We start from the raw sequence: 56,208 nt of genomic DNA on the forward strand, positions 1-56,208 counted from the left end.
AATGGGATAAATTCTGCTGGAGGAACATGCCCCAGCTCCGAATGTTCCCAACGCGCCAGCGCCTCATAGGCCACGATACGCAGCGACTGTGCGCTGACGATAGGCTGATAGACGACTTTGATTTCCTGATTTTCAATAGCCAGACGCAAGTCTGCCTTCAGCTTCTGGCGACCGCGATATTTGGTATCCATGGCGTTCACAAACAGCGCCCATTGTTTGCCTTCCTCGCTCTTGGCTTCATAGAGCGCCAGATCGGCATTCATGTGCATATTGCCGACATCGCATTTATCAATATTCTCGGTCGCAACGCCCGCGCTGATCTCGATATGAACCTGATCGCCATTAAGATCGTAAACACCGCTTGCGACAGAGATAACGTGATCCATGATCGCCGCCACTTCTTCATCGCCATGAAGATTGAAGACGAAAACCACGAATTCATCGCCGCCAAAGCGCGATGCTACAAAGCGCTGCGGATCGAGCGAATTCAGCCTATCTGCAAAAAGCCGCAGAAACACGTCGCCCACATGATGGCCAAGCGTATCATTGACGTGCTTGAAGTGATTGATATCGATGACGATCAGTGCAGCAAGCGTATTTGGCTCCTGATGTATCCGGAGCGAGCGCACCATCGTTTCAAAGTAGTTACGGTTTGGCAGCCCGGTCAGACCATCAAAACGTGCCATATGCTGAATGCGCGCTTCTGATTCAACGCGTTGCGTGACGTCTTCAAACATCAAAACGACACCCGCATTGGATGTCTGATTACCGATACATTCGATATAGCGGTTATCTGCCAATTGCAGAATATCACGCGCTTTGCGGCCCGAAAGTAAATCCTGCATCCGTGTGCGGATGTTGTGCAGGTCATTATGCGGAAACAGGCCCTGTTTGGCACAATAGCGCAGCAAGACTTCCAGCCTGCGCCCACGCAGTTTGGTATGTTCAGCAATCTTGAGCAGCGATTTCGTCTTGTGATTGATGACCGCAATGCGCTGCTGTGCGTCGAACATCAACAGGCCTTGCGGCATGTTGTTGAGCGCCGCATCAAACCGGCTGGCAACAATAGACAGGCGGCGTTTTCCCATCACAGCTGCGAAAAGAAATTCGCGAAGCCCGTTAGCCATCTGAATATTGGACAAGAAGTATGGGATCAGCAGGAGACCAATCACAACGTGAAAGGGAGTCCCCGCAAGGATAAGCCCCGCAAGCACCGGGATCAGAGTGCAGGCCGACATCAGAACCACGGCTTTTGCCGAGGCATAATTGCGGCCAACGATCGATACGACCGAAGCCAGAAGGATGGTCAGGCTGGCCAGTTCTGCAAAAGAGTCGCGCAGAACATAGCTTGAAAAGAAGCAGAGCATCCCAAGCGTTGCGCAAACCAGCGAAGCGCCAACGAGATAGCGTGCTTCCCACTTATCGAGATCTGCATGAGACAGGGTACCGAGCTTTGCCTCATCGAATTTATGCATGTCATAGAGGCGGCCGAATGCGACAACTGTAAAAAAACCGGCAAATCCAAGAAAGCGCCAGTCTGCTGTTTTTACATAAATGACCACACACGCCACGACATGGGCGAGCAAACCAAACCATAATGTTGTGCGATTGCCATAAAGCGCACGCAAAAAAGAGAGCCGCACATCGGCAGGTATCTCAGGTTGAAGGCTACGCCACATCTCGTTGATTGTACCCCTTTCATAGGGGGTAATATGCCACTAATCACTTAAAAATACCTTTCGCAAAACTAAACCACAAGCTGTTATTGCAACTACCATAAGATGTAATCAGTTTATTATTAAGCAAACACCGAACAGCACAACCAGAAGTAAATAATGCAACCCTAAGATCTCAGATAGAGACATTTAATTTATTTATTGCTCACTGAAAAAGCGCGTCACACAGAGCAGTTTGCAGTTAAGAAAAGCCAGTAATTCCCCAAATTAGCGTCTGACAACTGCGCCCAGCTCCATAAAAGCCGCCTTATCTAGTGAAAATCGCAGGATTTGCGCGTAAAACCGACGAAGTTGCGAAGTTGGACGAATAGAAACCAGAATAGTTGCAACTTGGCCTAGATGTGATGGCCACCGTCAATGGTAATCACCGATCCAGTCATGTAACGGCTTGCATCAGAAGCAAGCATTAGCACCACACCGTCCAGATCCTCCATTTCGCCAAGCCGTCGCATGGGGTTGCGACCTTTAAAATATCCGCCAGCAGGACCCGATAGCTGCCGTTCATTGATTCGCGTTGGAAACCACCCCGGCGCAATCGCATTGACGCGAATATCATGCGACGCCCATTCAAGTGCCAGCGCGCGGGTCATCTGCGTTACGCAGGCTTTGGACATCGCATAGGCAGCAGTCCCCTTCTGAGGACGCTCCGCAAGAATACTCGTTGTATTCACGATGGCACCGGCCTGCTTTCGGTCGATCATCCGTCGAGCCATTTCCTGTGCAGTGAAGAACGATCCGGCCACGTTCACATCGAAGATGTGCTCCAGCATATCCCGCGTCGTATCCAGCGCTCTCGCGACATGGGCGACACCTGCATTATTGAAAAGCACATTGATAGGGCCAAGACGCTGTTCCGCCTCATCGAACGCGGTCTTTACCTCGTCTGGGTTGGTGATATCCGCCATGATTTCCAGCACTTCACCACCAGAAGGGCAGAATTTCTCACCATCCCGACTGCGTGAAATTGAAACAACTTTTGCCCCATGGCGCGCAAGCACGCGCACCATGTGCAACCCCAACCCCGAAGAACCTCCGGTCACGGCAATCACCTTGCCTGCGACAGAGAAAACCTGTTCGTCAGCCATTCATCCCCCCGACTGCCAAATATCTTTCTATATCTAGTGCAACATCAATTTTATGTGAACCCGAAAACCCTCTAAAATCTCGCCAGATCAATAGAGTACACAGAAGCTGGCAATAGAGCATAATCCGACTGGACTGAAACGCGCTCTAAGGTGTGAAGCTGTGATCAGCTTCACGATTGCACGGCAAGACACAGCGCTTTACAAACGCTCCAACAACGCCCCTTCCGCTGGATCGAAATATTTCATGGCAAAAGTTTCTCGCCCTCTCATCGCCGTTCCCACAGACGTAAAGCCGTTTGAAAATTACGTCTGGCATTCTGCGCCCGAGCAATATCTTGCTGCAGCGATTGACGTTGCAGAAGTCACGCCCCTGCTGGTTCCCAGCTTTGGCGCGAAGATGGATCTCGATAGCATTCTCGATAGCGTGGACGGCCTGCTGGTCACTGGATCAAAATCCAACGTCAATCCGGAGCTTTACGGCGTCGAACCGAGTGCGGCCTTTGAGCCTTACGACAATGCCCGCGATGCAACATCGTTGCCGCTCATCCGTGCAGCAATCGACAAGGGCGTCCCCGTGCTGGCTATTTGCCGCGGCATTCAGGAACTGAATGTAGCGCTGGGCGGCACGTTGGCCACCGAAATTCAGGAGCTGGAAGGTCGTATGGACCATCGCGCGCCGGAATCAGACAGCCAGGCCGAGCGCTTTGCCATTCAGCACCCGATTAAGATCGCGCCAAACTCCTGTCTTGCAGAGATACTGAAAACCGACGACGTAAAGGTCAATTCGGTCCATCGTCAGGCAATCGACAAGCTGGCACCGGTTCTGGCGGTTGAAGCCACAGCGGATGATGGCACGATTGAAGCCGTCTCAGTCAAGAATGCAAAGGGTTTTGTCGTCGGCGTTCAGTGGCACCCGGAATACTGGGTGCAATCCGATGCGCCTTCGCGCAAGATTTTTGAAGCCTTTGGCGAGGCAGTGCGCCAACACAAGGCGCAGCGCAAAGCCTGAGATCGCAGCGCATCCCGAAAAGCGTGAGACGACTTTCGGGATGCGCGTAGCAAGAATGTCGAGCGCCAGCCTCAGTAAGTGAGGCTGGCGCTTTTATCTTACTTCTTCTTGACGTGACTGGTTTCCGGCACCGGCGTAATCGCCTCACCCTTGTCGAACCACGAGATCAGATTGTCGATCACAAGATTAGCCATATCGCGGCGGGTCTTTTCAGAAGCCGAGCCGATATGCGGCAACAATACCGTATTCGGGGCATCAAGAAGCGCCTGCGGCACATTCGGCTCATTGGCAAACACATCAAGACCGGCAGCCGCAATCGTTCCGTCGGTCAGCGCCTGAGCAAGCGCGTCCTCATCAACAACCGAACCACGGCCAATATTAATCAGCACACCTTCCGGTCCCAGCGCTTTCAGGACATCTGCATTGATGGCCTTTGCAGTTTCCGCACCGCCGGGGGCAACCAGAATGAGCGTATCCACCGCCTTCGCAAGCTCAAGCAGGCTCGGGTAATAAGTATAGCTCACATCATCTGCCTTACGGCGATTGTGATAGGACACAGGAAGGCCAAAAGCTTCGACACGATGCGCAATCGCCTTGCCAATGCGACCGAGGCCAAAAATACCGACAGAGCGGCCGCGCAGTGACAATTTGGAGAGCGGATAGCGCCCTTCCTTTGGCCAGCGACCAGCGCGCAGAAACTCCTGCGATTTGGACAATTCGCGCACGGTATCAATCAGAAGGCCAAGCGCAGTATCTGCAACTTCTTCCGTCAGAACGTCCGGCGTATTGGTGACCATGACGTCATTGGCACCGGCATGTTTCGCATCAACAGCATCATAACCAACCCCGAAATTACCGATAATTTCAAGATTAGGCAGCGCATCAATCAGCTTTGCATCGACCGTCGACATGCTGGCAACGCCTTTGACATCACCAGCCCAGGCTGCCTCAACCAGCGCCGCATCGCCTTTGGGAATCCGCTTGATATTGAACTCGCCTGAAAGCCGTTGCACGGCATAATCGTTGAAATTACCGAGCACCAGAATGGTCGCTTCACGTTGAGTCATGGCAGCTTCCTCATGTTCAAGCAGAATCCATCGGGCCAGAGGACCTGGCCCGGCTAATAAGACAGATCAGGCCTATTTGGGCTTGGAAGTCGATTGCCGGATATGCAACTCCGGTTTAATCAGTTCCTGATCATGCGAAACTTCAATGCCATTCAGCTGGTCGAGCAGCGCGCGCGCCGCACGGCGACCGACTTCGCGCTGGCCGTTCCACACAGTGGTCAGCGCCGGTGTCGCGATGGCCGCTTCTTCCAGATCGTCATATCCGGTGACGGAAATGTCTTCACCCGGAACAAGCCCTGCACGCGCGATACCGTTCATCAAACCGATAGCAGTCAGATCGTTCCAGCAAACGGCTGCGGTCGGCTTGTCTTTGAGCGCAAGAAACTGTGGCGCAACTTCAAAGCCGCCCTGCTTGGTACGCGGCCCCGAAATGCGCCATTCAAGCTTCACTTCAAGTCCGGCCTTATGCATGGCCTGCAAATAGCCCTGATAACGGTCACGGCCTGTCGAAGTCTGATCGGTACCACCGATCATGGCGATGCGGGTGTGCCCAAGCGAAATCAGATGATTTGTGGCAAGGCCGATACCATAGGCATCATCCCCCCGGAAAACCGGTGCATGAACATCTTCAACATCACGCGCGATCAGAACGACCGGCAGGCCGTTATCTTCCGCAAGCTGGATATCTTCCGGTGGTGTGCCGATGGCCGGCGACATGATGACGCCATCCGCGCCAAGCTGCAGCAACGTATCCATGAAAGTGCGCTGCTTTTCCAGCTGGTCATAATGGTTGGACAGAATGAAGGTCTGTCGCGAACGGTCCAGCTCCGTTTCAATCGACCGCAAAATTTCGGCGAAGAACGGGTTCATGATGTCATGTACGACAACACCCACGATCCCGGAACGGGACGTGCGCAGGCTGGCAGCGCGACGGTTATAGATGTAACCGATGGCGCGGGCATGTTCCTTGATCTTTTCGCGTGTCTGATCGGCGACAAGAGGACTGTCGCGCAATGCCAGCGAAACGGTGGCCGTCGAAACACCAAGCGCATCTGCGATGGTCGAAAGCTTGATTTTCTGAGCCAAGTCGCCTCCCCGAAAAGGTCATTGCCACAGTCGAAACAGGAAGGCGCCGGCAAGACAATAAAGAGGAGCGGCCATCCCATCTTGTAGATGGTTATGCCATTGCAATCATTGAATTGGAAGTTTTTTCAACGTTCCTTGATGGCCATCTACCTATTCAACATCGTCGTCATCAACAACTTCCTTGTCCAACTCGTCCGTCAGACGCGCCGCGCCACGCGCAGCAAGGTTGCTTTCCATGCGACCCAGCATCTTCAGGAAGGTTTTACGCTCCTTCTTGTCGAGGCCTTTCAGCATATCTTTTTCGGTTTTCTTGATCGACTTTTCGATGATGCGGATCGCTTCGATGCCCTGCGGCGTGAGATAGACATGCGACTGGCGCTGATCTGTCTCAGATGCCCGCTTGACCACGAAGCCCTGGCTCTGCAGCCGGGTAATGGTCTTGGTGATTGTCGGTGGACGCACGCCGAGGCGCTGAGCCAGAACGCCCGGAGGCAAACCATCTTCAGCGGCAAGTTGCAGCATCACTGCATCCTGACCTGCATAAAGCCCAAGCTCCAAAAGACGTGTAGCCAGTACGGTTCGTGTAAGACGCGCTACCGACTGCATCCGGTAAAGCATCACTGCCTTGTTGTCCTTACTCATCGCCACCTCGCCCTTGGTCATCCGACTAATAAAGTTCAATCTACAGTAAAATATTGTCCGACTTATGAAGCTTCAAGAACAAGCAATGACTTAGGGTTAACTTTGTACCCAAAGCATGTTCTTAGGCACGAAAGAATGAATTTCGCGGCTAACATTGCACGAGTTTATGGGCGGCGAAACCCAAATGTCGGAATCAGACAACCGATTGCTGTTTTATTCGATCACCATTAGGTTCAAACTGTTCGTTTAAAAATATTCAGCACGGAGGAAAATATGAATAACCTGCGCGACCAGAACAGCGACATGATCGTCGTCCTGCCACTTGGCGCCCACGAGCAGCATGGTCCTCATCTGCCATTTGAAACAGATACGATTATCGCCGAAGGCATTGTCGCGCGCATCAATGACGCACTGCCTGCCGATCTCAACGTCAATTTCCTGCCTGCCCAGCCGGTTGGTTATTCCATCGAACATATGGACGTCGAAGGCACCCAAAGCCTCGCCTTCTCGGAAGCCGTCAATCAATGGATCGGCATGGGTGAGAACCTTCATGCAGGCGGCATTCGCAAGCTGGTTATGCTCAATGCCCATGGCGGCAACTCACCGCTGATGACCATCGTTGCAACCGAGCTTCGCACCCGCCTTGATATGCTGGCTGTAGCCACAAGCTGGACACGCTTCGGTATGCCGGAAGGGCTGATTACACCGGAAGACAAGTCGCTCGATATTCATGGCGGCTTTATCGAAACATCCGTGATGCTGGCGCTGCGCCCCGATCTCGTCGATATGACGAAGGCCACAGACTTCTCGAATGCACAGTCCGACTTCGCAAAAAAATTCAAGCATTTGCGCGCCTATGGCCCTCATGCCTTCGGCTGGAAGATGCAGGATCTGAATACGGAAGGTGTCGCAGGCAATGCGGCAGCGGCAACCGCTGAGGCAGGCGAAAAAATCCTCGCGCACGCTGTTGCAGGCTTTATTGAGCTGCTCCACGATGTGGATCAGTTTGATCTCGCTCGCTTTTCGCCCAAACAACTCGTGGTCTGATTCCGAGCACCTAAATAGTCATCTCGTGGATGCTTTGAATTTGACGTTTGAAACAACGCTCATGTGCGCGCCATATATCAAACGTCACATTCAATCCGCGAGCGAAAACGTGATTGGCCGTAAGCGAGAACGTGATCGGTACAGATGTAATAATATAGCATTGCATATAGCATTCGCGGGCACCTTCCCTTATATGAAATACCCGATCTGAAGCCCCGGTCGCGTGGATTTGCGCGCGCACCAAAAGGCAGCAACTTCAAGAGGCATGAACAATGAGCCAGGCTGAAGCCCACACTGAGGACAAGTCAAACACAGATGCTGGCACAAACGCTGGCCGTATTCCCGTTACCGTTCTGACCGGATATCTGGGCTCGGGTAAAACGACGCTTCTCAACCGCATCCTTACCGAAAATCACGGCAAGCGTTATGCGGTCATCGTCAACGAATTCGGCGAGATCGGCATCGACAACGATCTGATCGTCGAGTCTGACGAAGAAATCTACGAAATGAACAATGGCTGCATCTGCTGCACCGTGCGCGGAGATTTGATTCGCGTGGTGGAAGGCCTGATGCGCCGTCCGGGCCGCTTCGACGCCATTATCGTTGAAACAACCGGTCTTGCCGATCCGGTTCCTGTCGCGCAGACCTTTTTCATGGATGACGATGTCCGCGCCAAGACAGGCCTTGATGCCGTTGTCGCTCTGGTTGACGCAAAGCACCTTCCGCTGCGCCTCAAGGACAGTCGCGAAGCAGAAGACCAGATTGCATTTGCCGATGTGGTTCTGATCAACAAAACCGATCTGGTGACACCGGAAGAACTGGCAGCGATTGAAGCAACGGTTCGCGCCATCAATCCACACGCCATTATTCACCGTACAGAACGCGCATCGATTCCGCTTGATCGCGTGCTTGATCGCGGTGCATTCGACCTGAAGCGTGCGCTAGAAAACGATCCGCATTTCCTCGATCATGACCATCCGGACCACGTTTGCGGCCCTGATTGCGATCACGATCATGGCCACGACCATCATCATGGGCACCACCATGATCATGAGCATAGCTGCGGCCCAGACTGCAATCACGACCATGGGCATGACCACGGACATGACCATCACCACCATCATGATCACGATCATCATCATGCCTCGCCGATCCATGATGTGACGGTGACTTCCGTGTCGCTGCGTGCGGGTGAAATCGATCCGGCTAAATTCTTCCCCTGGATTCAGAACATCACCCAGACACAGGGTCCAAACATTCTGCGTCTCAAGGGGATCATCGCGTTCAAAGACGATCCGGACCGCTACGTGGTTCAGGGCGTTCATATGATCATCGAAGGTGATCACCAGCGCGCATGGAAGCCTGAAGAAAAGCATGAAAGCCGTCTCGTCTTCATCGGACGTCAGCTCGATGCAGCTGAACTCAAAGCCGGTTTTGAAAACTGCCAATCAAAGTAAAATTGGACACTGATGCCTACAGTTGCCCCGCTCGACCTTGATGGTCATTGCCTCTACGCCCGTTTTATCAGCGGCGTTCCATTCTTTGCTCTGGCCGATGGTTCTATCCATCGGCTGGACAATGGCCACCAGACCAGCGCCGCTCATAACGGGCTTCTCAGCGCAACGCTGACCTTTGATGGAAAAGCGTTGGTAACGGGCGGTGAAGATGGCCGCGTTTGCCAGACTGCATCGGATGGCACAGTCACAGAACTCGCAAAAGTACCGCGCAAGTGGATGACCGCGGTTGCAAGCGGCCCCAACGGAACGGTCGGCTTTGCCTCTGGCCGCTCGGCATGGGTCCGCACATCCAACGGCAAGGTGCAGGAATTTGCACAGGAACGCAGCGTCGAAGGCATTGCGTTTGCGCCAAAGGGCCAGCGTCTGGCAATCGCGCGCTATAATGGCGCAACATTGATCTGGACTGGCACGGAAGCAAAGCCTGTCGAGCTTGAATGGAAAGGCGCGCATATCGGTGCCACCTTCTCGCCAGATGGCCGCTTCCTGATTACATCCATGCAGGAAAATGCGCTGCATGGATGGCGTCTGGAAGACAGCAAGCACATGCGCATGACAGGCTATCCTGCCAAGGTCAAAGACTGGTCATGGAGCGTGAAAGCCAAGTGGCTTGCCACTTCCGGCGCACCGGCCGCTATTGTCTGGCCGTTTGCTGGCAAAGATGGCCCTATGGGGAAGGCACCTCTGGAGCTTGGTCTGCGCGGAGACAGCATGGTGACATCGGTCGCCTGCCACCCAATCGAAGACATCACCGCCATTGGCTATAATGACGGCATGATTCTTCTGGTGCGCTTCGAGGATCAAAAGGAAGTGTTGCTGCGTCGTGGCGGCAAAGGCGCGATCACCAGCATGGGCTGGGACGGTCAGGGCACTCGTTTAGCCTTCGGGTCAGAAACGGGCGACTGTGGCGTTATTGATATGACGAGCTAAGTAGTTAGGGCAGTAGGGCATTATGTTTCGCTAATTTGAAAACATACTGCCCTATTCACCTGCTGCCTTATTGCCTTACTTGGCTGCCTTATTTGGCCTTCATCGTAACTGTCGGACCACCATCCGGGCCAAGCGACGCAACCCACTGACTGATTGCGGAAGCGTCTTTTTCACCAAGCATATGATCGGCTTCGATCGTGCGGGCATCGACCTTTGCACCGCCAGAGCGCAGCAGAGCTGAAAGAGCCGGTGCGAAAGGCGAATAAAGCTTGTCTTCCTGGCCTGTAATCGTCAGCACGCGCGCCTTGCCCAGATTGGCAACCGGCACGTTGTCCAGAACGGGCATCGAGCGCATCAGCACCGCACGCTTCACCAGATCGGGGTGCAGCATCATTGTTGCAGCCAGCAGATTTGCGCCATTGGAATAACCAACGAAGGTTGCATGTGGGAGATCGAGATCCTTCTCATCGGCAAGACGCGAGAGGAAGGTCACGAATGCATTGGCTTCAAGCTTCACATCTTTCTGGTCGAACTTGACCGGCGTGATGCGCTTGTACCAGCGCGTGCCGCCATCCTGCATGACGCGACCACGAACACCAAGCAGCGTTGCACGCGGCCAGATCTTGGATGCCATCGGCACGAGGCTTGCTTCATTGCCGCCTGAACCATGCAACAGGACAATCAGTTCGTTGGAAGCGTTTTCAGGCTTATAGAAACGATAGATGAACTGCTTGCTGCGTGAAAAATTCTGTTCCGGCGTTGTCTCAGCATCCATTTTCTTTTCACGCATCGTTACGCCCTCTCCCAGCTTGGGAGCGACTGTTTCATCTTTCGTCGATGTAGCCATGCTGTTCAGGGCCATGCCCTGCGCCTTGCTCACAACCTTTATAGGCGTGGGCTGTCCTTCCGCCAGAGCGGAACCAGTCATTGCTGCAAACGCCATCATGATGGCGGCTGTAAACGTCTTCTTTACCATAAGCTCAACTTGCCACTGAGATGTTAATGAAGGTTTTAAAGCAGCTCCGCTTGGACCATCTTTTGTGTCCTCGCCGGCTCTGATTAGCATGTCCTTAACAACAGATATTTAGCGAGAATGTGACGAAAACACGGAAAATAACCCATTGTTACATTTGCGTGACACTTCACGAGGCCATCAACAACGCGTGAACCATAATCGAGTGGCAAAAAATTCATGTTTTTGACGCGTTTAGGGGGACAATGGGATATCATTACAAAAATTGTACGAGGGAACGGATTTTTGACATGAGCAGCTTCAAGCCAGGCCGTTTTTCGTCTGCCCGCCTTAATTCAAGCGACGTGACGCCGAAAAATCTTTATCTGCGTCGCCGCGAATTTCTGATCGGCGCGGGCGCACTGGCCGCGACCGGCATTGCATCAGCCGCATTTGCCGATCCGCTCACGGCCAAAGCCTCGGCCTATAAAGTCGATGAAAAGCTGACGCCGAAAGAATCTGTCACGACCTATAACAACTTCTATGAGTTTGGCACGGACAAGAGCGACCCTTCTGCGAATTCCGGTGATTTCAAACCATTGCCATGGCGGCTGAAAGTCGACGGGTTGGTCAAGCAGCCCAAGGAATTCGACATTCAGGACCTGATGGCCAAGATGCCGCTTGAAGAACGCATCTACCGGATGCGCTGCGTTGAAGCCTGGTCAATGGTCATTCCATGGATCGGCTTTCCGCTGGCAAGCCTGCTGTCTCAGGTCGAACCACTTGGCTCGGCCAAATACATCGCCTTCACGGGCGTCGTGCGCCCTGAAGAGATGCCGGGTCAGAAAGGGCTGTTTCAGGTGCTCGACTGGCCTTATGTCGAGGGCTTGCGTCTGGACGAAGCCATGCACCCGCTGACCATCCTTTCCGTTGGCCTTTATGGTGAAACGCTTCCCAACGCCAATGGCGCGCCTATCCGGCTCGTTGTGCCGTGGAAATATGGTTTCAAGGGTATCAAATCGATCACCAAAATCAGCTTCGTGGAAAAGCAGCCGCCGACATCGTGGCAGCAGCAGGCCGCCAATGAATATGGCTTCTATGCCAATGTGAACCCGGACGTCGATCATCCCCGCTGGTCACAGGCAACCGAGCGGCGTATCGGCGAAGGCAGCTTCTTTGGCTCCAGCCGTCGTCCTACCTTGCCGTTCAATGGCTATGCCGAAGAAGTCGCTTCGCTTTATGCAGGCATGGACCTGCGGGCAAATTACTGACATGGCCGTCGCAGCCACGATCCAAGCCAAAAAGCCCAACCGTCAGACCCGATTCAAACCGGGCTGGTGGAAGGTATGGGCGCTTTATGTGGTCGGCTTCATTCCCGCCTTATGGGCGTTTTATCTCGGCGCAACCGACCAGCTCGGCGCAGACCCTGTTAAAAGCTTTGAGCATATGCTCGGCCTCTGGGCACTGCGCCTTCTCATTCTGACCCTGCTGGTGACACCCATCCGTGACCTGACAGGTATCAGCCTGTTGCGCTACCGCCGCGCACTTGGCCTGCTCGCCTTCTATTATGTGCTGATGCATTTCGCGGTCTATATGGTGCTGGATCAGGCGCTCAATCTGTCTACGGTGATAGCCGATATTGTCAAAAGACCGTTCATCACCATCGGGATGATCAGCCTCGCCCTTCTGGTGCCGCTCGCAATCACTTCGAACAACTGGTCAATCCGCAAACTGGGGCGGCGCTGGACCACGCTGCATAAGCTCGTCTATGTGGCCATTGCAGGTGGAGCGATCCATTTCCTGATGTCGGTCAAAAGCTGGCCAGCAGAACCCGTCATCTATGCTCTGATCGTAGCGGCGCTGCTGCTCTGGCGTGTAGTGCGTCCGCTCTTCAAAGGACGCAGACAGATAAAACCCCAGCGGGAAGCTGCTGTAATGCTAAAGAAATAAGATATAATATCCTTGTTTTTATAAAGTCTAATCTACGAGATAAAACGCCTTTCCGGCAGGATAGGCCATGACATTCCAATGCAAATCATGTCAGTATCGCCACAACTTCGGTAAATGAAGCGTCAGGCGAATACGGGATGTCCATGTCTTCTATCTTGAAATCAAAGCCCGTCCGCTTTCTCGGCAAGTTCGTCTTCGTATTATTCGTAATCATCTTTGCAATCTGGTCCAGCTTTGCCATGTGGTTCCAGTTGCCTTTCGGCAATGCTGTGCGCGGCTCGATCATCGCCGTCTGGCTGGCAATCGCGCTGTGGGTCATCGCAGGCGAGCGAAACTTCTATTGCATGCGCAAGCGACTGTTCTTCTGCCTGCTGGCACTGTTGATGCTCGGCTGGTGGGCCACCATCCGCCCATCGCTCGACCGCATCTGGGCACCAGACGTCGCGCGAACCGTTACCGGCAAGATTGATGGCGATAATGTTACGCTTTTCAATGTTCGCGATTTCGACTGGCGAACACCAAATGATTTCACACCCAACTGGAAAGAAGCCACCTACGATCTGAGCAAGATAAACTCTGTCGATGTTTACCTCTCCTATTGGGCGGGCCCGGCCATTGCGCATACGCTGTTGTCGTTCGGGTTTGAAGACGGCAGACACGTCGTCTTTTCTGGCGAAATCCGCAGGGAGCATCACGAGGTCTTTTCATCCATAGGTGGATTTTTTCGCGAGTTTGAACTGGCGATGATCGCGGCGGAAGAAAGCGACATCATCTATCTGCGGACCAATGTGCGCAAAGAAAATGTCTTTCGCTATCGGGTAGACCTGCCCCCGGCAGGCGCAAGAGAGCTTTTCCTCTCTTATGTCGAGCTTGGCAATGAGCTGGCAGCCACACCCAAATTCTACAACACGCTGACCGCCAATTGTACGACGATCATTTTCACAATGGCGCGCGTGCTCGATCCGACCTTCCCATTTGATTATCGGATCCTGCTTTCAGGCTATCTGCCGGGATATCTCTACGACCATGGCTGGCTCGAAAATAATGGGACTCTGGAGCAGATAGAGGAACGTGCATCCATCGACGCCAAGGCGCAGGCTGGCGGACGTGACGGCTATTCTGAACGCATACGCCAATAAAAGAAAACCCCGCTTGAGCGGGGTTTTCAATCAGCAACTGCAGTTAATTAGATTGCAGCGGTGATGATGATTTCGACCTTGTAGTCAGGCGTTGCAAGCGCTGCTTCACCGGTCGCGCGGGCAGGCGTGTTGGCCTTGTCGACCCAGCTGTCCCAGACTGCGTTCATTTCAGCGAAGTCCTTCATGTCTGCAAGCCAGATGATCGCCTGAAGGATCTTGGACTTGTCGGAACCAGCAGCTGCCAACAGACGATCAACTTCAGCCAGAACGGCCTTGGTCTGATCGGTCACGCTCGCGCCTGGCTCGCCAACCTGGCCGGCGAGATAAACTGTATTGCCGTGAACGACGGCCTGGCTCATGCGTGGTCCGACTTCGATACGACGGATGCTCATGGTGAACTCCTCTCATGACTACTGCGGAAACGGGCCCGCATTTAAAAATGTTGCGCATCCTTATTAAAGCCCCTGCCCGCTTTGGCAATGGCTGTTTGAAGCCTCATCCGGACAATTCAAATAAAAACGCACTCCAGGCCGCCTGCTGTGCTACGACAGCGACAAGAGGAGAGAAACAATATGCCCGCAGAAACTGACGATGCAAAAACACCTTCGCAACTGATCGATGGCAGGATCAGGGAACTTGCAGACTGGAGAGGCAAAACGCTTTCTCATATCCGCGACATTATCCTGAAGGCCGACCCGGAGATTATCGAAGAATGGAAATGGCGCGGTGTGCCGGTATGGTCCTGCTCGGGGATCATATGCACAGGCGAGACCTATAAGAGCGTTGTGAAACTCACTTTCGCGAAAGGTGCGTCGCTGGACGATCCTTCCAGCCTTTTCAATTCAAGCCTTGAAGGCAACGTACGTCGCGCGATTGATATCCGTGAAAACGAAGAAATCGATGCAAAAGCTCTGACGACGCTGATCCATGCTGCAATCGCGCTCAATAAGCTCAAACCACCGCGTCGCTGATCGTGTAGAATATTTGCGGGGCAATTGACTCCTGACGGCCCTTTCCCTATAAGCCGCAGCACGTTCGCCCATAGGGTTAATGGATGGCTTGTGCTATCCTGCTTTTTGGGAAAAGAACCAGCTCCTGTTCAATAGAGCATGATACCGAAAAGTGAAAACCGGTTTTCGGCAAAATCATACTCGATGAAAAGACAGAACCAAGAAGGGCCGCACACCGCGGTATTAAATAAATGAAGCGCACTTTCCAGCCATCCAATCTCGTCCGCAAGCGTCGTCACGGTTTCCGTGCACGCATGGCTACTGCCGGCGGTCGTAAGGTTCTTGCCGCTCGCCGCGCACGCGGCCGCAAGCGGCTTTCCGCTTAATCTTTCCCGCGCGACCAGCGCGGTGATTAAAGATATGAAAAAGCAGAAACAAATACTCCGCCTTCGCAAGAGAGCGGAGTTTTTGTCTGTTAGGAATGGTGAAAAACGGCGTGGTCCCCTATTTCTTCTTGAAGTCCGGAAACGGACGGAGGAAGAATCCGAAGCTGCCAAAATCGGCGAAAAACCCCGCGCAGGCTTCACCGTCACCAAGAAAAACGGCAATGCGGTGGTTCGAAACCGCATACGTCGCAGACTGAGAGAAGCGGTTCGTTGTCACGTAGGGAGTGACATGGCGCCTTCGACCGACTATGTGATCGTAGCGCGCGAGCAAGCACTCACTGCGCCCTTCTCGAAACTGACCGGGGAACTTTCCCGCCGCATCACGGCACCGGAGGGACGGCGGGACGAGAAGAAACGCCGAACGGAAAGACCGGAATCAGGACCCGTCAATGGAAAATAATCGTAATTTCTTCATCACCATTGCCCTGTCCATCCTCGTATTAACGCTGTGGCAAGTATTCTATCTGGGACCGAAAACGGAAGCCCAGCGGGAGCAGACACGCATTGAGGAGCAGCAGCGCCAGACCCAGCAGGCAGCCCAGGGCGGCTCGCAGGGTGATACTCCACAAATGTCCGGCACCGCCGGCGCAATTCCAGGCCACAGCGATGGCACAGCCGCAGGCGGCACGCTGACCCGTGAAGCCGCAACCGCACAGTCGCAGCGCATCGATATCGACACAGCTTCGCTGCGTGGTTCGATCAATCTGACCGGCGCGCGCCTCGATGATCTCTATCTCAAGAAGTATCACGAGACTGTAGACGACAAGTCGCCTGAAATCGAACTACTCGCACCATCGGCTCTCAAGCAGGGTTATTTCGTTGAACTCGGTTTCACCGGCAACGACGCAACCGGCGAAGTTCCTGGTCCAAACACTGTCTGGACCGTTGAAGGCAACAACAAGCTGACGGCATCGACGCCTGTTACTCTGACATTCACCAACGACAAGAACATCACATTCAAGCGCGTCATCTCGGTTGATGATGCCTACATGTTCGAAGTCGACGATACGGTCACCAACAACACCGGCGCACCGATCTCGCTTGCTTCTTATGGCCGCGTAACGCGTTTCAACCAGCCTGAACATGCAAGCGCTACCTATGTTCTCCATGAAGGCCTTATCGGCGTCATGGGTCAGGATGGCCTTCAGGAAATCAAGTATTCCAAGGTTGAAGACGACAAGGACATTTCGTTCAAGGACGTGACTGGCGGCTGGGTCGGCATCACCGACAAGTATTGGGCGGCAACGCTCGTACCTCCGCAGAACGAAAAGTTCACCGCACGTTTCTCGCACTTCACCAATGACCGTCCGCGCTACCAGTCGGATTTCCTCAGCGCGCCGATCACGGTTGCAGCTGGCGAAGCCAGCACCATCAAGAACCACGTTTTTGCTGGCGCCAAGGTTGTCTCGGACATCAAGAACTACGAAGAAAAGCTCGGCATCAAGCAGTTTGAACTGCTGATTGACTGGGGCTGGTTCTACTTCATCACCAAGCCGATGTTCTACCTCATCGACTGGATCTACAAGTTCTCCGGCAATTTCGGCATCGCCATTCTGGTTGTCACCGTTCTGCTGAAGGGCCTGTTCTTCCCGCTCGCCAACAAGTCGTACAAGTCGATGGCTCGTATGAAGCTGGTGCAGCCGAAGATGACGGAAATCCGCGAGAAATATGCGGATGACAAGATGAAGCAGCAGCAAGAAATGATGCAGCTCTACAAGCAGGAAAAAATCAATCCGCTTGCAGGTTGCTGGCCAGTGCTGGTCCAGATTCCGGTGTTCTTCGCGCTCTATAAGGTTCTCTACGTCACCATTGAAATGCGCCATGCGCCGTTCTTTGGCTGGATTCAGGATCTTGCAGCACCCGATCCAACATCGATCTTCAACCTGTTCGGCCTTCTGCCGTTTGCGGTTCCAGCGTTCCTGATGATCGGCGTCTGGCCAATCATCATGGGCATCACCATGTTCCTGCAGATGCGCATGAACCCAACGCCTCCAGATCCAACGCAGGCGATGATCTTCACCTGGATGCCGATCATCTTCACCTTCATGCTGGCATCGTTCCCAGCAGGCCTCGTGATCTATTGGGCATGGAACAACACGCTTTCGATTACCCAGCAGGGCATCATCATGAAGCGTCAGGGTGTTAAAATCGAACTTTTTGACAACCTGAAAGACCTCTTCAAGCGAAAGCCGAAAGAGGCCAAGAAGTAAAAAGACAAAAAGCCCCGCATCTGCGGGGCTTTTTTTGTGCTCGTTGATCCAGAGCGGTTGACAATGCGGCGCGTAACCGTGATGCGTGTCTTTTACGGAATATACGGATCAGGAAGACCACATTGAGCGATCAGGACAAAAAGCAGGCAGCCATCAATGCCGCTCAGGCAGCAGCAGATGCGACCCGTGCAGCCCATGCGGCTTTGGTCGAGGAAGGGCGCCTGCTCTTCAAGAAGTCGTGGATCTTCATCCGTGGCGTGCCTTCGATGAAGTTTCTGCCACTGGAAGGCCCGGTTGAAATTGCTTTTGCCGGACGTTCAAATGTCGGCAAATCTTCGCTCATCAATGCGCTTGTCGGCAAAAAGGGTCTTGCCCGTACCTCCAACACACCGGGCCGAACGCAGGAACTCAACTATTTCGTTCCAGATGGCTATTCCGGCGAGAATGGCGACCTTCCGCCATTGGCACTCGTCGACATGCCGGGCTATGGCTTTGCCGAAGCACCCAAAGCCCATGTCGATGCGTGGACACGTCTCGTGTTCGATTACCTGCGCGGCCGCACCACGCTGAAGCGCGTCTATCTGCTGATCGACTCACGCCATGGCATCAAGAAGAACGATGCTGAAGTGCTTGACCTGCTCGACAAGGCTGCGGTTTCTTATCAGATCGTGCTGACCAAGATCGACAAGATCAAGGCCGCTGGCATTCCACGTCTGATAGAAGAAACCCACGCGCTCACCAAAAAGCGCGCCGCCTGTTTCCCGGGCATCATCACGACATCGTCAGAAAAAGGCCTCGGCCTTGATGAGCTGCGCGCTGCCATCGCGCTTGTTGCCAAGGAATAGGCAGTCGGTCGCGGAAAAGTGGGAACCGGTTTTTCGATCCCAACATGCGTAAAACAACAAAATAGAGCGAGCGTGGCGTGTATGATTAAGCACGACGCGCTCCAGGAAAAGACATCAGTTTAGCGCGGGCAGCTTGCCGACTGATTGTTTAGACCCTGCTTGAGCTGTTCAAACCGCGTGGTGGTTTTTGCACCATCACGCGTGATACGCAGAACATACATGCTGTCGAAGTCTTCCCGCGGCCACTTCGGCACGAGAGCCTTGTCACCACCGCTATCCTTGACGATGCTTCTGGCAAGCTTCACGATCTGCTTGTGTTCCCAACCCACCAGTACTGTCGCGTTGCGATATCCAGGCTGCGCGAGCGTCGCCTGCAGTTCCTCAATATCCTTGAAGCCAAAGCGCGTATCAACAGGCATTCCAAACGTGATAGCTGTCGGTTCGACCGTAGCAAGCGGGCGGTTATAGGAATAGATCGCGCCCTTGTCTTCTTTCAGCTGCGCCGGATTGGGCGCAAAGATGAAATCCGGTTTTCCGAATTTTTGCTTGATTACGGCAGGCAGTTTCAGCGAGCGATTGAGGCCTTGGCAATTGAGCTGTCCAAGCCCCTGCTCCGGCTTTTCACCATGGCGTAACATTATGATCGTTTCGGTCGTCGCTGCCGCCTGCGAGGCGCTGATGCCCGCCAGAAAAATCAAAGCCGTAAAAAATGCGCGTCGCATGAATCTACTCCGTTCAAGAGCGGGCGTTATGCGCAATCTTCTAGCACTCTCCAAGGATTTTAATTGGGCGATCTTTGGCAACGCATTCAAATAATCGCGAACAAAACGCCTAAAACCGTTTTACAGAACAGTGCATATTGCTTAGAAAAGCCTGCCTCTCTTGCCCTGTCGCCAGCCATGGAGCCCGCGATGACGACTCTTGAAAATCCTGAAATGCAAGCGCAACTCCTTTCCGCAGCTCTGCCTTATATGCAGCGCTACGAAAACAAGAATGTCGTAGTGAAATATGGCGGTCACGCCATGGGAAACCCTGAACTGGGCAAGGCTTTTGCCCGCGACATCGCGCTTTTGAAGCAGTCAGGCATCAATCCGATCGTCGTTCATGGCGGTGGCCCACAGATTCAGGCGATGCTCTCGAAGCTCGGCATTGAATCGCGCTTTGAAGGTGGTCTTCGCGTCACCGACGAGAAGACGGTTGAAGTGGTGGAAATGGTTCTCGCCGGTTCCATCAACAAGGAAATCGTCGCTCTCATCAACGCCGAAGGCGAATGGGCCATCGGTCTTTGCGGCAAAGACGGTAACATGGTTTTCGCGCGCAAGGCGCATAAGACGGTTATCGATCCGGATTCAAACATCGAGAAAGTTCTTGATCTGGGCTTTGTTGGTGAACCCGCAGAAGTTGACCGCACGCTTCTCGATCTTCTGGCGCGTTCAGAAATGATCCCGGTTATTGCGCCGGTTGCACCCGGTCGCGATGGTCATACCTACAACATCAACGCAGACACCTTTGCAGGCGCTATCGCTGGCGCGCTGGCTGCAACACGTCTTCTGTTCCTGACCGACGTTCCCGGCGTTCTCGACAAGGACAAGAAGCTCATCAAGGAGCTTTCGGTCGCCGACGCTCAGGCGCTGATAAAGGACGGCACGATCTCCGGCGGCATGATCCCTAAGGTCGAAACCTGCATCGATGCAATCCGTCGCGGCGTTGAAGGCGTTGTTATTCTCAACGGCAAAACACCGCATTCGGTACTGCTTGAGCTTTTCACGGAGCATGGTGCAGGAACATTGATTGTACCGTAATCCAGTAGCCGCCTTCGGGCGGCTTTTTCTTGGCCCGCCTTCGTGACATAAAGACTTATGACCAATCAACCTGATGCTCCGGCCTTTGCCCACGTTACCGACTGGGTATTCGACCTCGACAATACGCTCTATCCGCACGCAGCCGATCTGTTTTCCCAGATCGATGTACGTATGACGAGTTATGTCGAGAACCTCCTGAAATTGCCGCGTGACGAAGCGCGCAAAATTCAGAAGCAGTTTTATCTGGAATATGGCACCACGCTGAAGGGCCTGATGGAGTGCCATGAGATCGATCCTGATGACTTTCTCAAGAAGGTCCACGACATCGACTATTCATGGCTGAAACCCGATCCCGCACTCGGGGCAGCCATTCGTGCCCTGCCCGGCCGCCGTTTCATTTTCACCAATGGTGATCGCGGCCATGCGGAACGTGCAGCACAGCAGCTCGGCATTCTTGATGATTTCGACGATATTTTCGACATCGTTGCAGCAGGCCTGACGCCTAAGCCAGAACGTGTCACTTATGATCGTTTTCTCGGCGCATTCGGCGTTGACGCACAAAAGGCTGTCATGTTTGAAGATCTGGCGCGCAATCTCGTCGTGCCGAAGACATTGGGCATGAAAACCGTGCTGGTGGTTCCAAACAATTTCGAGCCAACATTCTCCGAAATATGGGAAAGCGACCCGGAATTCACCGATCAGGTCGATTATGTAACCGACAATCTGACCCAGTTTCTGGAAACCATAATTGCAGACCGATAGGCAGTTTACCGGCCTTGAAAAACGTATCGATAAGGCGGCTCATCGCCTTCTCGACAGCTTGCCAAGGCATCGCATCAGTGATGCGCTGATTGAGTTTCTGGTTTTTGGATTGAAGCAAGCATGGGCCTGCCTGTTTGGCGGCGCGATGCTGGGTCTCATCATCCTCACACGGTGGTTCTGGCCAGAAGATGGTGCAGGATTTATCACCCGCTACGATTTCCTGTTTCTCTCCGCTGTTGTGATCCAGCTTGGAATGCTTGTCTTCAAGCTGGAGGCTTGGGAAGAAGCCAAGGTCATCGTCATTTTCCATATTGTCGGAACGGCTATGGAAGTGTTCAAAACCCATGCCGGATCATGGATCTATCCGGAGGAAAACTTCTTCCGGATCGGTGGCGTGCCACTGTTTTCAGGCTTCATGTATGCGGCTGTCGGTTCCTATATGGCGCGTATCAACCGCATCTTCGATATCAGGCTCAACCACTATCCGCCGCTCTGGACGACTGTTGTGCTGGCAGCTGCGATCTATATCAATTTCTTCGCCCATCACTTCATCTGGGATATGCGCTGGGTGTTGTTTGCCGCAACCTTCGCGCTCTATTGGCGCACGACCATGCATTATCGCGTGTTTCGCTTCCGGCATAAAATGCCGCTGCTGGTTGCGTTCCTGCTCACATCGCTGTTCATCTGGATCGCTGAAAACATCGGAACCTGGTCGAAAGCCTGGCTCTATCCCAACCAGCGCAATGGCTGGGAGCTGGTTTCAATGAGCAAGCTCGGCTCATGGTATCTGCTGATGATTATTTCCGTTGTGCTGGTGACACTCGTTCACCGCCCGCGCGAATATTCAGAAAACGAAAACGCCCGATCATAACAGACCGGGCGCTTTGGAAGCTTTACAGCGGTTCCAGTTAAAAAGGAATCGTTGGAACCGCTGTAACTGTTTGTTTTTACGCATTATCCGGCGCAAAACCGCTTCGCACTTTTGCTGGAAATGCTATAATCGAAGAGATCAAAGCTTATAGAAGTTCTTGATCTCGTTCCATGCTTCGTCAGCCGTTTCCACGAAGGTCAGCAGCTCAATATCGGCGGGCGAAATTGTGCCCTGTTCTGCGAGAAACTCGATGTTGATCGCCTTGGTCCAGAATTCCTTGCCGAACAGGATGAGCGGCATACGCTCCATACGATCTGTCTGGATCAGCGTCATGGCTTCAAACAGCTCATCCATCGTGCCGAAGCCGCCGGGGAATACGCAGACAGCCTTTGCGCGCATGAGAAAATGCATCTTGCGCAGCGCAAAATAATGGAAGTTGAAGCAAAGTTCCGGCGTCACATAAGCGTTTGGTGCCTGCTCATGCGGCAACACGATATTAAGACCGATGGTCGGCGCACCAACATCGGCGGCACCGCGATTGCCTGCTTCCATCACGCCCGGACCTCCGCCAGTCACCACGATGAATTCGCGATAATAGGTGGTCGCTGAATATTCGGAGCAGATCCGGGCAAACTTCCGCGCTTCTTCATAATAGCGCGAATTGGCCTCAAGGTTCTTTTTCTGCACTTCGTTTTTCGCAGCCCAGGCGTCACCACCCGGCTCCGGAATACGTGCACCACCGAACATGACGACCGTCGACTTGATGCCGCGATCAGCAAGGATCAGTTCTGGTTTCAGAAGCTCAAGCTGAAGCCGCACGGGACGCATATCGCGTCGCGTCATGAAGTCATCATCCATGAAGGCAAGACGATATGCGGGAGCTTCGGTCTGAGGTGTCTGAGGCACAGTGCGTGCCTGTTTAGCAGCGTCCTCAGAATTGGGGAAAGGCGTCCAGCCAGACTTCTCCATTGGGTTCATGCTTGCCTGCTCCTTCAATTACAATGCGTATTGATGCTTTAGCATCAATTTTGGCGCTAAATTCTTAATCTGTCTCGAATAGGGCCGCGCAATTCGCGTAACAACGCGATTGACCCATATGGTACCTTCGCTTAATCACTTCTGTGACAACTGCCGACCACAAAGACGGCAGCCGCTTATCCTGCCATTTTATGGAGACCGCCATATGACCAAGCCAGATTTCGCCTCCCTTGAAAAGGTCATCGAAAAGGCTTTTGACGAACGCGATGGCATCAACACGGCAACCCGCGGCGAAGTTCGCGATGCAGTTGAGCAGTCGCTTCTTATGCTCGATCGCGGTGAAGCGCGTGTGGCAGAAAAACAGGCGGACGGCAACTGGCAGGTCAATCAGTGGCTCAAGAAAGCCGTGCTGCTTTCTTTCCGTCTCAACCCGATGCAGATCATCAAAGGCGGTCCCGGCGAAGCCTCTTGGTGGGACAAGGTTCCTTCAAAGTTCGACGGCTGGACAGCCAATGAATTTGAAGCTGCTGGCATTCGTGCAGTGCCAAATTCAGTTGTTCGCTTTTCGGCTTACATTGCGCCAAACGCGATCCTGATGCCATCCTTCGTCAATCTCGGCGCTTATGTCGATGAAGGCACAATGGTCGATGCATGGGCAACGGTTGGTTCCTGCGCACAGATCGGCAAGAATGTGCATCTGTCGGGCGGCGTCGGCATCGGCGGCGTCCTGGAGCCAATGCAGGCTGGCCCGACCATCATCGAAGACAATTGCTTCATCGGCGCCCGTTCGGAAGTCGTTGAAGGTTGTATCGTTCGTGAGGGTGCCGTGCTCGGCATGGGCGTCTTCATCGGCAAGTCGACCAAGATCGTCGACCGCGCAACTGGTGAAATCTTCTACGGCGAAGTACCGCCATATTCGGTAGTTGTTGCAGGCACGATGCCGGGCAAGCCATTCCCGAATGGTGAAGCTGGTCCCGGCCTCTATTGCGCCGTGATCGTCAAGCGCGTCGATGAAAAGACCCGCTCGAAGACTTCGATCAACGAGCTGCTGCGCGACTAATACCAAAACTCCATGAGTCATACTCATGGAGTTTTGGTTAAGCCCGAGTGGCGATTGAACTTTTTCAAGGCGTGATGCGTTAGCATCTTAGCGCCTTGGTATAATTTGCCTGCATAGAGCGGTTTCAGCGAATACTAAGTCATTGAAACCGCTTCACACTTTTCAGGATGCACTCGCATCAAAAAAAGGCGAAGCCCGAGAGCTTCGCCTTTTTTTGTTTCACTGCCAGAATGATTAGTTCTGGTAGCTCGAAGGCGATGCATCGCCGAAGCGGTGTGCAGAACCGTCGCTATAGGTCTGGTTCTGGATCGAAGCAGGAGCGGTGTAATCAACGCCCTGTGTTGCAACTGGCGTACGATCGTTTGCATAAAGATCAGCTGGTTCACCAACATGTGGGTTTTCAGCGAAAGCAGCACCGGCGCTAAGGGCAACGGCTACGGCAGCAAGAGCAAACTTCTTCATTTTCATAATCCTTATATCACCCCATCGGATGGCAACTTGCCTTTCCCTTCGGGGACTCCGGGATGACATGAAGCCATCCTCCGGGGAGATTCGTTAAAATCGTTGAGTATATAAATCCGGCAGTAAGAACCTTGGGAGGCCGCACTCACTGCCTTCATGTCTTGCTATTCCGATCTGCAATCAGACCGGGATAGCAAAGCTCACTATCGAACGCTTAGTTCGAGAAGCTGGAAGGCGATGCATCACCGAAACGGTTTGCAGAACCATCCATGTAGGTCGACTGGCCGATTGCAGCAGTCGCGGTGTGATCAACGCGCTGAGCAGCAACTGGAGTACGATCATTTGCATAAAGGTCGGCTGGTTCGCCTACGCGTGGGTTTTCAGCAAAAGCAGCACCGGCGCTAAGTGCGAGAGCAGCAGCAGCAAGAACAAACTTATTCATTTTCTATCTCCTTAGTCAGATGGGCGACGTTCTGTGCGTCGTCCTCATGCATCTCAAATGGGTGACAGTGGGAGAAAGTTCCAGTCACGAAAATGTTTTCTTAATCACACATTCGTGCAGCCAATTTTTTCGAAATTGGATATAAAAACGAAAATTATTAATTAGAAACAGCATGTTAAATCATATATCAGCATTCACAGAACTGTTATATAGGTATTTTTGTTCATTTTCGTTGAACAGACTGTTTGCAATCACTGTATAATAATAGCGAACAATGAGGCCCATTGGCGACAGTTGTGTGGCTGATCTTTTCAACGTTGCCACGATTTGCAAACCGCAAAAAATTCAAACGAAGCGCCCTCTTCCAACACAACAAGAGGCTCACAATAAAATAGGGCCGCGAGACGCGACCCTGTTAAACTTTGTAATTACCATGCCGGTTTGGAACTCAGTCAAAAACCGGGCGCCGGACCTCAATTATTAGCAACAGCTACCGAACGTCCCGCAATAGAGACCCACTGGCCAGAATTGGCTGGCGATTGCATCTTGATATAACGGTAGGAGGTCTTCTCCACCGGCAGCACTTCCCCGCGCATATTGTCGAGAATGTAATCACCGTGATCCGTCCTTGCCGACAACACAATATGCGGCTCGCTTCCCTGCACCATGGTAATGAGCAACTGCGATGGGCTGATGCCCCGCGCCATCAGCTTGGCGCGCTTCATCAATACATAATCTTCGCAGTCGCCCTTCCCATTACGGGGAATGGTCCAATAATCGCGCTTGCCGTAATTTTCCTGATCGGAAACAGGCTTGATCGCCGCATTGACCGATGCGTTCACGCTTTGCAGAAGCTTCATGCGATCCGGCGTCAGCTTCATCGGCGCCAAAGCGCGATGAGCGCCGCAATCACGCGGATTACGTTTGCAATAATCAAGATGACCGTATGGAATACTGGTAATCCCGCCTGCTTCACTCCATTGAGCTGCCTTGGCCGGAACCAGCGTCGCCCCGGATAAAGCCATTATACCTGCTGCCGCAGAAATCAGTAGACGCATGACGGATTCCCATTATTAAAAATGTCCCTTGGAACAATTCCCCGGTGACCGGTCCGTTTTCCGGATCTCGCTATCAACCTTTTTTTAACTAACGATGACAAAGCCCCTCTGGTCAAGGAAATTTCATTCCCGAATTGCAACGATCTGAGAAAAGCTGCGATTTTTGCGCGTCCTCGAACTTGTTTATCTAAAGAGGCGATTGCTATTTCATCTGGGAGCTTCCCGATCTAATCTCAAGCCCATACGATTCTCAGAATGAAGCTTTGACATCATGAGCCTTCCTACCAATCCCGCCGATAACCTCGCCGCTCTCATCCGCTGTCCTTCCGTAACGCCCGCAGAAGGCGGCGCGCTTACGGCACTCGAAGCGATGCTTGAGCCAATGGGCTTTTCCGTTCAGCGCCCCGTCTTCACTGAAGAAGGCACGCCGGACATCGAAAACCTCTATGCGCGTAAATCCGGAAACGGTGCTCATCTGATGTTTGCCGGCCACACCGATGTCGTGCCTCCGGGCAATGAGAGCGACTGGAAACATCCGCCTTTCTCTGCCGCTATCGAAGACGGCATCATGTATGGCCGCGGCGCAGTCGATATGAAGGGTGGCATTGCCTGCTTTGTGGCTGCTGTCGCACGGCATGTTGAAAAGCACGGCAGCCTCAAGGGCAGCATCTCCTTCCTCATCACAGGTGACGAAGAAGGCCCGGCAATCAACGGCACCGAAAAGCTGCTGCAATGGGCCAAGGATCGTGGCGAAACATGGGATGCTTCGCTTGTCGGCGAACCAACCAATCCGGACACGCTCGGCGACATGATCAAGATCGGGCGTCGTGGCTCAATCTCCGGCACGATCACAGTGCATGGCGTGCAGGGTCATGCTGCCTATCCGCATCTGGCAGAAAATCCGGTTCGCGGTGTAACCACACTCATCGACGGCCTGCTTTATCCGGCTTTCGATGAAGGCACGGATGACTTTCAGGCCAGCAATATGGAAGTGACGACGGTTGATGTGGGCAACACAGCAACAAACGTGATTGCAAACAAGGCAACCGCTTCCTTCAACATCCGCTTTAACGATACTTGGACCGCAGACAGCTTGAAGGCTGAGATCGTCTCGCGTCTCGAAAAGGCTTCGCGCAACGACCGTCTGCGCCCGGGCCGTGAAACGCCAATCAAGTATGAACTGACATGGCGCGAACACCCGAGCCATGTCTTCCTGACCCGCGATGAGAAGCTGATCGGAACACTGACCTCTTCAGTGGAAGCTGTCACCGGCAAACGCCCTAAGCTTTCCACATCAGGCGGCACGTCGGACGCGCGATTCATCAAGGATTATTGCCCGGTGGTGGAATTTGGCCTCGTCGGACAGACCATGCACATGGTCGATGAACGTGTGGCTCTTGCCGACCTCGAAGGACTGACACAGATTTACGAACGTTTCATCGCTGATTTCTTTGGGTAAAGGAATTACATGCCCAATCTGGATAATATTTTCAGATACTTCACGGGCGTCTGGAAGATGATGCTTGGCCGCAAAGACGGCCTTGCATATCTCGATATCTCCGCAGAAGATTTCTGGACATCATTCTATGCGATTGTCGTTGCTCTGCCGCCGCTTCTGGCGACCTGGGTTGCCTATTCGGCTGACCTCACGGCCGGACGCGAAGAAGCTGGCCTTCGCCTGGCAATCGTCATTCGTGCAGCAACCGTCGATATCGCAGCATGGGTGATACCGATTGTTATTGTCGGCCTGCTTGCCAAACGTATAGGCATTGCAAAGCGCTACGCCGCTTATGTGATTGCAACCAACTGGGGCAGCGCGCTTCTTGCATGGCTTTTCGCGCCAATCACGCTGCTGCAGCTGTTCTTTCCGGGATTTCTTGATGTCGCGACGCTGTTTGCATTCGTGCTCTTCGGCATCTCAATTATCCTGAGCTACCGGCTAACCTTTATTGTGTTGCAACGTCCACACGCTTATGTCGCACCGTTCTTTGCCTGCATGTTCTTCGGCTCACTGTTCATTACAGTGATCCTGCAACAACTCTTCGGCATCGGGATTGGTACGGAGAGTTTTTAAAGCGCGTCCCGAAAAGTGTGAAACGGCTTTCGGACAAGATACGCGCCTAAACAAAGAATGAGAGCGCCGATCTGATTCAATCACATCGAAAGGCGCTCTAAAACGGAAACGGGTAATCAACGCCAATCAGATAGAGGCCATAGGGCGGCGCGACCTGACCGCAGGCTTTGCGGTCCCTGGCCTCAAGTGCTGCCTGCAGATCATCAGCCGTCCAGCGGCCAACGCCAACTTCCATCAGGCTTCCCGCAAAGGAACGCACCTGATTATGCAGGAACGAACGCGCTGAAACGCGCATTTCGACATAGTCGCCATTGCGCGTGATATCCAGCCGGTCGAGTGTCTTTACCGGACTTTTTGCCTGACATTGCGTTGCGCGAAATGTCGTGAAGTCATGCTCACCCAGAAGCCGCTTTGCAGCCTCATGCATCGCTTCGTGGTCAAGGCGTTTCTGCACCCACCACACGCGCTGATAATCGATTGCCAGCGGCGAACGTCGATTGTGAATGCGATAAAGATAGTGCCGTCCACGCGCTGAGAACCGCGCGTCAAAAGCATCCGTCGTCTTCTCGACATTGAGAATGCTGATGCGTTCATCTGCCATCACCAGATGCGCATTGAGCGCATCGCGCACTTTCGCAGCACCCCAATCTTTTGTCAGATCAACATGAATGACCTGCGCGCTCGCATGAACGCCTGCATCGGTGCGGCCTGCCGCACTTAGCGTCAGATCTTCTCCACAGAACTTCTTGAACGCCTGCTCAATCGCGTTCTGCACGGCATGGCCGTTTTCCTGCCGCTGCCAGCCGACATAGGGCGTGCCGTCATATTCGACAGTGATCTTGTAACGAGGCACCGCTCAGAGAACCTTCGTCACAGACGCTCCACGCAGAAACTCCTGCGCGGGCAGAGGTTTACCGCCTGAACGTTGTAACGTTACGAGCCGCACAGCACCCTCGCCGCACGCAATCGTCAGGCGATCATCAAGTATAGTTCCCGGAGCGCCGCTTCCCTCGCCCAATGTGGAGCGCTGGAGTTTGACACGTTCAACGACACCGTTGATTTCCATCTCGCACCAGGCGCCCGGAAATGGTGAGATGCCACGGATCGTATTGTGAACGTCCTTCGCAGGCTTCGACCAGTCGATACGCGCTTCGGCCTTATCGATCTTGGCGGCATAGGTCACGCCTTCCTCTGGCTGCGCCTGAAGTGTGAGGCTTTCGCGCTCAAGCGCACCCAATGCGCGCACCATCAGGTCAGCACCGATAAGGCTTAAACGATCATGCAGCTCACCTGCAGTCATGTCCGGCGTGATCCCAACTTTTTCGGCCATAGCGACAGGACCCGTATCAAGCCCCGCATCCATTTTCATGATCATCATGCCGGTTTCTGTATCGCCAGACATAATAGCCCGCTGAATGGGAGCAGCCCCGCGCCAGCGCGGAAGAAGCGACGCATGACCGTTGTAACATCCAAGGCGCGGAGCATCGAGAATGGCCTGTGGCAGCAGCAGGCCATAAGCCACGACAATTGCGACATCGGCTTCAAGGCTCGCAAAAACGTCCTGCTCTTCGGTGCCTTTGAGACTTTTCGGCGTGAAAACCGGAATGCCAAATTCCTCAGCCTTTTCGTGCACCGGCGACTTGGTCAGTTCCAGTCCGCGACGGCCAGCCGGACGCGGTGGCTGCGAGTAAACCGCAACGACTTCATAGCCCTGTCCGATGATGGCTGTGAGGATTGGCACGGAGAAATCCGGCGTCCCCATAAAGACAATCCGCATTACAAAGCCCTGTTTGATGCACGCTGACTGGCGAGCTTCTTGAACTTCTTGATGACCATATCGCGCTTGAGCTTGGAGATATGATCGATAAACAGCACGCCATTGAGATGGTCGATTTCATGCTGCAGGCAGGTCGCCATCAGCCCATCGGCTTCCATCGACTTTTCCTTGCCGTCCGCATCGAAATAATTGACCTCGATGGTCGCAGGCCGCTCGACCTCTGCATAATAATCCGGGATCGAAAGACAGCCTTCTTCATAGACGCTGCGTTCGTCCGATGAGGCGACAATCTCCGGATTGATAAAGACATGCGGCGCCTTCGGCTCGTCTTCCTTGGCGAGATCAATCACCAGCATCCGCAGAGGCTCGCCCACCTGAATGGCGGCAAGGCCAATGCCCGGCGCGTCATACATGGTGTCGAACATGTCGCCGGCAAATTTGCGCAACTGATCGTCAAAGCGCTCGACAGGCTTGGAAAGCTGGCGCAGGACGGGATCGGGAAGGATGATGAGCGGTTTAATAGACATGCGCTTCACGTAATCGCTTGCGCGAGAATCGTCAATTGTAACTTGCAAAATGTTCTTGTTTTGATCTCATCAAGGCGACACGAATCAGTTAAGCTTGCGCAATGGAAAACCAGAATCTCTTGAACGAACCGCTTTTGCAGCTTGGTGCAACCTCCTTCACGCTGGGAGATATTCTCCTTGCGGGCATTGTCGTGCTGGTCCTGTGCCTCGCCATTTTCCTCATTGCGGCAGCGCGTTCTGCACGTCTTCGCGCGGTTGCGGAAGCACAGGCTGAAGACCGTGCGCGTGATGCGGAATATCGCATGGCGGAGATTCTGAAAGCACAATCCGAAATGCAGGGCCGGATGCAAACCATGGCCGAAGTGTTCGGTTCACGGCAGGCAGAGCTCAACCAGTCGATCCGTGAACGGCTCGACGGTATGACGCATCGCATCGGCCAGACCATGACCGAGCAGACCCGTTCGACACATGAAAACCTCGCAAAACTGCAGGAGCGTCTTGCAGTCATCGACACAGCTCAGAACAATATCCAGTCGCTTGCCGGTCAGGTCGTGCAGTTGCAGGCGATCCTTGCAAACAAGCAGACGCGCGGTGCCTTTGGCCAGTCGCGCATGGAAGCGATCATTGCCGATGGTCTGCCGCAGGGCGCTTACGAGTTTCAGGCGACACTATCCAACGGCACGCGCCCCGATTGCCTTGTAAGGATGCCAAACAACGCGCCTTCACTGGTCATCGACGCGAAGTTCCCGCTTGAAGCATGGAACTCCATGCGCGAAACGGAACAGCCGGAAGCACGCAAGACAGCCGTTGCACAGTTCCGCCGCGATATGGAAGTGCATATCAAGGATGTTTCCGACAAATATCTGATTACAGGCGAAACACAGGATACGGCTTTCCTGTTCGTGCCATCGGAATCTATTTTTGCCGATATTCATGAGCATTTTGAAGCGCTGATCCAGCGCGCGCACCGGGCGCGGATCGTTATTGTCTCGCCATCGCTCCTGATGCTGTCAATTCAGGTTATTCAGGCGATCCTGAAAGATGCCCGTATGCGCGAACAGGCGCATGTCATTCAGGGTGAAGTGATCCGTCTGATGGAAGATGTAGGCCGCCTTGATGAGCGTGTGCGCAAGCTGCAAACCCATTTTGTGCAGGCCAACAAGGATATTGACGACATTCTGGTGTCTTCCAATAAGGTCACCAAGCGCGGTGCGAAGATCGAAGCACTGGAATTTGGCCCGGCACCGGCTGAAGAGCCCCAGCGCCCGACGCGACAGTCGGATAACGCTCCAACCCAAATGCGCCTGCGCGTGGTGGATGAGGATTAGAGCGCATCCGGAAAAGTGTGAAACGGTTTTCGGATAGAGATGCGCGTTACAACAAGAATTTAGAGCGACGATCTGATCCACTCGGATCGAAACGCGCTCCAAATCCTACCAACAAAGAAGCCCGCAACTTGCGGGCTTTGTCTTATTCAGGTTTTGAAGTCCTATCAGAGTGACCAAGATCGCGATCCGGCCAGACCAGATCGCGCACGCGTTGCTTCAATACCTTGGCTTCCGGAAACCCACCGTCACGCTTACGCTCCCAGATGAGTTCATCTTGACCGCCCGGCATAGACAGATGGATTTCAAACACACCACCTGTGCCGGACCGCAAAGCCACCTCGCCCAAGTCCTGCCCGAATGTCTGCAACAGCTCCTGCGCCAGCCATGCAGCCCGCAGCATCCAGTTACATTGCGTGCAGTAAGTGATGGAAATGCGAGGTAAAATATCCATCAAATTTGTCTCGGTTTCTGTCCAACAATAATACCAAAACAAAAAAGAGGTGCCCAAAGGCACCTCATTGTATTTTTAATCATCACCCATCTTGAGTGCCTGAATGAAGGCCTCTTGCGGGATTTCCACCTTGCCGAACTGACGCATACGCTTCTTGCCTTCCTTCTGCTTGTCCAGAAGTTTGCGCTTACGCGAAATATCGCCACCATAGCACTTGGCCGTCACGTCCTTGCGCAGCGCTGAAATGGTTTCGCGCGCCACGATACGGCCGCCAATGGCTGCCTGAATAGGAATCTTGAACATGTGCTGCGGGATCAGCTCCTTGAGCTTTTCGCAAAGCACACGGCCACGCTTTTCAGCAGCAGAGCGGTGAACCAGCATCGAAAGCGCGTCCACAGGTTCTTCATTCACAAGGATCGACATCTTGACCAGATCGCCCTCACGGTAATCCGAGAGATTATAGTCGAACGAAGCATAACCCTTCGAGATCGACTTCAGACGATCGTAGAAATCGAATACGACTTCGTTGAGCGGCAGATCATAGGTGATCATCGCACGCGGACCAACATAGGTCAGATCGATCTGGAGGCCGCGACGCTCCTGACAGAGCTTCATGATCGCGCCGAGATAATCATCCGGCGTCATGATGGTTGCGCGAATCCACGGCTCTTCAATCGCTTCGATCTTCACAACATCCGGCATATCCGCTGGGTTGTGCAGCTCTTTCTGCGAGCCGTCCTGCATGTTCAGACGATAGACAACCGAAGGTGCCGTCGTGATGAGGTCGAGATCGAACTCACGTTCAAGACGTTCCTGAATGATTTCGAGATGCAGAAGCCCCAGGAACCCGCAGCGGAAGCCGAAGCCGAGCGCCGCAGAGGTTTCCATTTCAAACGAGAACGACGCATCGTTAAGACGCAGCTTGCCCATGGCAGCGCGCAAGTCTTCAAAGTCGGCAGCATCAACCGGGAATAGTCCGCAGAACACAACCGGCTGTGCAGGCTTAAAACCTGTCAGGGGTTTTTCCGTCGGGCGGCGGTCTTCGGTGATGGTATCACCGACGCGGGTATCAGCCACTTCCTTAATGGAAGCAGTGATGAAGCCCAGTTCACCCGGTCCGAGTTCATCCATCTGAACCATTTTCGGCGTAAATACGCCAGTCCGTTCAACCGGATATTTCGCGCCCGTACCCATCATGCGGATGGTCTGGCCCTTTTTCAGCACACCGTCGATAACACGGACCAGAACAATAACGCCGAGATAGCTGTCATACCAGCTGTCGACCAGCATCGCCTTCAACGGCGCATTGCGGTCACCCTCTCTCGGAGGAGGCAGCTGCTCGACAATAGCTTCGAGCACATCAGGAATGCCGAGGCCAGTCTTGGCCGAGATCATCACGGCGCGGCTTGCATCAATGCCGATCACTTCTTCGATCTGGCTCTGAACGCGCTCAGGCTCTGCCGCCGGAAGATCAACCTTGTTCAGCACCACCACGATGTCGTGATTGTTGTCGATGGCCTGATAGACATTGGCCAGCGTCTGCGCTTCAACGCCCTGTGAGGCATCCACCACCAGAAGCGAACCTTCGCACGCAGCCAGCGAACGCGAGACTTCATAGGCGAAGTCGACGTGTCCGGGGGTGTCGATAAGGTTCAGCACATAGTCCTCGCCGTTCTTCGCCTTATAGTTAAGACGAACGGTCTGGGCCTTAATGGTGATGCCGCGCTCGCGCTCGATATCCATCGAGTCGAGGACCTGGTCCTTCATCTCACGCGTGTCCAGCCCGCCCGTCAATTGAATGAGGCGGTCGGCCAGCGTCGATTTGCCGTGGTCGATATGGGCGACGATCGAAAAATTTCGAATATGGTCAAGTGGTGTGCTCATGCGCGCGATTTACCAGTAAGCCGCGAAATCTCAAAGCGGTATTGCGTGTTTAATACGGGAAAAGCGGCCTTTGTCGCAGTCGTGACAACAAGTCCCCTTTGCGTTGTTGCCAAAAGGCGATAAATCACCGCCAGAAAACATGCCGCAATGATAAACTCGGGCATCATATCCGGCGTTATAATCAGGCTTTCATGCAGGAGTTCAGGATGAAGACCGAACCGAACGAAGTTCACAACAGACCAAAGCTGGTCACTGTTTTCGGCGGCTCTGGCTTTGTTGGGCGCGCGGTCGTAGCAAGCCTCACCAAGCGCGGCTATCGTGTACGCGTCGCCGTACGCAAGCCAGAGGTCGCTTATTACATGGCGCCGCTCGGCAATGTTGGCCAGATCCAGATGGTTCAGGCCAATGTCCGCCACCGCTGGTCGGTTGAACGCGCCATCATGGGCGCTGATCATGTCATCAATCTCGTCGGCATTCTTTCGGAAAGCGGCAAGCAGCGCTTCAACAGCGTTCAGGTGCTTGGCGCAAAGAACATTGCCGAAGCCACCAAAGCAGCCGGCCTCAAGCTGACGCATCTTTCGTCGCTTGCAGCAGACGCAAAATCTCCTTCGGATTATGCACGTACCAAGGCAGAAGGCGAAAACGCCGTTCTCTCCATTCTGCCGGATACGGTAATCCTGCGTCCGTCGATCATTTTCGGCCATGAAGATCGCTTCTTCAACCGCTTTGCCAACATGGCACGCTTTTCGCCGTTCCTGCCGGTTATCGGCGGTGGTGAAACCAAGCTGCAGCCGGTCTATGTCGGCGATGTCGCGGAAGCTGTTGCACGCGCAGTCGATGGCAAGCTTGAAGCCGGTAGCGTGTATGAACTGGGCGGCCCGGACGCACAGCCATTCAAGAACTGGATGAAGGACATGCTCGGCGTTATCGCCCGCAAGCGCGTCATCGTCTCGATGCCTTTCTGGGTTGCCCGCCTTCAGGCATCCGTTCTTGGCTTGCTGCCAAATCCGCTGCTCACCAATGATCAGGTGACGCTGCTGAAATTCGATAATGTCGTTTCGGAAAAAGCCACCAAGGAAGGCCGCACACTTCAGGGCATGGGCATTACGCCAGAAGCCGTGGATGCAATCCTTCCAGCCTATCTCTGGCGCTACCGCGTTGCCGGTCAGTACACCAAGACCGGGTTTGCGTGAGACGAAAATCTAGAGCGCATCCCGAAAAGTGCGAAGCGGTTTTCGGAGCAAGATGCGCGTAAAAACAAATTGATAGAGCATTTCCAATGACTCAATCAAAACAGGAAATGCTCTAAATGAATAAAGGGGCCGAAAGGCCCCTTTTCTTTTGTCCGTTCTTTGCGGGTTTACCCCCAGATAAGCAATGCCGCCATTCCAAGTGCGCCGACGATCAAACGCCACCAGGCAAACAGCTTGAAACCGTGGCGAGAAACATAGTCGAGCAAATGGCGCACAACAAATACGCCTGAGATGAAAGCCATCACAAATCCGACTGCGATCAGCGCGCCATCATTCATCGACAGCATATTATGGCTCTTATAGAGATCATAAGTGAAAGCGCCGGCCATAGTTGGCATGGCGAGGAAGAACGAGAATTCAGCAGCCGAACGCTTGTCTGCTCCAAGCAGAAGCGCACCAACAATCGTTGAGCCTGATCGCGATACGCCGGGGATCATGGCAAGGCACTGGACAAAGCCAATCGCCAGACAGATCGGCAGCGGATAATCCATCACATCGCGATAACGTGGCTTGAGTTCCAGCTGGTCCACCCAGAGCAGAATGAAACCACCGATGATAAGCATGGCGCAAACCAACATCGGCGTTTCAAAAAGCACGCTCTTGATGAAGCCATGTGCCATTGCGCCGATGACAGCTGCAGGCAGAAATGCAACCAGAATACCCAGCACGAAGCGCCGTGTGCGGGCATCGCGCGGAAAGTCGGTCAGAATTTTGATCAGCTTCGCGGAATAAACCGTCAGAATTGCCAAAATCGCACCGAGCTGAATAAGCACCTCGAAGGTCTTGCCCGTCGATTCAAAGCCAAGAAAATGGCCAACCAGCAACAAATGGCCTGTGGAGGAAACGGGGATGAACTCCGTCAAACCTTCGATGAGACCAAGAAAAGCGGCTTCCAGAAGATTATAAATTTCCATGAAGTCAGTACCTTAGGGAGGTGAGCAGGATGAAAGCGGTGCGTCTTGACGAGCTGTTAAGCATGAAAGTGCTACAATAAGCGCTTCCAGCGATTGCTTGTCTCCCGCAGGCATAGCCCTTATAGACTAAATATTCCGTTGAGGTGGCTCGAATCGCCTGACAGCAGAAATAACCTGCTGCCGGTGCAAACGCTAGCCGCAGTGCCTCACCGGGGATCAATTAAAGCTTGTCAGTCGAGAGTACCGCGTCGATTATGCTTACGCTTTTTCATCATCCTATGTCTTCAGGCTCGCGCTATGTGCGGCTTATTCTCGGCGAATATGATGTGGAAGCCGAACTGATCGAGGAACGTCCATGGTCGCGCCGCAAGGAATTTCTGGCGCTGAACCCTGCTGCAACACTTCCTGTATTGCTGGCTGAACGCGATCTGCCGGTTGTTGGCGCAACCGTCATTGCAGAATATCTCGATGAAACGCGCGGCGCCTTAAAACGCAGTCGTCGTCTTTTGCCCGAAAGCCCGATGGAACGCGCAGAAGTGCGGCGTCTGGTCGACTGGTTTCTGCTCAAGCTCGAAAACGAAGTGACACGCCATATTGCACGCGAACGCGTTTTCAAGCTTCAGATGGCTGATGAAATGGGCGGCAGCGCGCCGGATTCGACCGCCATCCGTGCAGCCCGCACCAATATTCGCCAGCACATGAAATATATCGACTGGCTGGCCGCTACCCGTGACTGGCTCGCAGGCAGTCATCCAAGCTATGCGGATATGGCGGCCGCAGCGTCCATTTCTGTGCTAGACTATCTCGGCGAAATTGAATGGGGCGAGACAAAAGCCGCGCGCGACTGGTATGCTCGCATGAAATCGCGCCCAGCCTTCCGCCCGCTGCTGGCTGATCGCGTGCGCGGACTAGCTCCAGTGGCTCACTATGGCGACCTCGACTTCTGATACTAGCCAAGCTTCGGACAAAGCTCTCAAGCTGAAACGCTTTCTGATCGAAGAAGCGAAAGCTGTCGGCTTTGATGCGGTCGCTTTCACAGGGCCGGACGCTATTCCGCAGGCACCTCAGCGCTTGCGGCAATATATTGCCGATGGCCACCACGCGGACATGCTTTGGATGGAAGAGACCGAAGAGCGCAGGGCCAACCCTAGCGTTCTCTGGCCGGAAGTGCGTTCGATCATGGTGCTTGCCATGAATTACGGTCCGGATAGCAACCCGCTCAGCATTCTTGAACATAAAGACCGGGCGGCAATCTCGGTCTATGCCCAGAACCGCGATTATCACGACATCATCAAGGGCAAGCTCAAGCACATCGCGAGCCGCTTTGCTGCACGCGCCGGACAGGACGTAAAAGTCTTCGTCGATACGGCACCTGTGATGGAGAAGCCGCTTGCGCAGGCCGCGGGCCTTGGCTGGCAAGGAAAACACACCAATCTGGTCAGTCGCGAACTCGGCTCGTGGCTGTTTTTAGGCTCGATCTTCACCACGGCTGAAATTCCGCCGGATGAACCGGATCGCGATCATTGCGGCTCCTGCCGCGCCTGTCTCGATGCCTGTCCGACAAAAGCTTTCCCCTCGCCTTACCGGATCGATGCGGGACGCTGCATTTCCTATCTCACCATCGAGAACAAGGGGCCGATCCCGCACGAGTTTCGCAAAGCCATGGGCAACCGCATTTATGGTTGTGACGATTGCCTTTCAGTTTGTCCGTGGAACAAGTTTGCGCAAGCGACCAGCGAGATGAAGCTGAAAGCACGCGATGATCTCAAGGCACCAAAGCTTGCGGATTTTCTTGCACTCGACGATCCGGCCTTCCGCACACTGTTTTCGGGTTCACCCGTCAAACGCATCGGTCGCGACCGTTTTCTGCGCAATGTGTTGATCGCAACCGGCAATTCGGAAGACCAGACGCTGGTGCCGCAGGTGGAAAGCCTGCTTGAAGATCCGGCACCTGTTGTGCGTGGTGCTGCTGTCTGGGCTTTGAAACAGCTTGTAAGCACAGATCGTTTCAAAATTTCACAGAAACGTCTGGCCTCACGCGAAGAGGATGCTACGGTGCGCGCAGAATGGAGCTTAGAGCACCAGTCTGATTAAGTCAGATTGGTGCATCTCAAGCTTTTGTTTAAACACGCATCTTTTCCGAAAACCGTTTCACACTTTTCGGGATGCGCTCTGGAGGATAGCTAGAATGCGCATTTTTCTGTTTGGAGCCGGTTATTCTGCGAGAGCCTTTTCCCGCCTGATGACCGGAGAGGCAGAGCGCATCGATGGCACCACCCGCAACGAGCAGAATTTCCCCCTCCTCGAAAAATCCGGCATCGCACCGATCATCTTCGACGGCGAAACCGCCTCGCCTGATCTGATCGACCGCCTTGCAAAATCAACCCATGTCGTCATTTCGATTTCGCCGCGCGAAAGCGGCGATCCATCGCTTGCAATTGTTGAGGAGGCTTTACGCCGCCCCGGCAATACCATTCGCTGGATCGGCTATCTCTCGACGGTAGGTGTTTACGGAAATCATGACGGCAACTGGATTGATGAAACAGCACCTTTAGCCCCGACATCGCGCCGTTCGCTTGAACGTGTGGAAGCGGAAAGCGCATGGGAAGCACTAAGCGAACGCCATGGCACACCGGTAGCACTTCTGCGTCTGTCGGGCATCTATGGTCCAGGCCGCAATGCATTCGTCAATCTGGAACGCGGCACCGCGCGGCGCATCATCAAGGACGGTCAGGTCTTCAACCGCATCCATGTGGATGATATCGCCGGAAGCCTGCGTTTTCTGGCAGGCACCAATAGTGGTGGCGCCTTCAACATCACCGATAGCGAACCCGCCCCGCCACAGGATGTCGTCGCTTATGCTGCCGAGTTGATGGGCGTTGCCATCCCGCCGGAAATTCCATTTGAACAGGCTGACCTCACGCCAATGGGACGCTCATTCTACGGCGAAAACAAACGCGTCTCCAACCTGCGCATCAAGGCTCTGGGCTATGATTTTATCTATCCTGATTACAAAGCAGCCTTTTCGGCCATGTGGCAGGATGATCATTGGCGCTAACACATGCCCCCAAAAGTGGACGTCAGTTTTGAGGTGAAGGCTGCGTAAAATGAGTAGTTGATTGCCGTTCTGGCGAACGCAAAGCATAATCCGGCCCATCAGCTCGAATGATTCGAGCAAAAGTTTTATGGAAAATTGCCCATGGCAAAGAGATCCAGCTCGAAATTCTGGTCGCGACTTGTTCTTGCAACCTGTCTTGCCACAATGATCGCACCAGACTTTGTCCCGCAAGCTTTGGCGCAGGATGCCCCTGCCAAGCAGGCATTCGGCAGCAAGAAACTTCCGGTTTTGGCGCAGTCGCCGCAATCCATCGGCTTTTATGCCAAGGGCTGCCTTTCAGGTGGCGTTGCCCTCCCAATCGATGGCCCCAACTGGCAGGTCATGCGGCTTTCGCGCAATCGCAACTGGGGGCATCCGCGCACCATTGGCCTTCTGGAAAAACTATCCCGCGACGCCGCAAAAGACGGGTGGCCCGGCCTGCTGGTCGGCGACATTTCACAGCCACGCGGCGGTCCAATGCTGACAGGTCATGCTTCGCATCAGGTTGGACTTGATGCCGATATCTGGCTGACACCGATGCCAAAGAAGCGCTTCACCGATGCAGAGCGTGAAAGCGTCTCGGCTGTATCCATGCTGAAGAAGGATTCGCTTTACGTCGATCCGCAGAAGTGGACGCCAGCGCGCACAGCACTCATCAAACACGCTGCCAGCTACCCGGAAGTTGAACGCATCTTTGTGCATCCCGGCATCAAGAAACAGCTTTGCGATACCGTAACAGGAGACCGCAGCTGGCTTGGCAAAGTGCGCCCATACTGGGGCCATTTCTATCATTTCCACGTCCGACTGCATTGCCAGCCGGGATCGCCCGATTGCAAGCCGCAGCCAAAAGTGGCGGCGGGTGACGGCTGCGACAAGTCGCTGGCATGGTGGTTTACAGATGAACCGTGGAAGCCTGCAAAGCCATCCAAGGAGCCGCCGAAGAAACCAAAGCCAGTCATGGTGTCGGATTTGCCAAAGGCATGTGCCGCCGTGCTGAATGGCCCGTCGCCGGATTCGATCGCAGATGTTATCTATGGTGCCAATTAACGCATGTCGCGGAAAAGTGGGAACCGGTTTTCCGATAACGACATGCGTGGAAATAAAGAGATAGAGCGGGCGTAATGGCTACTATAAAATGCGACACGCTCTAGCATCTGTCAGAAAACATGCTTTTCACGGACCTATGGTGTCGCTATAGGTTTCAAACGATTTAGAACGCAAATGACAAGGTTATCAATCTCATGACGGAACGTCTGCGCATTGCCCTGATCGCTCATGATCTGAAGAAGGACGAGATGGTCGCCTTTGCGCGTACGCATGAGAAAGCCTTGTCTCTTTATGATATTGTCGCCACCGGTACCACTGGCGGTCTCATTCAGGAGGCTTGTCCTTCGCTGAATATCCATCGCGTCAAAAGCGGCCCGCTTGGCGGCGACCAGCAGATTGGCGCAATGATCGCGGAAGGCACGGTGCAGGCCTTGATTTTCTTCATCGATCCGCTCTCACCGCTCCCTCACGATGTCGATGTGAAGGCCCTCACCCGTCTCGGCAGCGTCTATGACATTCCGATGGCGCTGAACCCGGCAACAGCCGAAAAGCTGGTGCAAGTGCTGGACTAATAGAGCCACTCTGAACACGCCCGCAAACAATAAGAACAGTCGAAGCAGCAAGGCAGACCATGATTAACGCTGACCAGAGTTTCAAGTTTCCCGTCCTCGTCGGCGATATTGGTGGAACCAATGCGCGCTTTGCGCTTCTTGTTGATTCTCATGCAGAGCCTAAAGAGTTTCCGGTCGTCCAGACCGCCGATTATGCAACGATAGACGATGCAATCGAACAAACGGTGCTCAACCACACTTCCATTCGTCCCCGTTCTGCTATTCTGGCTGTTGCAGGCCCGGTCGATGGTGATGAGATTGATCTCACCAATTGCGATTGGGTTGTCCGCCCGAAACAGCTGATCGCCAATCTCGGATTTGAAGACGTAACCGTCCTCAATGATTTTGAAGCCCAGGCACTTGCCGTTGTTTCAATCGAAAAAGAATATCTGCATCAGATTGGCGGAAGCGAAGAAGAAGTCGTTGCCACACGCGTCGTGCTCGGCCCTGGAACGGGCTTAGGCGTTGCAGGTCTTGTGCGCACCAGAACCGCATGGGTTCCCGTTCCCGGTGAAGGTGGCCATATCGACATCGGCCCGCGCAGCGAGCGTGACTATCAGGTCTTCCCGCATATCGAAACCATCGAAGGCCGTGTAGCGGCCGAACAGATCCTCTGCGGACGCGGTCTGCGTAATCTTTATCTCGCAATCTGCGCTGCCGATAAGGTGACACCCGTTCTAGACACGCCACCCGATATCACTGCAGCGGGTCTTGATGGCAGCAATCCTCAGGCTGTCGAGACGCTTGAACTCTTCGTGACCTATCTGGGCCGCATTGCCGGCGATTTGGCCCTCATCTTCAAGGCACATGGCGGCGTCTATCTTTCAGGCGGCATTCCCCAGCGCATCATGTCTGCGCTGCAAGCAGGGTCGTTCCGCGCAGCCTTTGAAGACAAGGCCCCGCATACGCATTTCATGCGCGATATTCCGGTACGCGTCGTCGTTCATCCGCTGGCAGCCCTCAGCGGTCTTTCAGCTTTCGCACGTACTCCGATGCGGTTTGAGGTTGCCACCGATGGCCGCCGCTGGCGCGTCAGCTAAGCGGCTTCGCTTTCTCAGGCATGGTCAAGCGACAAAGATAACGCTATAGAAGCGCTGCAATGAAAACACTCATTGCAGCCTTTTGTCGTTTCCAGTCCAAAAGGACGCGCGAAAATGCATGATCAACGACAGCCAGCGGCTGCTAGATAAAAAGCACTTTGCCCGTGAGCCTATTCAAAAAGAAAAAAAACAAGATCGACCCGAGCGAAGCCACCCGCGTCATTCGTCGTATGCTATCGGAAAACGGAAGCCAGTATAAGGCGAGCTATGCGATTGCCATCGCTGCTTCGCTGATCGTAGGCGTTTCCAATGGTGCGCTTGCTTATCTGATGAAGCCGATGATCGACAAGATTTTCTATGAACAGAAGATCGGTCTTATCTGGGTTATCTGCGGCGCCATCCTCGGAATTTTCGTGCTTCGCGGACTTTCAAGCTATGTTCAGGCGGTCGAGCTTGCCAAGATTGGCAACAATCTGGTCGCGCGCTATCAGAAGCGCATCTTCGATCACCTGCTCAAGCTCGGGCTGGATTTCTATAATGATACACGCTCCGGCCATCTGGCAGCGCAGATCAATCAGAATGTGAATGGCATCCGCGATCTTCTGAACATGACGATCACGTCGATCGCGCGCGATTTCGTCGCGCTGATCGGGCTGATCGGTATGATGTTCTATACCGATCCGTTTATGTCTACGGTTGTCTTCCTCGTAGGCCCGCCACTTGTGCTGGCGGTTGCCTATATTTCGCGCCGTATCCGGTCCGTCACGCGCGATCTGGTGCATCTCAATTCCCATCTTCTGGGCGCAATGCAGGAAACTGTGCAGGGCATTTCCATTGTGAAAGCCTTCACCATGGAAGATCAGCTGCGCGGCAAGATCAGCACGCTGATCGATCAGGCTGAAAACCGCAGCAACAAGATCGCGCGCGTTTCCGAACGCACGACACCTATTGCCGAAATTCTTGCGGGCTGTGCTATCGCAGGCGTTTTGGCCTATAGCGGCTATAATGCGATCCTCAACCAGCAGCCTCCCGGTGCGATGTTCGCCTTCATCACGGCTCTGCTTCTTGCCTATGATCCGGCACGGCGTCTGGCACGTCTGCAGGTCGGTCTTGAACGCGCTCTCGTTAATGCACGCATGATCTATGAAGTGCTGGATATTGAGCCTAACCAAGGTGACGCACCTGACGCCAAGCCGCTTACGGCTGGCCCCGGCGAGATCGATTTCAAAGACGTTCGCTTCTCTTACAGCGACATCGCGCCCGTTCTGCACGGTGTGAGCTTTACAGCCAAAGCGGGCGAAACCACAGCGATTGTCGGCGCTTCGGGTGCAGGCAAGTCCACACTGATCAATCTCGTGCAGCGGTTCTACGATGTTACGGGCGGGCAGATTCTGTTCGACGGACAGGACATCGCCAAAGTGACAAAGGAATCGCTTCGTCACTCCGTGGCCTATGTTTCGCAACAGCCTTATCTGTTTGAAGGAACGATTGCCGACAACATCCGCTATGGACGTCCGGATGCAACGCAGGAAGAAATCATCAAGGCGGCAGAGCTTGCCAACGCTCATGAATTCATTCTCCAGCAACCACAGGGCTACGATACACCTGTCGGTGAAAACGGTGTGACTCTCTCAGGCGGTCAGCGGCAGCGCCTTTCGATTGCCCGTGCAATCGTGCGCAATGCTCCCGTATTGCTGCTCGATGAAGCGACATCTGCACTCGACAACGAGTCAGAAAAACGCGTGCAGCAGGCGCTTGATCACATCATGCAGGAGCGCACGACCATCGTCATTGCGCACCGCCTTTCCACCGTCGTCAATGCCGACCGCATTGTTGTCATGGAAGCAGGTCATGTGGTTGAAGAAGGTCGTCATAACGATCTCATCACAATACCCAATGGTGTCTATGCCCGCTTCTACCAGCTTCAGAGCGGCAAGGACGACATACTGATCGGGAACACTGTTACAGAGGAAAAATCCAATGGCTGATAGTGCAGAAATCGGGCTCGTTGTTGTGGGCGCAAATGGTCGAATGGGACAGGCTCTCATCCGCGCCATCCACGCGATTGACGAAGCGCGTCTCACTGGCGCCATTGCGCGTCCCGGCTCGCCATTTCTGGGCAAGGATGCGGGCGAAGTGGCAGGCGTGGGCAATCTCGGTGTCGCGATTACCGATGATCCGCTGCCGGTTTTTGCAAAGGCGCAAGGCGTGCTCGACTTCACCGCGCCGGCGACAACGCTCAACTATGCAGGCCTCGCAGCACAGGCACGCATTGCGCATATCATTGGCACCACGGGCCTTTCGGTCGAAGACGAAGAAAAGATCCGCGCCGCAGCGCGTCATGCCACAATCGTCAAGTCCGGCAATATGAGCCTTGGCGTCAATTTGTTGTCCGGTCTCATCAAGAAAGCAGCACAGGCGCTCGGCCCTGAAGATTTCGACATCGAAATCCTCGAAATGCACCACAAGCACAAGGTTGACGCGCCTTCCGGCACCGCCCTTCTGCTTGGTGAAGCAGCAGCGCAAGGTCGCGCTATCAATCTCGCAGAAAAGAGCGTGCGCGTACGCGACGGTCACACCGGCCCGCGTGAGCAGGGCACAATCGGCTTTGCAACCCTGCGCGGCGGCTCGGTTATCGGTGACCATGAAGTGATTCTTGCAGGCGAAGGAGAGCGCATCACCCTCGCCCATCATGCTCAGGACCGCACAATCTTTGCTCGAGGCGCCGTGAAAGCAGCTCTTTGGGCACATGGAAAGAAACCCGGCCTTTATTCCATGCTCGATGTTCTCGGACTTAACGACTAACTTACAATTATCCCAACGGAGTGCTGCGATGTCTCGTACCCTCGTCCTGGTCCGCCATGGCCAAAGCGAATGGAACCTCAAAAACCTGTTTACCGGCTGGCGCGATCCGGGCCTGACCGAACAGGGCCACGCCGAAGCCAAGGCTGCTGGTGAACGCCTGAAGGCCGCAGGCCTCAAGTTCGACCTCGCATATACTTCGGGTCTGTCGCGCGCGCAGGTCACATGCCAGCACATTCTTGACGAGCTGGGCCAGTCCGACCTCGAAACGATCCGCGATCAGGCTTTGAACGAACGCGATTACGGCGATCTTTCCGGACTTAATAAAGACGACGCACGCGAAAAGTGGGGCGAAGAGCAGGTTCACATCTGGCGCCGTTCTTACGACGTCCCTCCTCCGGGCGGCGAAAGCCTGAAGGATACCGGCGCACGCGTCTGGCCTTATTACCTGCACACCATCCAGCCGCATGTGCTGCGTGGCGAAACCATCCTGGTTGCAGCCCACGGCAATTCGCTGCGCGCACTTATCATGGCGCTCGATGGCCTGACACCCGAAGAGATTCTCAAGCAGGAACTCAATACCGGCGTGCCAATCATCTACAAGCTGAACGCCGATTCGACCGTCGCTTCCAAGGAAGTGCTTTCTGCATAATGATTTTTCGGGCGCGGGCGCAATGATGCACCGCGCCTGATCTCTGTTTTCATCTCGGTTCCCTGGCCTTTTTCAGCCTTCACGACAGGAATGTGAAAAAAAGCTGATTGAACTGCGAAATCGTGATTGACAGAGACAGGCCGACCCCTTAGATCGGTCCTCGTCGCCCAGATGGCGGAATTGGTAGACGCACCAGCTTCAGGTGCTGGCGCTCGCAAGGGCGTGGAGGTTCGAGTCCTCTTCTGGGCACCATTTCCAAGTCTTCAGACCACTACCAAGGTCCAGAAGCACCCCAAAAAGCCCGCGCAAGCGGTCTTTTTTGTTGCCTGTGTTTGACCATTGAGCCAAGCACCAAACGGTTCGGCAAAGACCGAAATCACATCTCATTGCGCAAACACATAAGCGTGATCTGAGCTACTCCAAACCAGAATGAAACTGAAAATCAACGGTTTCAAAATAGACCACGCATCGGGTGGGTTTGGATGAAATCATGGCCGTATATGGCACATGAATGGAAGCGATTTGTTCTTCGATAGAGCATTTCGAAACAGCAGTCTTTTCACCCAACTGACGAGCTTTCCGGCATCCTTCCCAACGGGTGGGTTTCCCGAACGCTTGAGTTCGAAAACCATAGGAAATGAAGATATGAAGAAGCAGACACTCTCCCTCATCGCTGTAATGCTTATTGCTGTGGCAGCAGCGGGATGTCAGTCGACGGGCAACAAGACACGCGACTGGGGCAACAACAGGTCGGACGCACCTAGCCGCTCGGCAACTTCACAGTCCATGTAAGGAATTGGGGCTACGCCGCGCGCGTGGCTACAGTCGTAAAATGAAAAAGGCCGGCAAATTGCCCGGCCTTTTTTACGCTGTCATCAGTGCTGGTACATCCGCAGTCACGACAACAGCTATAACGCCATAGTGAGCGTGATTGGTTAATAAATGGTTAACGAACAATGGCTTCGTAATCTCGCAATGCTTTGGGCCTTGCCACATGCGAGAACTCCGCGCATCCTTCATTCAAGAATTGCGATTTGAAGGACAAATCAGATGGAGCAACCTGCCTATGACCTTGAGTTTGGGGAGATGATCCGCTGGCTCCGCGAGCATGGGCTTATTCTGCAGTCCGATCTTGAAGGCAATGCCGAACTCTCTACGCGCGCAGAACGGTTGGGTCGCAAACGTCGGCGTGAGGCAGAACAGACAAAACAATAGTCGGATTTACAGGCTCAAAAACAATAATCATATCAGCCTGGGACGAAGCAAAAGGGGGAGAAGAATGCGCCATAAGGGCTTACTGGATTTTGGTAGAAACGGCCTGTTTTATCGGTTGTTTCTAGTGAGCGCGATCTGCGCAATCCTGAGCAGCGTATTGAGCCAGAATGGGGAGATTCCGTTCTGGCGCTGGGTTCATTATCTAACCAAACCAACCGCGACACTGCTTCTGCTTTTCGCAATTCTGAACGCCCCTCGTCTCAACTCCAAAACATACGGATTTGCAATCGCGCTTGGGCTTGCATTTGCAGCCGCTGGCGACTTTTTCCTGATGCTTCCCGGTGAATATTTTCTCACTGGTCTGATTTGCTTTCTCATAACTCATTGCATTTACATCTATGCACTGTGCCGAAAGACGCGCTTTGCAGAAAGCAAACTCGCCTTCCTGATCTTTGCAGTGCTCGCAATTTCGATCATTGTGGGTCTGTGGGGCAAATTGCCGTCAGCCATGAAAATCCCCGTTGCCATTTATGCTTCAGCAATTGGCATCATGGCGGCTCAGGCCTTTAGCCGTGCGCTTTCGACAAGCCCCGACACCGCGGTACGCTATGCCGCATGGCTTGCCGCTGCGGGCGGCATTTTCTTCATGGTGAGTGATACGCTGCTCGCATTCAATCGTTTTCACACGCCTATTCCGCTCGCGGGCCTCTGGGTTCTCACCACCTATTATGTGGCGCAGTTCCTTTTCGCGCGCTCAACAGAGAGTTTTGCCTATGAGCGCTGATCAGCCTGCTTCGCCACAATACCAATTGCAGGCGACATTAAAGCGTTTGCGACAAAGCTGGCTGGATGATCGACCAGCCTATGAGCAACGCATAGATGACCTGCGTAATCTGCGTAGAACTCTCCATGAGCGTCTTGAGGAGATGGCACAAGCCATCAATGCCGACTTTGGCAATCGCTCGACCCATGAAACCTTGTTGGGCGAAGCCAGCGTTGTTTTCGCCGAAATCGATCATGCGCTGCATCACCTGAAACGCTGGATGAAGCCACAACGCCGAACCGCAGGCTGGAAACTGTGGCCCGCAAAGGCCGAGCTTCGTTTTGTACCTCTTGGCGTGGTTGGTATTATTTCGCCGTGGAATTACCCGGTCAATCTTGCACTGGCGCCGCTGGTGGCAGCGGTCGCCGCTGGCAACCATGTTTTTCTGAAACCGTCCGAGCATACGCCACACACATCAGAATTTCTGCGCAAACTGATCGCCGACGTCTTTCCTGATGATCGGGCAACGGTGGTACTTGGCGATGCGCATCTTTCCACTGAATTTTCATCGCTGCCTTTCGACCACCTGTTCTTCACCGGCTCGACCGCCGTTGGTCGCAAAATCATGAAAGCGGCAGCCGAAAACCTCACACCCGTAACTCTGGAGCTGGGTGGCAAATCGCCAGCCATTATCGGTGAAGGAGCAAGTCTCAAACGCGCCGCAAGCTCCATTGCTACAGGCAAATATTTCAACGCGGGTCAAACCTGCATTGCGCCGGACTATGTGCTGATCCATCAAAGCAAACGCGATGCCTTCGTAACCTTGCTGCGCGAAGAAACTCGCAAGCGCTATGGCGAGGGATCAGCGCAAAGCGACCGCACGACGATCATCAATGATGCGCAATATGCGCGCCTGTCCTCGTTGTTGCACGATGCAGAGGATGACAGCGAAGCAATCGTTCCACTGATGGATGCACCGACTTCACAAAGCCACCCACGGCTGATGACGCCAACAGCAATTCTGGAGCCCGGTCCGACCAGCGCAATCATGCGCGAAGAGATTTTCGGCCCCCTGCTTCCGATTATAAGCTATCGCTCAATTGATGAGGCAATCGCTTATGTTCTCAATCATGAGCGGCCGCTGGCGCTTTATTGCTTCAACGACAACACAGCTGAAATCGAGACCGTGCTTTCTCAGGTCGTTGCAGGCGGTGTCTGCATCAATGACACGCTCTATCATTTTGCATGCGGAAATCTGCCGTTTGGTGGCGTTGGCCATAGCGGCATGGGGCATTACCACGGCAAAGATGGCTTCCTGACCTTCTCGAAAGCCATGCCAGTCCTGACCAAATATACGCCTGCAGCAACGGACCTGATCAAGCCACCCTATACTGGACTTGTTGACCGGGTAATCCGTTTCATCACGCGATGAGCTGAACTGAAAACAATCTTGTCAGCAATCTGTGATCCAACACTACTGTTCAAACCGCAAAATGACCTATTTAAAAGGATATCCAAAACGGCACGAGGTAGCGGCGGGTGAAGAAAAAGAAAACACCGGGTCGAATTTCTACAAAAATATTGACGGCTATCCGTAATCGGCCCGGCTTCCGACCGCTGCATACCAATGTTGCAGACGGCGACATCGTGATCGCCTCCTACAATGTCCATAAATGCATTGGTGTGGACAAGATCTTCGATCCCCAGCGCACAGCCGACGTTATCAGCGAAATCGATGCCGATGTGATCGCTCTGCAGGAAGCAGACAAGCGTTTCGGCGAGCGATCCGGCCTGCTGGACTTAGGGCTGCTTGAGCGCCGCCACGGTCTTGTTCCCGTACCGATCACATCGACAATGCCCAAAGGCCATGGCTGGCACGGCAATGTTCTGCTGTTTCGCGAAGGTGTTGTGCGCAATGTGCGCCAGCTTGCTTTGCCAGGGGTAGAGCCGCGCGGCGCACTGGTTGCCGACCTGCAATTCGCATCCGGCCCTCTGCGCGTAATCGCAGCACATCTGGGGCTTTTGAAGCGCTCTCGCGAACAGCAAGCGGAAAGTATTCTTTCCGCATTGCAGGAAGCCGACACCCTGCCAACGCTGCTGATCGGCGACCTCAATGAATGGCGTATCGGCAAACGATCCTCACTGGCATCGCTCATGCCGGTGTTCAATCATGTATCAACTGCAGTACCCAGCTTTCCATCCCGCTTTCCAGTATTTGCGCTGGATCGCGTTCTTGGAACGCCGCATAATCTGGTAACGGCTGTAGAGGTTCACAACACACCGCTGGCGCGTATGGCTTCTGACCATCTTCCGATCAAGGCGCACCTCGATCTTAAAACCGCAGCGCAGCTCCTCGAAGAATTCAATCCTTCACTGCTGACCAGCAACTCAAGTTCAGGCAGCTAAAAAGCCTTAAAGATAAGGCGATCCGAGCCAGATGATGCGGTCGATCAAGCGTTCGTAGAACGGGCGGTTTTTGAGACGGGTCAGGTTCACTTCCCGGCTGCTGTCGATCACCTTGCCGATACGTTCTTCGACTTTCAGCGCAATCTCGCGATCCAGAATTTCGAGATCGACCTCGAAATTTAACCGCAGCGAACGGGCGTCAAGATTGGATGAGCCGACATAGGACCACGCACCGTCAATCGTCATCAGCTTGGAGTGATTGAACGCACCCCCTGCGCGCCAGATACGACAGCCACCTTTCAGCAACTGATCGAATTGCGCGCGCATGGCGCGATCCACCAGCTTGAGATTATTGACCCCCGGAACCACCACATCAACCGACACACCACGCCGGGCAGCAGTGACCAGCGCACTGATAAGTTCGCGGTCTGGCAGGAGATAAGGCGACATGATCAGGATGTGCTCCTGCGCAATCGAGAAGGCGCCCATCATCATGCGATGATTGGTTTCAATGTTCTTATCTGGCCCCGAGCCGACCACGCGGATAAGCTTGCCGGTTCCCGGCGGGTCTTTAGGTGCTGCAATGCTCCAAGCGTCACCGGTCAGCAATTCGCCTGTTGCAAAGCGCCAGTCTTCCGATGCGACGTGGAAGAGATCAGCAATCGCCGGACCTTCGACGCGGAAATGCGTATCAAACGCAACCGCATCGCCAGCGATAGCTTTTACAAAGCCTGCACGAATATTCATGCCGCCGGTAAAGGCCAGCTTGCCATCGACGATAAGGATTTTACGGTGGGTGCGCAGGTTTGCATAAGGCAGACGCAGACCCATAATGATATTGCCGTTGAACACATCAACAGCCACACCATTTTCCTTCAGCAGATTAACGATGCTGGGAATGGAATAGCGCGCGCCGACAGCATCCACCAATACACGAACCTCGACACCACGCTTGACGGCATCACCCAGCGCATCGGCAAATTGCTGGCCGATTGCATCACGGTCAAAAATATAGGTTTCAAGCATGATGCTGCGTTCAGCTTTGCCGATAGCATCCAGCATTGCCGCATAGGCTTCATCACCGGTTTCCAGCATTTCTATGCTGTTGCCGCTGGTAAAATCATAAAGGCTTACAGTGTCGCCAAGAATTTTCATCGCCCCGAACTGACGTCCGAAGGCCGCGCGCACGAGATCATTGGTCGTGTCGAAATGCGATAAATGATAAAGCGCAATATTGCCCATATTATCGCGCTGATGCCCGAGGGTGCTGCGCCGGATACGGTTCACACCTGCCAGCGCATAGACAACCGCACCGACGATTGGCGAAAGCACAATCACACCAACCCAGCCGAGCGCGGTCCGCACCTCATCCTTGGTCATTGTCGCGTGGATAGCTGCAATCGCTCCCAGAACGATCGACAGAACAGCCAGGATATGCGGCCAATAGTGCGAAACCAGATCAAACATCAAACTGACTTTAAGCCAAAAAAAGTTTTTACTGCAAAGACATACCGTGTTCTGGCTCTTACACCAACAGGAGATTTTTGGGCGAGTTCAAGCCTCGGATCCATCTCTGGCCAAATCTTCAGTTTGGCTTATATTGCTGATCGGGAATGAAAATTGAGGGACATCTTATGGCAACAGCACAGAATGACTTTAATCGTCCTACCCTTCCAACCGAGGTCTCATCAAAATGGGGCTGGTTCGTCGCTCTCGGCGTCGCACTGCTAATCCTCGGCGGTATTGCTTTCGGCAATCTGGTTCTCGCGACGGTCGTTTCCGTCTACTATGTCGGCATCATGATGCTGGTCGCAGGGATCATCGAAATCATTCATGCTTTCGGCGTGAAGACCTGGGGCAGCTTCTTCTTCTGGCTGCTGAGTGGCTTGCTCTATGCAGCCGCAGGCATTGTAGCCTTCTTCAATCCAATTCTCGCCGCAGGCGTGCTGACCTTCCTGCTTGCAGCCGCTCTTCTGGGTTCCGGCTTCTTCCGTATCTGGATGGGCTTCAAGTCAAAGCCAGCAGCAGGCTGGGGCTGGATTGTTGCAGCGGGTGTTATCACCGCTCTCGCAGGTCTCGTCATTGCAATGCAGTGGCCGGTCAACAGCCTGTTCATTCTGGGCCTGTTTTTGGCAATCGACCTGATCTTCCAGGGTTGGTCGTTCATTGCATTCGGCCTCGGCATCAAGCGCTAAAATCATAAACAACAAATTTGCGAAGCGGCGTTCCTCACGCCGCTTTTTCATTTCAAACACCGGGCTTGTTGAGATTTTGGCCAATGACTGCTAGATGCAGCGCAACATCTTCGCAGCGCGCGTTTCGCGCAGCCATCACTTCGCCATTACGAGTTTCTTCATGCCCGCTGATCATCCTGTTTCAAAGCGCCGTACCTTCGCGATCATCGCGCACCCGGATGCTGGTAAAACCACGCTGACCGAAAAGCTTCTGCTGTTCGGTGGCGCCATCCAGCTTGCCGGTGAAGTGAAGGCCAAGAAGGATCGCATCCAGACCCGTTCGGACTGGATGAACATCGAACGCGATCGCGGTATCTCGGTTGTCACTTCCGTGATGACCTTTGAGTATAAGGACTGCATCTTCAACCTGCTCGATACACCGGGCCACGAAGACTTCGCGGACGACACCTATCGCACGCTGACCGCTGTGGATTCTGCCGTCATGGTCATCGACGCCGCAAAAGGTATCGAGCCACGGACGCTGAAGCTATTTGAAGTCTGCCGTATGCGCGATATTCCAATCGTGACCTTCGTCAACAAGATGGACCGCGAAGCACGCGATCCACTCGAAATTCTTGACGAGATCGAAGAAAAGCTGGCGCTTGATACAGCGCCGATCACCTGGCCTATCGGTTCGGGCAAAAGCTTTGCTGGCACTTATGATCTGCACAGCAACACTGTGCGCCAGAAGGATGCCGAAGAGCAGCCCACCAAGGTCAGCGGACCGGAAGAAGCAGCGAAGCTTCTGCCTGAAAACGAACGTGAAGCATGGATTGAAAGCGTCGAACTTGCGCGCGGCGTCTGCCGCCCGTTTGACCTCGCATCCTTCCGCGAAGGCCATATGACACCGGTTTATTTCGGTTCAGCACTGAAAAATTACGGTGTGCGCGATCTGATTGAAGCCTTCTGCGATTTCGGCCCAAGCCCACGCGACCAGCAGGCAGATAGCCGCATGGTTGGCGCGACCGAAGACAAAATGACCGGTTTCGTGTTCAAGATTCAGGCCAATATGGACCCGAACCACCGCGACCGTATTGCCTTCCTGCGCGTCTGCTCCGGCAAGCTTTCACGCGGCATGAAGGCCAAGCTGGTACGTACCGGCAAGCCGATGAGCCTGTCTGCGCCACAGTTCTTCTTTGCACGCTCCCGCCAGATCGCCGACGAAGCTTTCGCGGGCGATGTTGTCGGCATCCCGAACCATGGCACATTGCGCATCGGTGACACGCTGACCGAGGGTGAAGACATCCTGTTCCGTGGCGTGCCGAATTTCGCGCCGGAAATTCTGCGCCGCGTCCGTCTTGATGATGCGATGAAGGCGAAGAAGCTGCGTGAAGCGCTTCAGCAAATGGCAGAAGAAGGCGTCGTGCAGCTCTTCGTGCCGGATGATGGTTCACCGGCAATTGTCGGGGTGGTTGGCGCGCTGCAGATCGACGTTCTGACCGAACGTCTCAAGATCGAATATTCTCTGCCTGTCGGCTTTGAAATGTCGCGCTTCTCGATTTGCCGCTGGATCACAGCGGATGAACCGGCGGAGCTCGACCGCTTCATTGCCTCGCATCGCGCTGATATCGCACACGATCTTGACAATGATCCGGTATTTCTCGCGCAGAATGGCTTCTCGCTCAACTACGAAGCCGAGCGTTGGAAGGCGATCCGCTTTGCCACGATCAAGGACTATCAGGTCCGCGACAAGGCCTGATTTCACGGAGAAACAATGGACGACCCTGTTCTGGCTGCTCTCAATCTGCCCGATGCACTTGCGCATTCTCTGGCAGGCTATCGCAGTCAGCAGGATGGTATTGGCCGATCCACGGCCAATGTTCTTCTTCTGGAGCACCCGGAAAGAGCCCCGCTCGTTTTAAAGATTGAGCCCGCAAGCCCTGTCGGCGAGCTTGCCGATGAAGCGGCCCGGTTGAACTGGCTCAGTCAGCAAAACATAGCCTGCCCTGCTATCATGAGCTTTGTTCAGGAGCCTGATCAAAGCTATCTGCTCATGACACGGCTGGAAGGCCACGACCTCGCATCTGCTGCAGATAGTCTTGCACCCCAGCGCATCATCGAAATTCTCGCAGCAGCGCTGAAATCATTGCATGAAATTGATACCACATCATGCCCGTTTGATCATCGGGTCGATATTCGCATTGAAGACGCCAGCAAACGTGTTTTGGCAGGTGCGGTTGATGAAGATGATTTCGATGACGAACGTGCAGGACAAACGGCTGAAGATCTGTTCGCAGAACTCTGCAGCCTTAAACCGGCAAGCGAAGATGTCGTCATCACCCACGGCGATGCTTGCCTACCCAATTTCATGGCCGCTAATGGCAATTTCACGGGCTTCATCGACTGTGGAAGACTGGGTCTTGCCGACCGTCATCAGGACTTGGCGCTGGCTTGCTGGAGTGTTGAATATAATCTCGGCAAAGAATGGGTAATGCCATTCCTCGCTCTCTATAACGGGCTTGTAATAGACGAAAAGAAGATCGCTTTTTATCGCCTCTTGGATGAATTCTTTTAGAGCGCATCCCGAAAGCCGTTTCACACTTTTCGGGATGCGCTTTAAAACATTCTCCGCAAATGGCTGAGCTTGTCAGGATTGCGGATAAGATAGACCCCCCGGATCAATCCATCTTCGATCTCCACCGCAGCCACTTGCGGTAGGCCATCCGCCTCAAGGCTCATATGGCCGGGCAAGCCATCAAATAGCGCAAAATGATTGATGGCAGGCACCAGCCCATCGGACTTACGCGCAATACCGTCATAAAAGCGCATGATCTTTTCACGCCCATATATCGGGTTGAGCGCTGCATTGCGGATACCACCACCGTCGGAATACATCACAGCATCTTCAGCCAGCAGACCTTTCAGCGCCGTCATGTCACCACTGCGGGACGCCTGAAAGAAAGCCTCGGCAATCGTGCGACCGCGATCCTCGGGCATGGAAAACCGCGACTTTTCCTGTCGAACATGGCTGCGCGCGCGGCTCGCCAGCTGACGACAGGCCACAGCATCGCGATCAAGCACACGCCCGACCTCCTCAAAGCCCATATCGAACACGTCATGCAAAAGAAATGCCGCCCGCTCCAGCGGCGACAGTCGGTCGAGAGCCAGCATCAATGTCAATGTGATATCGTCGCTGCGGTCTTCTTCATCCTCGACAAGTGGCTCAGGCAGCCATGTTCCGGGATAGGTTTCGCGTCGTACGCGTGCAGATTTCAGATGATCGAGCGCAAGACGGCTGACCACACGCGTGAGCCAGCCCTGCGGCTCACGGATGGTTGCACGATCCGCAGCGCTCCAGCGCAGCCATGCATCCTGCACAATGTCTTCGGCTTCGGCATGGGTGCCAACCATACGATAGGCAATGCGGATGAGCCGAGGCCGCAAGGTCTCGAACACACCCGCATCATTGATATTTGGCTCAAGCGGCAGCTGCATCGGCTTTGACCGGATGAACGAGACGCAGGCCCACTGCAATGCGGTTCCATGCATTGATGGTGGTAATCAGCATGGTCACATTGACGATCTCTTCGTCTGAGAAATGCGCTTTCAAAGCATCAAAATCCTTATCCGGTGCGCCCGTCTGTGCCAACAGGGTCAGCGCCTCGGTCCAGCCAAGTGCCGCCCGCTCCCGCGCAGTATAAAGCGGTGATTCACGCCATGCAGCAACCAGATAGAGACGCTCTTCGGTTTCGCCAGCCTTCCGCGCATCAGCCGTATGCATATAGATGCAATAGGCGCAGCCATTGATCTGCGAAGCGCGGATTTTCACCAGCTCATAGAGGCTATACTCAAGTCCGGATGCCGCAACGCGCTTTTCCAGTTCCACCATTGCCTGCATGATCTGCGGTGCGAAAGTGTAAGGGGCAAGTCTTAGTTCCATGATCTCTTCTCCTGGATGTTGACCCGTATGGGTCGTTCATCATCAAGACGAGATAGCTGCATCGGAATGTGACATGCCCCGCATAAAAAAATCAGCTTTTTATTTCGAGAAGCGCGGCTGCAATTTTTTCTGCAAGCTTTTCAGCAACTTGCTCCTTGCTCATTTCCGGCCATTCTTCGATGCCTGCGCGGCTCAAAACACGCACACGGT

General features: G+C 53.9%; 59 protein-coding genes and 1 tRNA gene (2 of these 60 running past the window's edge). 38 read left to right on the top strand and 22 right to left on the bottom strand.

Translation table 11 applies throughout. From position 1 onward, the window contains the following. A protein-coding gene (locus CEV34_RS03550; RefSeq protein WP_094543222.1) for a putative bifunctional diguanylate cyclase/phosphodiesterase crosses the window boundary here: on the bottom strand, window positions 1-1,679 show its 5' portion. Its footprint begins 622 nt before the window's first position; only the first 1,679 of its 2,301 coding nucleotides appear in the window; the start codon lies at window positions 1,677-1,679; the stop codon falls past the left edge of the window. Window positions 1,680-2,071: 392 nt separating this feature from the next. After that, window positions 2,072-2,821 (bottom strand): SDR family NAD(P)-dependent oxidoreductase, encoded by a 750-nt coding sequence (locus tag CEV34_RS03555; RefSeq protein ID WP_007876343.1) that lies wholly within the window; start codon window positions 2,819-2,821, stop codon window positions 2,072-2,074. A 244-nt stretch (window positions 2,822-3,065) separates the two neighbouring features. On the opposite strand from CEV34_RS03555, the gene CEV34_RS03560 reads away from it, so the two are divergent. Next, window positions 3,066-3,830, top strand: coding sequence for a gamma-glutamyl-gamma-aminobutyrate hydrolase family protein (locus CEV34_RS03560; protein ID WP_039860104.1), 765 nt, complete (start codon window positions 3,066-3,068; stop codon window positions 3,828-3,830). 98 nt (window positions 3,831-3,928) lie between these two features. On the opposite strand, the gene CEV34_RS03565 is transcribed toward CEV34_RS03560, so the two are convergent. The 3 genes from CEV34_RS03565 to CEV34_RS03575 form a co-directional block, all read right to left on the bottom strand. After that, on the bottom strand, window positions 3,929-4,897 hold the full coding sequence (locus CEV34_RS03565) for a 2-hydroxyacid dehydrogenase (RefSeq protein ID WP_007876347.1): 969 nt from the start codon (window positions 4,895-4,897) through the stop codon (window positions 3,929-3,931). A gap of 72 nt (window positions 4,898-4,969) precedes the next feature. After that, on the bottom strand, window positions 4,970-5,983 hold the full coding sequence (locus CEV34_RS03570; protein WP_094543224.1) for a LacI family DNA-binding transcriptional regulator: 1,014 nt from the start codon (window positions 5,981-5,983) through the stop codon (window positions 4,970-4,972). Window positions 5,984-6,133: 150 nt separating this feature from the next. Beyond that, on the bottom strand, window positions 6,134-6,625 hold the full coding sequence (locus tag CEV34_RS03575) for a MarR family winged helix-turn-helix transcriptional regulator (RefSeq protein ID WP_079212606.1): 492 nt from the start codon (window positions 6,623-6,625) through the stop codon (window positions 6,134-6,136). A 273-nt stretch (window positions 6,626-6,898) separates the two neighbouring features. On the opposite strand from CEV34_RS03575, the gene CEV34_RS03580 reads away from it, so the two are divergent. From CEV34_RS03580 to CEV34_RS03590, 3 genes are all read left to right on the top strand, one after another. Then, window positions 6,899-7,672: a creatininase family protein gene (locus tag CEV34_RS03580; protein ID WP_007876363.1), complete on the top strand. Its 774-nt coding sequence runs from the start codon at window positions 6,899-6,901 to the stop codon at window positions 7,670-7,672. 272 nt (window positions 7,673-7,944) lie between these two features. Continuing rightward, window positions 7,945-9,129 (top strand): CobW family GTP-binding protein, encoded by a 1,185-nt coding sequence (locus CEV34_RS03585; protein ID WP_007876364.1) that lies wholly within the window; start codon window positions 7,945-7,947, stop codon window positions 9,127-9,129. A 12-nt stretch (window positions 9,130-9,141) separates the two neighbouring features. Then, the gene (locus tag CEV34_RS03590; protein WP_007876365.1) at window positions 9,142-10,116 is read left to right on the top strand and encodes a WD40 repeat domain-containing protein; all 975 of its coding nucleotides are present in this window, start codon (window positions 9,142-9,144) and stop codon (window positions 10,114-10,116) included. Window positions 10,117-10,204: 88 nt separating this feature from the next. Here CEV34_RS03590 and CEV34_RS03595 read toward each other — a convergent pair whose 3' ends face one another. Continuing rightward, window positions 10,205-11,092 (bottom strand): alpha/beta hydrolase, encoded by an 888-nt coding sequence (locus tag CEV34_RS03595; protein ID WP_007876366.1) that lies wholly within the window; start codon window positions 11,090-11,092, stop codon window positions 10,205-10,207. Window positions 11,093-11,379: 287 nt separating this feature from the next. Here CEV34_RS03595 and msrP point away from each other — a divergent pair, with 287 nt between their 5' ends. From msrP to CEV34_RS03610, 3 genes are all read left to right on the top strand, one after another. Continuing rightward, on the top strand, window positions 11,380-12,339 hold the full coding sequence (gene msrP, locus CEV34_RS03600; protein ID WP_007876375.1) for a protein-methionine-sulfoxide reductase catalytic subunit MsrP: 960 nt from the start codon (window positions 11,380-11,382) through the stop codon (window positions 12,337-12,339). A gap of 1 nt (window position 12,340) precedes the next feature. Beyond that, complete coding sequence (gene msrQ, locus CEV34_RS03605) at window positions 12,341-13,018, top strand: protein-methionine-sulfoxide reductase heme-binding subunit MsrQ (RefSeq protein WP_007876376.1); 678 nt, start codon at window positions 12,341-12,343, stop codon at window positions 13,016-13,018. Window positions 13,019-13,161: 143 nt separating this feature from the next. Next, window positions 13,162-14,157: an Lnb N-terminal periplasmic domain-containing protein gene (locus CEV34_RS03610; RefSeq protein ID WP_171380204.1), complete on the top strand. Its 996-nt coding sequence runs from the start codon at window positions 13,162-13,164 to the stop codon at window positions 14,155-14,157. Window positions 14,158-14,204: 47 nt separating this feature from the next. Here CEV34_RS03610 and CEV34_RS03615 read toward each other — a convergent pair whose 3' ends face one another. Beyond that, window positions 14,205-14,549, bottom strand: coding sequence for a RidA family protein (locus CEV34_RS03615; RefSeq protein WP_007876378.1), 345 nt, complete (start codon window positions 14,547-14,549; stop codon window positions 14,205-14,207). Window positions 14,550-14,729: 180 nt separating this feature from the next. Here CEV34_RS03615 and CEV34_RS03620 point away from each other — a divergent pair, with 180 nt between their 5' ends. The 5 genes from CEV34_RS03620 (at window position 14,730) to yihA (ending at window position 18,608) form a co-directional block, all read left to right on the top strand. Then, window positions 14,730-15,128: a DUF1801 domain-containing protein gene (locus CEV34_RS03620; RefSeq protein ID WP_007876379.1), complete on the top strand. Its 399-nt coding sequence runs from the start codon at window positions 14,730-14,732 to the stop codon at window positions 15,126-15,128. Window positions 15,129-15,358: 230 nt separating this feature from the next. Then, a complete protein-coding gene (rpmH, locus tag CEV34_RS03625) occupies window positions 15,359-15,493 on the top strand; it encodes a 50S ribosomal protein L34 (protein WP_007876380.1) in 135 nt (44 codons plus the stop codon). A gap of 34 nt (window positions 15,494-15,527) precedes the next feature. Continuing rightward, window positions 15,528-15,953, top strand: coding sequence for a ribonuclease P protein component (gene rnpA / locus CEV34_RS03630; protein WP_039860099.1), 426 nt, complete (start codon window positions 15,528-15,530; stop codon window positions 15,951-15,953). Continuing rightward, window positions 15,943-17,763, top strand: a complete 1,821-nt coding sequence (gene yidC, locus CEV34_RS03635) for a membrane protein insertase YidC (protein ID WP_007876384.1) — start codon at window positions 15,943-15,945, stop codon at window positions 17,761-17,763. Before rnpA ends, yidC begins: the two co-directional genes overlap by 11 nt. A 101-nt stretch (window positions 17,764-17,864) precedes the next feature. Beyond that, window positions 17,865-18,608, top strand: coding sequence for a ribosome biogenesis GTP-binding protein YihA/YsxC (gene yihA / locus CEV34_RS03640; RefSeq protein WP_085982971.1), 744 nt, complete (start codon window positions 17,865-17,867; stop codon window positions 18,606-18,608). A gap of 119 nt (window positions 18,609-18,727) precedes the next feature. Here the strand turns inward: yihA and CEV34_RS03645 are convergent, their stop codons facing one another. Beyond that, window positions 18,728-19,330, bottom strand: a complete 603-nt coding sequence (locus tag CEV34_RS03645; RefSeq protein ID WP_007876391.1) for a hypothetical protein — start codon at window positions 19,328-19,330, stop codon at window positions 18,728-18,730. A 189-nt stretch (window positions 19,331-19,519) separates the two neighbouring features. On the opposite strand from CEV34_RS03645, the gene argB reads away from it, so the two are divergent. The 3 genes from argB to CEV34_RS03660 are packed head-to-tail and all read left to right on the top strand — an operon-like array spanning window position 19,520 to window position 22,043. Next, entirely contained in the window at window positions 19,520-20,410 is an 891-nt protein-coding gene (gene argB / locus CEV34_RS03650; protein ID WP_007876393.1) for an acetylglutamate kinase, read from the top strand. Window positions 20,411-20,467: 57 nt separating this feature from the next. Then, complete coding sequence (locus tag CEV34_RS03655; RefSeq protein ID WP_007876395.1) at window positions 20,468-21,172, top strand: pyrimidine 5'-nucleotidase; 705 nt, start codon at window positions 20,468-20,470, stop codon at window positions 21,170-21,172. Further along, entirely contained in the window at window positions 21,159-22,043 is an 885-nt protein-coding gene (locus CEV34_RS03660; protein WP_007876397.1) for a DUF817 domain-containing protein, read from the top strand. Before CEV34_RS03655 ends, CEV34_RS03660 begins: the two co-directional genes overlap by 14 nt. A gap of 138 nt (window positions 22,044-22,181) precedes the next feature. On the opposite strand, the gene CEV34_RS03665 is transcribed toward CEV34_RS03660, so the two are convergent. Beyond that, entirely contained in the window at window positions 22,182-23,021 is an 840-nt protein-coding gene (locus CEV34_RS03665; RefSeq protein ID WP_039860101.1) for an LOG family protein, read from the bottom strand. Between the two features lie 205 nt (window positions 23,022-23,226). Between CEV34_RS03665 and dapD the strand changes: the two genes are divergently transcribed. After that, on the top strand, window positions 23,227-24,081 hold the full coding sequence (gene dapD / locus CEV34_RS03670; protein WP_007876401.1) for a 2,3,4,5-tetrahydropyridine-2,6-dicarboxylate N-succinyltransferase: 855 nt from the start codon (window positions 23,227-23,229) through the stop codon (window positions 24,079-24,081). A 234-nt stretch (window positions 24,082-24,315) separates the two neighbouring features. Here the strand turns inward: dapD and CEV34_RS03675 are convergent, their stop codons facing one another. The 3 genes from CEV34_RS03675 to CEV34_RS03685 form a co-directional block, all read right to left on the bottom strand. Beyond that, window positions 24,316-24,543, bottom strand: coding sequence for a hypothetical protein (locus tag CEV34_RS03675; RefSeq protein WP_007876402.1), 228 nt, complete (start codon window positions 24,541-24,543; stop codon window positions 24,316-24,318). A 214-nt stretch (window positions 24,544-24,757) separates the two neighbouring features. Beyond that, on the bottom strand, window positions 24,758-24,985 hold the full coding sequence (locus tag CEV34_RS03680) for a hypothetical protein (RefSeq protein ID WP_007876403.1): 228 nt from the start codon (window positions 24,983-24,985) through the stop codon (window positions 24,758-24,760). Window positions 24,986-25,458: 473 nt separating this feature from the next. Then, a complete protein-coding gene (locus CEV34_RS03685; RefSeq protein ID WP_007876404.1) occupies window positions 25,459-26,010 on the bottom strand; it encodes a transglutaminase-like cysteine peptidase in 552 nt (183 codons plus the stop codon). A gap of 304 nt (window positions 26,011-26,314) precedes the next feature. Between CEV34_RS03685 and dapE the strand changes: the two genes are divergently transcribed. Both dapE and CEV34_RS03695 read left to right on the top strand, forming a co-directional pair. After that, window positions 26,315-27,502 carry a succinyl-diaminopimelate desuccinylase gene (dapE, locus tag CEV34_RS03690; RefSeq protein WP_007876405.1) on the top strand — a complete coding sequence of 396 codons (1,188 nt, stop codon included), beginning with the start codon at window positions 26,315-26,317 and terminating at the stop codon, window positions 27,500-27,502. A 9-nt stretch (window positions 27,503-27,511) separates the two neighbouring features. Beyond that, entirely contained in the window at window positions 27,512-28,117 is a 606-nt protein-coding gene (locus tag CEV34_RS03695; protein WP_007876406.1) for a hypothetical protein, read from the top strand. Window positions 28,118-28,214: 97 nt separating this feature from the next. On the opposite strand, the gene truA is transcribed toward CEV34_RS03695, so the two are convergent. From truA to def, 3 genes are read right to left on the bottom strand one after another with little or no spacing between them, the layout of a single operon-like run. Continuing rightward, window positions 28,215-28,970 (bottom strand): tRNA pseudouridine(38-40) synthase TruA, encoded by a 756-nt coding sequence (truA, locus tag CEV34_RS03700; protein WP_007876409.1) that lies wholly within the window; start codon window positions 28,968-28,970, stop codon window positions 28,215-28,217. Between the two features lie 3 nt (window positions 28,971-28,973). Next, a complete protein-coding gene (gene fmt / locus CEV34_RS03705; protein WP_007876414.1) occupies window positions 28,974-29,894 on the bottom strand; it encodes a methionyl-tRNA formyltransferase in 921 nt (306 codons plus the stop codon). Then, window positions 29,894-30,421: a peptide deformylase gene (def, locus tag CEV34_RS03710; protein ID WP_007876417.1), complete on the bottom strand. Its 528-nt coding sequence runs from the start codon at window positions 30,419-30,421 to the stop codon at window positions 29,894-29,896. The genes fmt and def overlap by 1 nt, the downstream gene beginning before the upstream one ends. 101 nt (window positions 30,422-30,522) lie before the next feature. Here def and CEV34_RS03715 point away from each other — a divergent pair, with 101 nt between their 5' ends. Next, window positions 30,523-31,749: a DNA recombination protein RmuC gene (locus tag CEV34_RS03715; RefSeq protein ID WP_007876418.1), complete on the top strand. Its 1,227-nt coding sequence runs from the start codon at window positions 30,523-30,525 to the stop codon at window positions 31,747-31,749. A 142-nt stretch (window positions 31,750-31,891) separates the two neighbouring features. Here CEV34_RS03715 and CEV34_RS03720 read toward each other — a convergent pair whose 3' ends face one another. Continuing rightward, complete coding sequence (locus tag CEV34_RS03720) at window positions 31,892-32,200, bottom strand: Rdx family protein (protein ID WP_039860126.1); 309 nt, start codon at window positions 32,198-32,200, stop codon at window positions 31,892-31,894. A gap of 75 nt (window positions 32,201-32,275) precedes the next feature. Next, window positions 32,276-34,084 (bottom strand): translation elongation factor 4, encoded by a 1,809-nt coding sequence (gene lepA, locus CEV34_RS03725; RefSeq protein WP_007876420.1) that lies wholly within the window; start codon window positions 34,082-34,084, stop codon window positions 32,276-32,278. Window positions 34,085-34,290: 206 nt separating this feature from the next. Here lepA and CEV34_RS03735 point away from each other — a divergent pair, with 206 nt between their 5' ends. Next, window positions 34,291-35,277: a complex I NDUFA9 subunit family protein gene (locus tag CEV34_RS03735; RefSeq protein WP_007876424.1), complete on the top strand. Its 987-nt coding sequence runs from the start codon at window positions 34,291-34,293 to the stop codon at window positions 35,275-35,277. 167 nt (window positions 35,278-35,444) lie between these two features. Here CEV34_RS03735 and CEV34_RS03740 read toward each other — a convergent pair whose 3' ends face one another. Next, window positions 35,445-36,251 carry an undecaprenyl-diphosphate phosphatase gene (locus tag CEV34_RS03740; protein WP_007876428.1) on the bottom strand — a complete coding sequence of 269 codons (807 nt, stop codon included), beginning with the start codon at window positions 36,249-36,251 and terminating at the stop codon, window positions 35,445-35,447. A gap of 254 nt (window positions 36,252-36,505) precedes the next feature. Here CEV34_RS03740 and CEV34_RS03745 point away from each other — a divergent pair, with 254 nt between their 5' ends. The 15 genes from CEV34_RS03745 to CEV34_RS03805 all read left to right on the top strand — a co-directional run bounded on the left by CEV34_RS03745 (window position 36,506) and on the right by CEV34_RS03805 (window position 49,884). Next, a complete protein-coding gene (locus CEV34_RS03745; protein ID WP_007876431.1) occupies window positions 36,506-37,198 on the top strand; it encodes a glutathione S-transferase family protein in 693 nt (230 codons plus the stop codon). Beyond that, window positions 37,179-38,345, top strand: a complete 1,167-nt coding sequence (gene queG, locus CEV34_RS03750) for a tRNA epoxyqueuosine(34) reductase QueG (protein ID WP_007876433.1) — start codon at window positions 37,179-37,181, stop codon at window positions 38,343-38,345. Before CEV34_RS03745 ends, queG begins: the two co-directional genes overlap by 20 nt. A 94-nt stretch (window positions 38,346-38,439) precedes the next feature. Beyond that, window positions 38,440-39,309 (top strand): SDR family oxidoreductase, encoded by an 870-nt coding sequence (locus tag CEV34_RS03755; RefSeq protein ID WP_007876435.1) that lies wholly within the window; start codon window positions 38,440-38,442, stop codon window positions 39,307-39,309. A gap of 141 nt (window positions 39,310-39,450) precedes the next feature. Next, on the top strand, window positions 39,451-40,395 hold the full coding sequence (gene mepA, locus CEV34_RS03760; RefSeq protein WP_007876437.1) for a penicillin-insensitive murein endopeptidase: 945 nt from the start codon (window positions 39,451-39,453) through the stop codon (window positions 40,393-40,395). 194 nt (window positions 40,396-40,589) lie between these two features. Continuing rightward, on the top strand, window positions 40,590-40,967 hold the full coding sequence (locus CEV34_RS03765; protein WP_007876439.1) for a methylglyoxal synthase: 378 nt from the start codon (window positions 40,590-40,592) through the stop codon (window positions 40,965-40,967). Between the two features lie 59 nt (window positions 40,968-41,026). After that, entirely contained in the window at window positions 41,027-42,046 is a 1,020-nt protein-coding gene (locus CEV34_RS03770) for a glucokinase (protein ID WP_007876441.1), read from the top strand. A gap of 164 nt (window positions 42,047-42,210) precedes the next feature. Next, the gene (locus CEV34_RS03775; RefSeq protein ID WP_094543227.1) at window positions 42,211-44,034 is read left to right on the top strand and encodes an ABC transporter ATP-binding protein; all 1,824 of its coding nucleotides are present in this window, start codon (window positions 42,211-42,213) and stop codon (window positions 44,032-44,034) included. Then, window positions 44,027-44,851, top strand: a complete 825-nt coding sequence (gene dapB, locus CEV34_RS03780) for a 4-hydroxy-tetrahydrodipicolinate reductase (protein WP_007876448.1) — start codon at window positions 44,027-44,029, stop codon at window positions 44,849-44,851. The genes CEV34_RS03775 and dapB overlap by 8 nt, the downstream gene beginning before the upstream one ends. Window positions 44,852-44,879: 28 nt before the next feature. Further along, window positions 44,880-45,500, top strand: a complete 621-nt coding sequence (locus tag CEV34_RS03785) for a 2,3-bisphosphoglycerate-dependent phosphoglycerate mutase (RefSeq protein WP_007876453.1) — start codon at window positions 44,880-44,882, stop codon at window positions 45,498-45,500. Window positions 45,501-45,665: 165 nt separating this feature from the next. Next, window positions 45,666-45,752 (top strand) — tRNA-Leu (locus CEV34_RS03790). Window positions 45,753-46,145: 393 nt separating this feature from the next. Then, window positions 46,146-46,292, top strand: a complete 147-nt coding sequence (locus CEV34_RS26935) for a hypothetical protein (protein WP_161624139.1) — start codon at window positions 46,146-46,148, stop codon at window positions 46,290-46,292. A 258-nt stretch (window positions 46,293-46,550) separates the two neighbouring features. Next, on the top strand, window positions 46,551-46,715 hold the full coding sequence (locus tag CEV34_RS26940; protein WP_153222983.1) for a hypothetical protein: 165 nt from the start codon (window positions 46,551-46,553) through the stop codon (window positions 46,713-46,715). A 64-nt stretch (window positions 46,716-46,779) separates the two neighbouring features. Further along, window positions 46,780-47,499 (top strand): lysoplasmalogenase, encoded by a 720-nt coding sequence (locus CEV34_RS03795; protein WP_007876454.1) that lies wholly within the window; start codon window positions 46,780-46,782, stop codon window positions 47,497-47,499. After that, window positions 47,489-48,910, top strand: coding sequence for a coniferyl aldehyde dehydrogenase (locus CEV34_RS03800; protein ID WP_007876455.1), 1,422 nt, complete (start codon window positions 47,489-47,491; stop codon window positions 48,908-48,910). The genes CEV34_RS03795 and CEV34_RS03800 overlap by 11 nt, the downstream gene beginning before the upstream one ends. Before the next feature lie 107 nt (window positions 48,911-49,017). After that, entirely contained in the window at window positions 49,018-49,884 is an 867-nt protein-coding gene (locus CEV34_RS03805) for an endonuclease/exonuclease/phosphatase family protein (protein ID WP_007876456.1), read from the top strand. Between the two features lie 6 nt (window positions 49,885-49,890). On the opposite strand, the gene cls is transcribed toward CEV34_RS03805, so the two are convergent. Next, window positions 49,891-51,351 carry a cardiolipin synthase gene (gene cls, locus CEV34_RS03810; protein ID WP_007876457.1) on the bottom strand — a complete coding sequence of 487 codons (1,461 nt, stop codon included), beginning with the start codon at window positions 51,349-51,351 and terminating at the stop codon, window positions 49,891-49,893. 167 nt (window positions 51,352-51,518) lie between these two features. Between cls and CEV34_RS03815 the strand changes: the two genes are divergently transcribed. The 3 genes from CEV34_RS03815 to CEV34_RS03825 all read left to right on the top strand — a co-directional run bounded on the left by CEV34_RS03815 (window position 51,519) and on the right by CEV34_RS03825 (window position 54,633). Next, window positions 51,519-52,079 (top strand): HdeD family acid-resistance protein, encoded by a 561-nt coding sequence (locus tag CEV34_RS03815; RefSeq protein ID WP_007876459.1) that lies wholly within the window; start codon window positions 51,519-51,521, stop codon window positions 52,077-52,079. Window positions 52,080-52,239: 160 nt separating this feature from the next. After that, on the top strand, window positions 52,240-53,817 hold the full coding sequence (locus tag CEV34_RS03820) for a peptide chain release factor 3 (RefSeq protein ID WP_007876460.1): 1,578 nt from the start codon (window positions 52,240-52,242) through the stop codon (window positions 53,815-53,817). 15 nt (window positions 53,818-53,832) lie between these two features. Then, window positions 53,833-54,633 carry an APH(3')-II family aminoglycoside O-phosphotransferase gene (locus CEV34_RS03825; RefSeq protein ID WP_007876461.1) on the top strand — a complete coding sequence of 267 codons (801 nt, stop codon included), beginning with the start codon at window positions 53,833-53,835 and terminating at the stop codon, window positions 54,631-54,633. Between the two features lie 41 nt (window positions 54,634-54,674). On the opposite strand, the gene CEV34_RS03830 is transcribed toward CEV34_RS03825, so the two are convergent. The 3 genes from CEV34_RS03830 to coaBC all read right to left on the bottom strand — a co-directional run. Then, window positions 54,675-55,553, bottom strand: a complete 879-nt coding sequence (locus CEV34_RS03830; protein ID WP_007876465.1) for a sigma-70 family RNA polymerase sigma factor — start codon at window positions 55,551-55,553, stop codon at window positions 54,675-54,677. After that, complete coding sequence (locus CEV34_RS03835) at window positions 55,537-55,998, bottom strand: carboxymuconolactone decarboxylase family protein (RefSeq protein WP_007876466.1); 462 nt, start codon at window positions 55,996-55,998, stop codon at window positions 55,537-55,539. The genes CEV34_RS03830 and CEV34_RS03835 overlap by 17 nt, the downstream gene beginning before the upstream one ends. Before the next feature lie 91 nt (window positions 55,999-56,089). Continuing rightward, window positions 56,090-56,208 carry the end of a bifunctional phosphopantothenoylcysteine decarboxylase/phosphopantothenate--cysteine ligase CoaBC gene (coaBC, locus tag CEV34_RS03840; protein ID WP_007876467.1) on the bottom strand. The gene runs 1,252 nt beyond the window's last position, so only the last 119 of its 1,371 coding nucleotides appear in the window; the start codon falls outside the window, past its right edge; it ends in the stop codon at window positions 56,090-56,092.

The sequence above is a fragment of the Brucella pseudogrignonensis genome (assembly GCF_002252525.1).
Taxonomy (GTDB): domain Bacteria; phylum Pseudomonadota; class Alphaproteobacteria; order Rhizobiales; family Rhizobiaceae; genus Brucella; species Brucella pseudogrignonensis.

Coding starts and splice junctions, on each gene's coding strand:
- CEV34_RS03555 (WP_007876343.1), bottom strand. CDS start 2,821: ATGGCTGACGAACAGGTTTTCTCTGTCGCAGGCAAGGTGATTGCCGTG.
- CEV34_RS03560 (WP_039860104.1), top strand. CDS start 3,066: ATGGCAAAAGTTTCTCGCCCTCTCATCGCCGTTCCCACAGACGTAAAG.
- CEV34_RS03565 (WP_007876347.1), bottom strand. CDS start 4,897: ATGACTCAACGTGAAGCGACCATTCTGGTGCTCGGTAATTTCAACGAT.
- CEV34_RS03575 (WP_079212606.1), bottom strand. CDS start 6,625: ATGAGTAAGGACAACAAGGCAGTGATGCTTTACCGGATGCAGTCGGTA.
- CEV34_RS03580 (WP_007876363.1), top strand. CDS start 6,899: ATGAATAACCTGCGCGACCAGAACAGCGACATGATCGTCGTCCTGCCA.
- CEV34_RS03585 (WP_007876364.1), top strand. CDS start 7,945: ATGAGCCAGGCTGAAGCCCACACTGAGGACAAGTCAAACACAGATGCT.
- CEV34_RS03590 (WP_007876365.1), top strand. CDS start 9,142: ATGCCTACAGTTGCCCCGCTCGACCTTGATGGTCATTGCCTCTACGCC.
- CEV34_RS03595 (WP_007876366.1), bottom strand. CDS start 11,092: ATGGTAAAGAAGACGTTTACAGCCGCCATCATGATGGCGTTTGCAGCA.
- msrP (WP_007876375.1), top strand. CDS start 11,380: ATGAGCAGCTTCAAGCCAGGCCGTTTTTCGTCTGCCCGCCTTAATTCA.
- msrQ (WP_007876376.1), top strand. CDS start 12,341: ATGGCCGTCGCAGCCACGATCCAAGCCAAAAAGCCCAACCGTCAGACC.
- CEV34_RS03610 (WP_171380204.1), top strand. CDS start 13,162: ATGTCTTCTATCTTGAAATCAAAGCCCGTCCGCTTTCTCGGCAAGTTC.
- CEV34_RS03615 (WP_007876378.1), bottom strand. CDS start 14,549: ATGAGCATCCGTCGTATCGAAGTCGGACCACGCATGAGCCAGGCCGTC.
- CEV34_RS03620 (WP_007876379.1), top strand. CDS start 14,730: ATGCCCGCAGAAACTGACGATGCAAAAACACCTTCGCAACTGATCGAT.
- rpmH (WP_007876380.1), top strand. CDS start 15,359: ATGAAGCGCACTTTCCAGCCATCCAATCTCGTCCGCAAGCGTCGTCAC.
- rnpA (WP_039860099.1), top strand. CDS start 15,528: ATGAAAAAGCAGAAACAAATACTCCGCCTTCGCAAGAGAGCGGAGTTT.
- yidC (WP_007876384.1), top strand. CDS start 15,943: ATGGAAAATAATCGTAATTTCTTCATCACCATTGCCCTGTCCATCCTC.
- CEV34_RS03645 (WP_007876391.1), bottom strand. CDS start 19,330: ATGCGACGCGCATTTTTTACGGCTTTGATTTTTCTGGCGGGCATCAGC.
- argB (WP_007876393.1), top strand. CDS start 19,520: ATGACGACTCTTGAAAATCCTGAAATGCAAGCGCAACTCCTTTCCGCA.
- CEV34_RS03655 (WP_007876395.1), top strand. CDS start 20,468: ATGACCAATCAACCTGATGCTCCGGCCTTTGCCCACGTTACCGACTGG.
- CEV34_RS03665 (WP_039860101.1), bottom strand. CDS start 23,021: ATGAACCCAATGGAGAAGTCTGGCTGGACGCCTTTCCCCAATTCTGAG.
- dapD (WP_007876401.1), top strand. CDS start 23,227: ATGACCAAGCCAGATTTCGCCTCCCTTGAAAAGGTCATCGAAAAGGCT.
- CEV34_RS03675 (WP_007876402.1), bottom strand. CDS start 24,543: ATGAAGAAGTTTGCTCTTGCTGCCGTAGCCGTTGCCCTTAGCGCCGGT.
- CEV34_RS03680 (WP_007876403.1), bottom strand. CDS start 24,985: ATGAATAAGTTTGTTCTTGCTGCTGCTGCTCTCGCACTTAGCGCCGGT.
- CEV34_RS03685 (WP_007876404.1), bottom strand. CDS start 26,010: ATGGCTTTATCCGGGGCGACGCTGGTTCCGGCCAAGGCAGCTCAATGG.
- dapE (WP_007876405.1), top strand. CDS start 26,315: ATGAGCCTTCCTACCAATCCCGCCGATAACCTCGCCGCTCTCATCCGC.
- CEV34_RS03695 (WP_007876406.1), top strand. CDS start 27,512: ATGCCCAATCTGGATAATATTTTCAGATACTTCACGGGCGTCTGGAAG.
- fmt (WP_007876414.1), bottom strand. CDS start 29,894: ATGCGGATTGTCTTTATGGGGACGCCGGATTTCTCCGTGCCAATCCTC.
- def (WP_007876417.1), bottom strand. CDS start 30,421: ATGTCTATTAAACCGCTCATCATCCTTCCCGATCCCGTCCTGCGCCAG.
- CEV34_RS03715 (WP_007876418.1), top strand. CDS start 30,523: ATGGAAAACCAGAATCTCTTGAACGAACCGCTTTTGCAGCTTGGTGCA.
- CEV34_RS03720 (WP_039860126.1), bottom strand. CDS start 32,200: ATGGATATTTTACCTCGCATTTCCATCACTTACTGCACGCAATGTAAC.
- lepA (WP_007876420.1), bottom strand. CDS start 34,084: ATGAGCACACCACTTGACCATATTCGAAATTTTTCGATCGTCGCCCAT.
- CEV34_RS03735 (WP_007876424.1), top strand. CDS start 34,291: ATGAAGACCGAACCGAACGAAGTTCACAACAGACCAAAGCTGGTCACT.
- CEV34_RS03740 (WP_007876428.1), bottom strand. CDS start 36,251: ATGGAAATTTATAATCTTCTGGAAGCCGCTTTTCTTGGTCTCATCGAA.
- CEV34_RS03745 (WP_007876431.1), top strand. CDS start 36,506: ATGCTTACGCTTTTTCATCATCCTATGTCTTCAGGCTCGCGCTATGTG.
- queG (WP_007876433.1), top strand. CDS start 37,179: ATGGCGACCTCGACTTCTGATACTAGCCAAGCTTCGGACAAAGCTCTC.
- CEV34_RS03755 (WP_007876435.1), top strand. CDS start 38,440: ATGCGCATTTTTCTGTTTGGAGCCGGTTATTCTGCGAGAGCCTTTTCC.
- mepA (WP_007876437.1), top strand. CDS start 39,451: ATGGCAAAGAGATCCAGCTCGAAATTCTGGTCGCGACTTGTTCTTGCA.
- CEV34_RS03765 (WP_007876439.1), top strand. CDS start 40,590: ATGACGGAACGTCTGCGCATTGCCCTGATCGCTCATGATCTGAAGAAG.
- CEV34_RS03770 (WP_007876441.1), top strand. CDS start 41,027: ATGATTAACGCTGACCAGAGTTTCAAGTTTCCCGTCCTCGTCGGCGAT.
- dapB (WP_007876448.1), top strand. CDS start 44,027: ATGGCTGATAGTGCAGAAATCGGGCTCGTTGTTGTGGGCGCAAATGGT.
- CEV34_RS03785 (WP_007876453.1), top strand. CDS start 44,880: ATGTCTCGTACCCTCGTCCTGGTCCGCCATGGCCAAAGCGAATGGAAC.
- CEV34_RS26935 (WP_161624139.1), top strand. CDS start 46,146: ATGAAGAAGCAGACACTCTCCCTCATCGCTGTAATGCTTATTGCTGTG.
- CEV34_RS26940 (WP_153222983.1), top strand. CDS start 46,551: ATGGAGCAACCTGCCTATGACCTTGAGTTTGGGGAGATGATCCGCTGG.
- CEV34_RS03795 (WP_007876454.1), top strand. CDS start 46,780: ATGCGCCATAAGGGCTTACTGGATTTTGGTAGAAACGGCCTGTTTTAT.
- CEV34_RS03800 (WP_007876455.1), top strand. CDS start 47,489: ATGAGCGCTGATCAGCCTGCTTCGCCACAATACCAATTGCAGGCGACA.
- cls (WP_007876457.1), bottom strand. CDS start 51,351: ATGTTTGATCTGGTTTCGCACTATTGGCCGCATATCCTGGCTGTTCTG.
- CEV34_RS03815 (WP_007876459.1), top strand. CDS start 51,519: ATGGCAACAGCACAGAATGACTTTAATCGTCCTACCCTTCCAACCGAG.
- CEV34_RS03820 (WP_007876460.1), top strand. CDS start 52,240: ATGCCCGCTGATCATCCTGTTTCAAAGCGCCGTACCTTCGCGATCATC.
- CEV34_RS03825 (WP_007876461.1), top strand. CDS start 53,833: ATGGACGACCCTGTTCTGGCTGCTCTCAATCTGCCCGATGCACTTGCG.
- CEV34_RS03830 (WP_007876465.1), bottom strand. CDS start 55,553: ATGCAGCTGCCGCTTGAGCCAAATATCAATGATGCGGGTGTGTTCGAG.
- CEV34_RS03835 (WP_007876466.1), bottom strand. CDS start 55,998: ATGGAACTAAGACTTGCCCCTTACACTTTCGCACCGCAGATCATGCAG.